The organism is Paraburkholderia sp. CI2 (assembly GCF_014201055.1).
Classification (GTDB): domain Bacteria; phylum Pseudomonadota; class Gammaproteobacteria; order Burkholderiales; family Burkholderiaceae; genus Paraburkholderia; species Paraburkholderia tuberum.
In genome coordinates, this window is record NZ_JACHDL010000011.1 from 113772 (window position 1) to 170136 (window position 56365).

General features: G+C 64.2%; 51 protein-coding genes and 2 pseudogenes (1 of these 53 running past the window's edge). 28 read left to right on the forward strand and 25 right to left on the reverse strand.

Annotation, left to right across the window (positions count from 1 at the left end; translation table 11 throughout):
• A protein-coding gene (locus tag HDG32_RS17275) for a phosphoribosyltransferase (RefSeq protein ID WP_184069270.1) crosses the window boundary here: on the reverse strand, positions 1-639 show its 5' portion. 309 nt of this gene lie to the left of the window's left edge; the window shows 639 of its 948 coding nt (coding positions 1-639); it begins with the start codon at positions 637-639; its stop codon lies beyond the left edge, outside the window.
• Positions 640-909: 270 nt separating this feature from the next.
• Here HDG32_RS17275 and HDG32_RS17280 point away from each other — a divergent pair, with 270 nt between their 5' ends.
• Both HDG32_RS17280 and HDG32_RS17285 read left to right on the forward strand, forming a co-directional pair.
• Positions 910-1479, forward strand: a complete 570-nt coding sequence (locus HDG32_RS17280) for a molybdopterin-dependent oxidoreductase (RefSeq protein ID WP_184069272.1) — start codon at positions 910-912, stop codon at positions 1477-1479.
• Positions 1449-3296, forward strand: a complete 1848-nt coding sequence (locus tag HDG32_RS17285; protein ID WP_184069274.1) for a hybrid sensor histidine kinase/response regulator — start codon at positions 1449-1451, stop codon at positions 3294-3296. Before HDG32_RS17280 ends, HDG32_RS17285 begins: the two co-directional genes overlap by 31 nt.
• Before the next feature lie 51 nt (positions 3297-3347).
• On the opposite strand, the gene HDG32_RS17290 is transcribed toward HDG32_RS17285, so the two are convergent.
• The 3 genes from HDG32_RS17290 to HDG32_RS17300 form a co-directional block, all read right to left on the reverse strand.
• Positions 3348-4202, reverse strand: a complete 855-nt coding sequence (locus HDG32_RS17290) for a helix-turn-helix domain-containing protein (protein WP_090806040.1) — start codon at positions 4200-4202, stop codon at positions 3348-3350.
• A gap of 404 nt (positions 4203-4606) precedes the next feature.
• The gene (locus tag HDG32_RS17295; RefSeq protein WP_184069276.1) at positions 4607-5947 is read right to left on the reverse strand and encodes a type II toxin-antitoxin system HipA family toxin; all 1341 of its coding nucleotides are present in this window, start codon (positions 5945-5947) and stop codon (positions 4607-4609) included.
• 1 nt (position 5948) lies between these two features.
• Entirely contained in the window at positions 5949-6203 is a 255-nt protein-coding gene (locus HDG32_RS17300; protein WP_090806037.1) for a helix-turn-helix domain-containing protein, read from the reverse strand.
• 150 nt (positions 6204-6353) lie between these two features.
• Between HDG32_RS17300 and HDG32_RS17305 the strand changes: the two are divergent.
• The 4 genes and pseudogenes from HDG32_RS17305 to HDG32_RS17320 all read left to right on the forward strand — a co-directional run.
• A pseudogene (locus tag HDG32_RS17305) lies at positions 6354-6614 on the forward strand (hypothetical protein); the annotation flags it as partial.
• Positions 6615-6744: 130 nt separating this feature from the next.
• Positions 6745-7677 (forward strand): bifunctional Delta(1)-pyrroline-2-carboxylate/Delta(1)-piperideine-2-carboxylate reductase, encoded by a 933-nt coding sequence (gene lhpI, locus HDG32_RS17310; protein ID WP_184069278.1) that lies wholly within the window; start codon positions 6745-6747, stop codon positions 7675-7677.
• Positions 7678-7912: 235 nt separating this feature from the next.
• A complete protein-coding gene (gene zwf / locus HDG32_RS17315; protein WP_090806032.1) occupies positions 7913-9394 on the forward strand; it encodes a glucose-6-phosphate dehydrogenase in 1482 nt (493 codons plus the stop codon).
• Positions 9395-9564: 170 nt separating this feature from the next.
• Positions 9565-10710, forward strand: a complete 1146-nt coding sequence (locus tag HDG32_RS17320; RefSeq protein WP_184069280.1) for a nucleoside hydrolase — start codon at positions 9565-9567, stop codon at positions 10708-10710.
• A 33-nt stretch (positions 10711-10743) separates the two neighbouring features.
• On the opposite strand, the gene HDG32_RS17325 is transcribed toward HDG32_RS17320, so the two are convergent.
• Together HDG32_RS17325 and HDG32_RS17330 are read right to left on the reverse strand one after the other, a co-directional pair.
• Complete coding sequence (locus tag HDG32_RS17325) at positions 10744-11700, reverse strand: LysR family transcriptional regulator (protein WP_184069282.1); 957 nt, start codon at positions 11698-11700, stop codon at positions 10744-10746.
• Positions 11701-12439: 739 nt separating this feature from the next.
• Positions 12440-13492, reverse strand: a complete 1053-nt coding sequence (locus HDG32_RS17330; RefSeq protein ID WP_184069284.1) for an NAD(P)-dependent alcohol dehydrogenase — start codon at positions 13490-13492, stop codon at positions 12440-12442.
• Between the two features lie 338 nt (positions 13493-13830).
• Between HDG32_RS17330 and HDG32_RS17335 the strand changes: the two genes are divergently transcribed.
• Entirely contained in the window at positions 13831-14799 is a 969-nt protein-coding gene (locus HDG32_RS17335; RefSeq protein ID WP_184069286.1) for an AraC family transcriptional regulator, read from the forward strand.
• On the opposite strand, the gene HDG32_RS17340 is transcribed toward HDG32_RS17335, so the two are convergent.
• Genes HDG32_RS17340 through HDG32_RS17350 form a run of 3 tightly spaced genes read right to left on the reverse strand, consistent with a single transcriptional unit; the run spans position 14796 to position 16934 of the window.
• Positions 14796-15602 carry a molybdopterin-dependent oxidoreductase gene (locus HDG32_RS17340; RefSeq protein WP_184069288.1) on the reverse strand — a complete coding sequence of 269 codons (807 nt, stop codon included), beginning with the start codon at positions 15600-15602 and terminating at the stop codon, positions 14796-14798. The two genes, HDG32_RS17335 and HDG32_RS17340, sit on opposite strands and share 4 nt — an antisense overlap.
• The gene (locus HDG32_RS17345) at positions 15599-16249 is read right to left on the reverse strand and encodes a cytochrome b/b6 domain-containing protein (RefSeq protein WP_184069290.1); all 651 of its coding nucleotides are present in this window, start codon (positions 16247-16249) and stop codon (positions 15599-15601) included. Before HDG32_RS17345 ends, HDG32_RS17340 begins: the two co-directional genes overlap by 4 nt.
• A gap of 43 nt (positions 16250-16292) precedes the next feature.
• Positions 16293-16934 (reverse strand): hypothetical protein, encoded by a 642-nt coding sequence (locus HDG32_RS17350; RefSeq protein WP_184069292.1) that lies wholly within the window; start codon positions 16932-16934, stop codon positions 16293-16295.
• 232 nt (positions 16935-17166) lie between these two features.
• On the opposite strand from HDG32_RS17350, the gene HDG32_RS17355 reads away from it, so the two are divergent.
• The 3 genes from HDG32_RS17355 to HDG32_RS17365 all read left to right on the forward strand — a co-directional run bounded on the left by HDG32_RS17355 (position 17167) and on the right by HDG32_RS17365 (position 19642).
• Positions 17167-17838 carry a heavy metal response regulator transcription factor gene (locus tag HDG32_RS17355; RefSeq protein WP_184069293.1) on the forward strand — a complete coding sequence of 224 codons (672 nt, stop codon included), beginning with the start codon at positions 17167-17169 and terminating at the stop codon, positions 17836-17838.
• Positions 17835-19235 (forward strand): heavy metal sensor histidine kinase, encoded by a 1401-nt coding sequence (locus HDG32_RS17360; protein ID WP_184069295.1) that lies wholly within the window; start codon positions 17835-17837, stop codon positions 19233-19235. The genes HDG32_RS17355 and HDG32_RS17360 overlap by 4 nt, the downstream gene beginning before the upstream one ends.
• A 104-nt stretch (positions 19236-19339) precedes the next feature.
• Entirely contained in the window at positions 19340-19642 is a 303-nt protein-coding gene (locus HDG32_RS17365; RefSeq protein WP_184067164.1) for a putative quinol monooxygenase, read from the forward strand.
• 53 nt (positions 19643-19695) lie between these two features.
• Here HDG32_RS17365 and HDG32_RS17370 read toward each other — a convergent pair whose 3' ends face one another.
• Both HDG32_RS17370 and HDG32_RS17375 read right to left on the reverse strand, forming a co-directional pair.
• Positions 19696-21174: a sensor domain-containing diguanylate cyclase gene (locus tag HDG32_RS17370; RefSeq protein WP_184069297.1), complete on the reverse strand. Its 1479-nt coding sequence runs from the start codon at positions 21172-21174 to the stop codon at positions 19696-19698.
• A 123-nt stretch (positions 21175-21297) separates the two neighbouring features.
• Positions 21298-22056, reverse strand: a complete 759-nt coding sequence (locus HDG32_RS17375; RefSeq protein ID WP_184008499.1) for a GntR family transcriptional regulator — start codon at positions 22054-22056, stop codon at positions 21298-21300.
• Between the two features lie 269 nt (positions 22057-22325).
• Between HDG32_RS17375 and HDG32_RS17380 the strand changes: the two genes are divergently transcribed.
• The 5 genes and pseudogenes from HDG32_RS17380 (at position 22326) to HDG32_RS17400 (ending at position 27918) form a co-directional block, all read left to right on the forward strand.
• The gene (locus HDG32_RS17380; protein ID WP_187610244.1) at positions 22326-22667 is read left to right on the forward strand and encodes a UxaA family hydrolase; all 342 of its coding nucleotides are present in this window, start codon (positions 22326-22328) and stop codon (positions 22665-22667) included.
• Positions 22663-22981, forward strand: a pseudogene (locus HDG32_RS17385) (Ldh family oxidoreductase); the annotation flags it as partial. The gene HDG32_RS17380 and the pseudogene HDG32_RS17385, both read left to right, overlap by 5 nt.
• A gap of 220 nt (positions 22982-23201) precedes the next feature.
• On the forward strand, positions 23202-26153 hold the full coding sequence (locus HDG32_RS17390; protein ID WP_184069299.1) for a molybdopterin-dependent oxidoreductase: 2952 nt from the start codon (positions 23202-23204) through the stop codon (positions 26151-26153).
• A gap of 21 nt (positions 26154-26174) precedes the next feature.
• Positions 26175-26945 carry a 4Fe-4S dicluster domain-containing protein gene (locus HDG32_RS17395; protein WP_184049921.1) on the forward strand — a complete coding sequence of 257 codons (771 nt, stop codon included), beginning with the start codon at positions 26175-26177 and terminating at the stop codon, positions 26943-26945.
• A 19-nt stretch (positions 26946-26964) separates the two neighbouring features.
• The gene (locus tag HDG32_RS17400; protein WP_184069301.1) at positions 26965-27918 is read left to right on the forward strand and encodes a DmsC/YnfH family molybdoenzyme membrane anchor subunit; all 954 of its coding nucleotides are present in this window, start codon (positions 26965-26967) and stop codon (positions 27916-27918) included.
• Positions 27919-27975: 57 nt separating this feature from the next.
• Here HDG32_RS17400 and HDG32_RS17405 read toward each other — a convergent pair whose 3' ends face one another.
• Both HDG32_RS17405 and HDG32_RS17410 read right to left on the reverse strand, forming a co-directional pair.
• Entirely contained in the window at positions 27976-30561 is a 2586-nt protein-coding gene (locus tag HDG32_RS17405; RefSeq protein WP_184069303.1) for an adenosylcobalamin-dependent ribonucleoside-diphosphate reductase, read from the reverse strand.
• Positions 30562-30846: 285 nt separating this feature from the next.
• The gene (locus HDG32_RS17410) at positions 30847-31134 is read right to left on the reverse strand and encodes a DUF3331 domain-containing protein (protein ID WP_013091570.1); all 288 of its coding nucleotides are present in this window, start codon (positions 31132-31134) and stop codon (positions 30847-30849) included.
• A 343-nt stretch (positions 31135-31477) separates the two neighbouring features.
• Here HDG32_RS17410 and HDG32_RS17415 point away from each other — a divergent pair, with 343 nt between their 5' ends.
• Positions 31478-32572, forward strand: coding sequence for an AI-2E family transporter (locus tag HDG32_RS17415; protein ID WP_184069305.1), 1095 nt, complete (start codon positions 31478-31480; stop codon positions 32570-32572).
• A gap of 57 nt (positions 32573-32629) precedes the next feature.
• On the opposite strand, the gene HDG32_RS17420 is transcribed toward HDG32_RS17415, so the two are convergent.
• Complete coding sequence (locus HDG32_RS17420; protein ID WP_184069307.1) at positions 32630-33502, reverse strand: alpha/beta hydrolase family protein; 873 nt, start codon at positions 33500-33502, stop codon at positions 32630-32632.
• A 212-nt stretch (positions 33503-33714) separates the two neighbouring features.
• Positions 33715-34824, reverse strand: a complete 1110-nt coding sequence (locus tag HDG32_RS17425; protein ID WP_184069309.1) for an OpgC domain-containing protein — start codon at positions 34822-34824, stop codon at positions 33715-33717.
• A 526-nt stretch (positions 34825-35350) separates the two neighbouring features.
• Between HDG32_RS17425 and HDG32_RS17430 the strand changes: the two genes are divergently transcribed.
• Entirely contained in the window at positions 35351-36529 is a 1179-nt protein-coding gene (locus HDG32_RS17430; RefSeq protein ID WP_184069311.1) for a porin, read from the forward strand.
• Positions 36530-36956: 427 nt separating this feature from the next.
• On the forward strand, positions 36957-37904 hold the full coding sequence (locus tag HDG32_RS17435) for a peptidoglycan DD-metalloendopeptidase family protein (protein WP_184069313.1): 948 nt from the start codon (positions 36957-36959) through the stop codon (positions 37902-37904).
• A 250-nt stretch (positions 37905-38154) separates the two neighbouring features.
• Here HDG32_RS17435 and HDG32_RS17440 read toward each other — a convergent pair whose 3' ends face one another.
• On the reverse strand, positions 38155-38553 hold the full coding sequence (locus HDG32_RS17440) for a hypothetical protein (RefSeq protein WP_184034018.1): 399 nt from the start codon (positions 38551-38553) through the stop codon (positions 38155-38157).
• 361 nt (positions 38554-38914) lie between these two features.
• On the opposite strand from HDG32_RS17440, the gene HDG32_RS17445 reads away from it, so the two are divergent.
• The 5 genes from HDG32_RS17445 to HDG32_RS17465 all read left to right on the forward strand — a co-directional run bounded on the left by HDG32_RS17445 (position 38915) and on the right by HDG32_RS17465 (position 44975).
• Positions 38915-39370 carry a (2Fe-2S)-binding protein gene (locus tag HDG32_RS17445; RefSeq protein ID WP_184069315.1) on the forward strand — a complete coding sequence of 152 codons (456 nt, stop codon included), beginning with the start codon at positions 38915-38917 and terminating at the stop codon, positions 39368-39370.
• Between the two features lies 1 nt (position 39371).
• A complete protein-coding gene (locus HDG32_RS17450) occupies positions 39372-41624 on the forward strand; it encodes a xanthine dehydrogenase family protein molybdopterin-binding subunit (RefSeq protein ID WP_184069317.1) in 2253 nt (750 codons plus the stop codon).
• 17 nt (positions 41625-41641) lie between these two features.
• On the forward strand, positions 41642-42946 hold the full coding sequence (locus HDG32_RS17455) for a cytochrome c (protein ID WP_184069319.1): 1305 nt from the start codon (positions 41642-41644) through the stop codon (positions 42944-42946).
• A 273-nt stretch (positions 42947-43219) separates the two neighbouring features.
• On the forward strand, positions 43220-44557 hold the full coding sequence (locus HDG32_RS17460) for an MFS transporter (RefSeq protein WP_184069321.1): 1338 nt from the start codon (positions 43220-43222) through the stop codon (positions 44555-44557).
• 103 nt (positions 44558-44660) lie between these two features.
• Positions 44661-44975, forward strand: a complete 315-nt coding sequence (locus HDG32_RS17465; RefSeq protein ID WP_184069323.1) for a cytochrome C oxidase subunit IV family protein — start codon at positions 44661-44663, stop codon at positions 44973-44975.
• A gap of 1 nt (position 44976) precedes the next feature.
• Here the strand turns inward: HDG32_RS17465 and HDG32_RS17470 are convergent, their stop codons facing one another.
• Positions 44977-45543, reverse strand: a complete 567-nt coding sequence (locus tag HDG32_RS17470) for a hypothetical protein (protein ID WP_184069325.1) — start codon at positions 45541-45543, stop codon at positions 44977-44979.
• Between the two features lie 257 nt (positions 45544-45800).
• Between HDG32_RS17470 and HDG32_RS36440 the strand changes: the two genes are divergently transcribed.
• From HDG32_RS36440 to HDG32_RS17495, 5 genes are all read left to right on the forward strand, one after another.
• The gene (locus HDG32_RS36440; RefSeq protein WP_260336501.1) at positions 45801-46160 is read left to right on the forward strand and encodes a hypothetical protein; all 360 of its coding nucleotides are present in this window, start codon (positions 45801-45803) and stop codon (positions 46158-46160) included.
• The gene (locus HDG32_RS17480) at positions 46160-46663 is read left to right on the forward strand and encodes a DUF4123 domain-containing protein (RefSeq protein ID WP_184069327.1); all 504 of its coding nucleotides are present in this window, start codon (positions 46160-46162) and stop codon (positions 46661-46663) included. Before HDG32_RS36440 ends, HDG32_RS17480 begins: the two co-directional genes overlap by 1 nt.
• Entirely contained in the window at positions 46650-46994 is a 345-nt protein-coding gene (locus HDG32_RS17485; RefSeq protein WP_184069329.1) for a hypothetical protein, read from the forward strand. The genes HDG32_RS17480 and HDG32_RS17485 overlap by 14 nt, the downstream gene beginning before the upstream one ends.
• Before the next feature lie 236 nt (positions 46995-47230).
• On the forward strand, positions 47231-47614 hold the full coding sequence (locus HDG32_RS36445; RefSeq protein WP_260336502.1) for a restriction endonuclease fold toxin 5 domain-containing protein: 384 nt from the start codon (positions 47231-47233) through the stop codon (positions 47612-47614).
• A gap of 7 nt (positions 47615-47621) precedes the next feature.
• Positions 47622-48353: an immunity 52 family protein gene (locus HDG32_RS17495; RefSeq protein WP_184069333.1), complete on the forward strand. Its 732-nt coding sequence runs from the start codon at positions 47622-47624 to the stop codon at positions 48351-48353.
• 70 nt (positions 48354-48423) lie between these two features.
• Here HDG32_RS17495 and HDG32_RS17500 read toward each other — a convergent pair whose 3' ends face one another.
• The 8 genes from HDG32_RS17500 to HDG32_RS17535 form a co-directional block, all read right to left on the reverse strand.
• On the reverse strand, positions 48424-48663 hold the full coding sequence (locus tag HDG32_RS17500; protein ID WP_184069335.1) for a hypothetical protein: 240 nt from the start codon (positions 48661-48663) through the stop codon (positions 48424-48426).
• 902 nt (positions 48664-49565) lie between these two features.
• Positions 49566-50222, reverse strand: coding sequence for an amino acid ABC transporter permease (locus HDG32_RS17505; RefSeq protein ID WP_184034006.1), 657 nt, complete (start codon positions 50220-50222; stop codon positions 49566-49568).
• 2 nt (positions 50223-50224) lie between these two features.
• Positions 50225-50992: an amino acid ABC transporter permease gene (locus HDG32_RS17510; protein ID WP_184034003.1), complete on the reverse strand. Its 768-nt coding sequence runs from the start codon at positions 50990-50992 to the stop codon at positions 50225-50227.
• A gap of 62 nt (positions 50993-51054) precedes the next feature.
• Positions 51055-51876, reverse strand: a complete 822-nt coding sequence (locus tag HDG32_RS17515; RefSeq protein ID WP_184034000.1) for a transporter substrate-binding domain-containing protein — start codon at positions 51874-51876, stop codon at positions 51055-51057.
• Positions 51877-51938: 62 nt separating this feature from the next.
• Positions 51939-53033, reverse strand: a complete 1095-nt coding sequence (locus tag HDG32_RS17520; RefSeq protein ID WP_184069337.1) for an ABC transporter ATP-binding protein — start codon at positions 53031-53033, stop codon at positions 51939-51941.
• Positions 53034-53058: 25 nt separating this feature from the next.
• Positions 53059-53952, reverse strand: a complete 894-nt coding sequence (locus tag HDG32_RS17525; protein WP_184069339.1) for an ABC transporter permease — start codon at positions 53950-53952, stop codon at positions 53059-53061.
• A complete protein-coding gene (locus HDG32_RS17530; protein ID WP_184069436.1) occupies positions 53949-54932 on the reverse strand; it encodes an ABC transporter permease in 984 nt (327 codons plus the stop codon). Before HDG32_RS17530 ends, HDG32_RS17525 begins: the two co-directional genes overlap by 4 nt.
• 5 nt (positions 54933-54937) lie before the next feature.
• A complete protein-coding gene (locus HDG32_RS17535; protein ID WP_184069341.1) occupies positions 54938-56032 on the reverse strand; it encodes a PotD/PotF family extracellular solute-binding protein in 1095 nt (364 codons plus the stop codon).
• Positions 56033-56365 lie beyond the last annotated feature (333 nt).

Consider the following 56365-nt stretch of genomic DNA (forward strand, 5'->3'; position numbering starts at 1 on the left):
CAGGTCGATGCCGGGCAGCACCTCGAACGGCAGCAGCGCGTCGCGCTCGGCGAGCGCGGCGGCGAGGTCCTCGTCGTAGCGCGCGAGCGGTACGTCGGGCAGCAGGATGCCGTCGAGGTCGATCGCGTAGGCCGCGTACTCGTGGTCGTTGGCCATCGCGGGCGCGGCGCCGGCTTCGACGCGCGCCCAGTCGTCGCGGTAGCGCTCGGTGTACGCCTGGCGCTCCCATGGAAAGAGGGCGAAGTAGCCGCGCACATCGATCGCGTAGTCGGGCTGTGCGCGGCTCAGATCATCGACCGCGGCGGTCAGGGTTTTGACTTCGAGCCCGTGCGCCTGCAGAAACGCGATGCAATCGACGAGCGTAAAACCGCGTCCCGCGATGTCCTCGCACAACAGCACTTTCGATCCGGCGGGCGGGATCGGCAGCGTCGAATCCCATGCGACCGCGCGCGTCTGGCGGTCGTAGCGCAGGAACCCGACCGGCGCGCCGACCGCGTGCGACACCATCAGCGCGAGCGGCGCGCCGCCGCGCAGAATCCCCAGCGCCATCGAGAAATGCTCGGCGAGCAACACGGGTTGCAGCGATTCGATCCAGTGATCGAGCTGTTCGTACGTCAGAGGCAGGACCGGCTTGTTCATGACTATCGAGGCGCCGCGTGGCGCGATGGAAGGCAATGGTCCGCGGGGATGCGCGCGCGGCGCGCGCTGACGCACTGGCGCGACATCGCGGGTCCCCGTTTTTGAGTCAGCGCATTTTGGCGATATTATGCATGCGGGTCAAAGGTCGCGTGTCGGGGTGGCACGCGTTTGACGGCACGGTACGGCGCAACACTTCGCGCGGCATGAGATCGGCTGACCGTGGCGCGGCCCGCGGTCCGGCGAATCAACGAAATCGGATAAAAAAAGCAAATGGCCAATCTGATTGCAACGCTGTGCAACGCAGCCAGCGGAACCGGTGTGCCCTGGCGGATGCGCTGGCTGACGGGGCTGGCGGGACTGATCGTCGGGCTTTCCGTCTGTTGCGCGCATGCGCAGCCGGGCGCGCGGCAGTCGCCGGCGCTGGCGCTCGACGTGCAGGGCAAGATCGCCAATACCAACGACGCCGCGCATCGCACCTATCACTTCAACGAGGCTCAACTGCTCGCGCTGCCCGTGCATACGATCACGACCTCGACCACCTGGACGCCGCGCTCGACGTTCACCGGGCCCAGGCTCGCCGACATCCTGAAGGCCGTCGGCGCGCACGGCACCCAGATCGAACTCCACACGTTCGACGACTACACCTACACCGTGCCGGTGTCGGACTGCGAACGCTACGGCGTGATCGTCGCGTACAGCATGAACGGCCAGCGCCTGAAACTCAGCGACTTCGGGCCGCTGTTTCTGATCTATCCGCGCGACGCTTTTCCAGATGAACTGACTGGCGCGGTCGGCGACTCGAAATTCGTATGGCAGATCAAGGCCCTCATCGTCAAATAGCGCGCCGTCCGTGGCGGCGCGTGTTGAACGTGCTGATCTGGCTGATGGCGCTCGCGGCGCCCGCCGGCGCGATCGGCTATCTGCTCTATGCGAACCTGTTGAACCCGCGCGCGACCGAGCAGCTGACCGGTACCTACGACGGTTTCTACTGGGACGCCGCGCAACTGCAGATCGCGTACGCGCGCTTCGAGAACCAGCTGCTGCTGTATCAGTCCGGTGCCGACGACGACTATCAGCAGTTGCAGCTGCGCTTCCAGCTGCTGCAATCGAAGCTGCGCGTGATGGCCGGCTCGACGCATCGGCTCTCCGCGCAGCTCGCTCTGTTGCAACGGCAGCTCGACGAAATCAAGACGCTCCAGACTGTGCTCGCCGACATCGAGCCCGAGATCGAGGTACTGCAGCGCGACCGTGCGCGTGCCGCGCGGATCGACGCGCAGCTGCGCCAGCACTGGAGCGAGGTCAACGATCTCGCGCTGTCGCGCCGTTTCGCCGATGTGGCCGACCGCGAGGCGATGAACCGCGATTTCATCGACAAGCGCCGCATTCTGTTCGCGGGCGGTCTGGTGCTGCTATTGCTGTCGGCGGCGGCGACGCTGCTGCTCGTGCTCAACGGCCGGCGCCGCACGCGGCTGATGCGCCAGCAGCGCGCGGCGCTGGAAGCCGAGCATCAGGCGAGCCGCGCGGCGCGCGAGGCGAGCCTCGCGAAGGATGCGTTTCTCGGCATGATCGGCCATGAGCTGCGCACGCCGTTGCATGCGATCGTCTCGTCGGTGGAACTGCTCGGCTTCAACTATCACTCCGAGGCCGACCGCAAGGTGATCCAGCGGCTCGAGACCGCGGCGCGCCATCTCGAGGCGCAGATGAAGGACCTGACCGACTACGCGCGCCTTGGCGCCGGCAAGCTCGAACTGCGGCACCAGCATTTCGAGCCGCGCGAGCTGCTGGCGTCGATCGTCGATGAACACACGATCTCCGCCAGGACGCACGGGCTCGAGCTCCAAAGCGAGGCGAGCGGCGCGAGCGGGCTCGTCGAGTCGGACCCGCACCGCATCCGGCAGATCGTCAACAACCTCGTCACCAACGCGATCCGCTACACCGAGACCGGCACGGTGCGCGTCGAACTGCGGCAAGAGCCGGCGCTGCTGGTTTTCGTCGTCAGCGATACGGGGCCGGGCGTGCCGTCCGAACAGATCCCGCTGATCTTCGAGGAGTTCACGCAGCTCGACGCGTCGCGCACGCGCCGCTTCGAAGGCGCGGGGATGGGGCTCACGATCGTGCAAGGGCTCGTGAAGCTGTTCGGCGGCACGGTGGATGTCGCGAGCACGGTCGGCGAGGGCACCAGCTTCACGGTGACGATCCCGGTCGTGCCGGTCGCAACCGTCGAGCCGGCCGAGGTCGCGGAGCAAGCCGAGCCGGACGGCGCGCAGCCGTGCGTGCTGATCATCGACGATAACCGGCTGATCCGCGAGTCGCTCTGCGAAATGGTCGCGCACATGGGCTACGACTCGCTCGCACTCGGCAATGCCAACGACGCGCTCGCGTGGCTCGACACCCACCGCTGCGAAGTGGTGCTGCTCGATCTGCACATGCCGGAGCGCGATGGCTACACGTTTCTCGAAGACTTCGCGACGCGCGACGGACCGTCGGCGGGCGTGCCGGTGATCGTGGTCAGCGCGTACGCGCCGGAGGTCGTGCGGGATGGCGAAAGTGGCGCGACTGGTGTGCCGTCGGTGTTCGAGGCGCTGTTAAAGCCGGTCCATTACGAGGATCTGAAGCACGCCCTGCAGCGGGCGCTGGCGGCGCGGCATCAGGCGTGAGCGCGTGAAGGCGGCGCTGCCGCGAACGGGGCGCGCATCGGCGCCCGCGCTTTAGGGGCGGTTCAGCCGCTTCGACAGATCGGCCACGAGGATCGCCATGCGCGCGGGCTTCTCGTAGCACGCGACGTCGTAATCGCGGATCACCTCGCTGATCTCCGATTCGCTGGCCTTGCCGGTCAGCAGTTCGCCGGTGAGCACGAAGATCGGCGCGTCCGGGTTCTCCGACGCGCGCACCGCGCGAATCGCGGCCGCCGAGGTCTGCGAGCCGAACAGCCAGTCGATGATCACGCCGTCGAACACCTGCGTCTGCAACTGCTCGCTGAAGGCCGCGAGCCCATAGATCGCGACCGCCGTGAAGCCGCTGCGCTCCAGATAATCGCGCAGGTTATCGGCGCTTGCACGATCGTCGTCGACCACCGCGATGGCCGGCTTGTCGGTCTCGGCGCGGCGCGGATAGATCTCGATCTTGTGGACTTCGTACGCGCTCTGATACAGCGCGCCATCATGACGCGAGACGCGCCATTGACCGAGCCGCGAATAGGCGACGAATTCCGGGCGGCTACCCGGTTCGAGCGCCGCGCCGACCCACGCGGTGCAGGCGATTTCGGTCGCGCCGATGCAGAACACCGCCTCCTGGGCGATCGCGCCGACGACGCCCGGATCGAGCGACTGCGCGCCGAACAGCTGCGCTGCGGGTTCGTCGAATACCTCGGCGACTTTCTTGATCTGCGACAGCGTCCACGGACTATTGCCGCGCAGTTTGCGGTGCCCCTGAGAAAAACTCAGATCGAGGATGCGGCATAGCTCCGTGGTTTGCTGTCGCTTGCCGATTCCATGCCTGCTCATCAACTCGCGCACGCGCTCGGCAACCGCGATGGAGTCGGGTGAGTGTGTTTCGTTGGCCATGCTGCGTGAAAATCCGCCGGGTTAAAAGGTACATCTGGAGCGCGGTCGGCAGGCGCAAACCGACCCTGCGCATGCTATGCGCATGAATCGGCCACCAGGGACAGCAAATGTACCGTAAAAAAATTCACCATTTATGATTTTGTCAGACCGGCCGCCGAGTCCGCTGATGCAAGCGACGCCATGGCCGTGCCGGTGACTTTTGATGCATTGAGCATCAAAAGGCATTCTACCGGTGAAACGATGACGAAACCGTAGGGAATCCACGAATGAGTAGTGCGCAAGGCGACGGATCCGGCTGCTTGCCGCAAAGCCCGGCAGGTCCGCCCTCGCGGAGAAGCCAGGCGAGAGGCGCAATGAAAGTTTGTCCGGAGGGATCGGGTTGCGCCGGCACGCGCGGTCCGCGTTCAGCTTGCCGGCATCGTGTCGAGCCGGGCCGCCGAATTTTGAAGCCCTTTGAAAATCCGCTCGGCGACCTTGCCCGGAAAGCGCTCGGGCAACTCCGCCGACACCCGCTCGATCACGCCAGGTGTCTGCTCGATCAGACGCTGGAGCAGCGGCTCGGCGTCGGCGCCGTACGAGCACTTCAACGCCATCGCGTTGAAGTGTCGCCGCTGCACGTCGCGAAACGCATCGTGCTTGCTGCGCGACCATAGACCCATCGCAAGCCGCGCCTTGTACCACGACCACTGGTTCGGGCCGTTGCCCTCGACCGGCCAGATCGACATCACGTCGTAAAGCGGCGTCAGACGGTACTGGCCACCGGCGAGCAGGCGGATGCTGAAGTTCTTCGCGTGGCCGTCCGGCGCGGCCAGCATCCAGAACAGGATCTGGCTCGCGAGCAGGGTCTCGATGTCCTGCCGCGCCTCGACCGATTGCTGCAGAATCCGCGCGAGGTCGAGCACGCCGGGGCCGCCCTCGTTTTCGTACTTGCGATGCGACGGCACGCCGTACACCTGGCAGAAATCTTCCTGCGGCAGACGCAGCAGCCAGCGGCCGCTCGAATGCATCTGCCGGTCGAAGCGTTCGACGGCGAGCACGCGCTGCTTGCCGAACCTGAGCACCTCGGCGTTCGCGACCGGCAGGCCGAACGCGCGCAGAATCCGCAGACACAGCCACTCGTTTTCGACCGACGTGCTGAGATCGGCGAGCCGGTTGCCGACCAGCCCGAGCGGCAGCTTGAAGATATGCGTGGTCGGCGTCGCGCCGTGCGGCCGTTGCCATTGGCCGTCGTGCCACAGCAGCGCGGTTTTCTCCTGCGCGCCGGCGAGCGAGATGCGGAAGTCGTCAAATTCGTCGGGCGCGCCGAGCGTCGGTTTGCCGACCGTCTGCGCGAGCAGCGCCTCGATGTCGTCGTCGGAAAGCGGCGTGCCTTCGATACGCTGGACCCCGGCCGGCGCGTCGTCTTCGGCGAGCAGCTGGACCGCGCCGACGCAGTCGCGGCCGATGGCCTGCAGCAGGTCGAACGCGTCGAGCGTTTCGGTCCGGTAGCGCTGCGCGATGCGTTTGCGGATCACGTCGCTGTCGGGCAGCAGGTTGTCGAAGTAGTTGAGCACCCGCGGCCCTTTGTGCGTCATGTTGCCGGGCGTGAACGGCAGCGACAGCGACAGCGGACGACCCGCGGGCGACGCGATCCAGGCGGCGTCGTAGGCGAACTCCATCGGGCCGCGCGCGGGCAGCCGCCAGAGCCCGACGCGCTCGCCGTTGGCCCACACCGACAATGCCTTCGAAGCGGTTTGCCGGGCCATCTCACCACTCGACGTTCGGTGCCGGCTCGGAGCTCGGCTGATTTTTGTCGCGCAACTGCAGTTGCAGGCCGTAGGCGCCGCACAGCGCGAGCAGTTGGGTGAGCGTGAGCCCGCTCGCATCGGTTTCGAGCGCGGAAATGCGGCTTTGGCTCACGCCGACGCGCGCGGCGGCCTCGGTCTGCGTGAGGCCGGCCTGGCGGCGGCTGGCCGCCAGCAACTGCGCGAGCTGGTCCGACGTGGCGATCAAATGGAGCATGGCGGATTATCTGCGAGACGAATAAATGCAATTTATGCGTGAGACGAATATTTGTCAAATATTTGCGTGACGCATAATCGACGAATATTCGTGTGACGGATAATCGGGTATTCCGGCAGGCGCCGGCTGCGACCAGCCGCGGTGCCGACGTCACTCGAGGAGATCGCGGCGCGGCTCGACGACGATACGCTCGCGATCGTGTCGGTGAGTCCCGAGATCCGCTATCCGGAGCGGACGAACCAGCGGCGGGGCGGTCATCTGATCCTGCTGCACGGGCGGGATCGCGACGGCGTGTGGTTTCACAACCCGTCGGGCGTCGCGCCGCATCAGTCCGACGTGTACCTGCCGTTCGCGACGATGTCGCGTTTCCATGCAGGGCGGGGGATGACGCTCAGCCGCGGCACGAGCTAGCCGGCGCGCTGGGCATGAAGCGGAGTTCGCGATTCGGCGGCCAGTAGACGTCCACACGACTGGTCAATTTTTTCGCGCTCGGTTACGGTGACGTCATGCCCACTCCATCCCCCATTGGATCGTTCCGCCCATGACCCGCCCGACCACGCAGATCTTCGACGCCGCCGCCACCGCGCGGCTGATGCCTTACGCAGCGCTTGTCGACGCGTTGAGGCGCGCTAGCATCGACTACGCGCAACGACGCATCGTGAGCCCCGAGCGGCTCGTCGTGCCGCTGAACACCGGCGGCATCATGCTGTCGATGCCCGCCACCGCGCCCGATCTCGCGATCCACAAGGTCGTCAATGTGTGCGCGAGCAACGGCGCGCGCCATCTGCCGACGATCCACGGTCAGGTCATGGCCTTCGATGCCGACACCGGCGAGACGCTGTTCATCCTCGATGGTCCGACAGTGACGGGGCGCCGGACCGCGGCGATGTCGATGCTCGGCATCGCGACGTTCGCTGCGGGCGCGCCGCGTGAATTCCTGCTGATCGGCACCGGCACGCAGGCGCTCAATCATCTGGAAGCGATCGGCGAACTGTTTCCCGACGCGCGCGTGTGGGTCAAGGGCAGCGCGCCCGCGCGCGCCGAAGCGTTCTGCGCGGCGCAGCGCGGCAAGGTGCGTGAGCTGCGGCCGCTCGCGGATGCGGACGCGACGATTCCCGCTTCGGTCGACGTCGTGATCGCGTTGACCACGAGCAAACAGCCGGTCTACGACGAGACGGCGCGCGCCGAGCGGCTCGTGATCGGCGTCGGCGCTTTCACGCCGCAGATGGTCGAGATCGGCGCGACTACGATCGCGGGCAGCGCGCTGTTCGTCGACGATCAGGCTGGCGCAATGCACGAGGCCGGCGATTTCATCCAGGCCGGTGTCGATTGGGCGCGGGTGGGCGGGATCGCCGCGGTGCTCGAGCAGACGCAGCCCTTGCCGGCGGGGCCGGTGGTGTTCAAGAGCGTAGGCTGCGCGGCGTGGGATCTGGCCGCGTGCCGGGTCGCGCGTGACGCGCTGGCGCGCGGCTGACCGTCAGCGGCCCAACCGGCAAATATCGCGCAAAATATCCCGAAAAAACGACTGTCTGGCGCGCAAGGTTGGCAACTTGCGCTAACCTGCGGCAGATGCTGCCGTGCAAACTATCTCAAAACGTTGCACCATAGATGTTTGCCGGAAAAAGCGCCATAGCGGACGTGAGCCGTAGCCCGTCCGCCCGCCGCCGATTCCTGATCGACGCCTTCCCCCTAGACGCTGCGACCGTGCCATGACGACCCAACAAGCTCCTGCCACACCCGACCTCCCGCTCGACATGATCATCTTCGGCGGCACCGGCGACCTGTCGTTCCGCAAGCTGCTGCCCGCGCTTTACATGGCGCATCTGCACTGCAACCTGCCGCCCGACACCCGCATTCTGACGATCGGGCGCAAGCCCTGGTCGCGCGAGGAATACATCAGCGAATTCATGGAGCAGAAGGCCAAGCCCTTCATCGACGAAAAAGCGTTCGACGCGTCGGCGTGGGACAAATTCCTCGCGATTTTCGAGTACGTGCGGATGGACGTCGATGCGGCCGAGGACTACCTGCGCCTGAAGGAAGCGTCGCGTGACGGCGTGAACCGCGTGTTCTATCTGGCGACGTCGCCGGATCTGTTCACCCATATCTGCGACAACCTGTCGTCGGCCGGGCTCGTCGACGGCAATTCGCGGGTGGTGCTCGAAAAGCCGCTCGGCCACGATCTCGCGTCCGCTCAGGAGATCAACAACGCGGTCGGCAAGCATTTCGAAGAAGCGCAGATCTACCGGATCGACCACTACCTCGGCAAGGAAACCGTGCAGAACCTGATGGTGCTGCGCTTCGGCAATCCGATTTTCGGGCCGCTGTGGCAGGCGCCGTACATCAAGAGCGTGCAGATCACAGTGGCCGAAACGGTCGGCGTGGGCAGCCGCGCGGGGTTCTACGACAAGACCGGCGCGCTGCGCGACATGGTGCAGAACCACCTGCTGCAACTGCTGTGCATCGTCGCGATGGAGCCGCCGGTGTCGCTCGATCCCGACGCGGTGCGCGACGAAAAGCTGAAGGTGCTGCGCTCGCTGCGGCCGATGACGCCCGAGGACATCGCGCGCGACACGGTGCGCGGCCAGTACACGGCGGGCGCGGTGGATGGCGAGGCGGTCAAGGGCTACCTCGAGGAAGACAACGTGCCGGCGGGCAGCCGCGCCGAAACCTTTGTCGCGTTGCGCGCGCGGATCAACAACTGGCGCTGGGCCAACGTGCCGTTCTTCCTGCGCACCGGCAAGCGGATGCAGAAGAAGCTGTCGGAGATCGTCATCGAATTCTCCGATCTGCCGTTCTCGATCATCCCGAGCGGTGGACGAACCTACGGCAATCGTCTGGTGATCCAGTTGCAACCCGAAGAGTCGATCCAGTTGCAGGTGCTCGCGAAAGAGCCGGGCAGCGGCATGCACATGCTGCCGGTGAGCCTGAACCTCGACCTGCAGCAGGCGTTCACCGAGCGTCGCGCGGAAGCCTATGAGCGGCTTCTGATCGACGTGATCCGCGGACGTCTGACGCACTTCATGCGCCGCGACGAACTCGAAGCGGCATGGGCGTGGGCCGAGCCGATTCTCGAAGGCTGGGCGAAGTCGGGCGAGCGGCCGCGCTCATATTCGGCGGGCACGTTCGGACCGGCGGCATCGACCGCGTTGATGACGCGGGAGAACGCCGTGTGGGCGGAGGAATCGCAGTAACGGGCTTTTGACAGCGCGCTATTCGAAGCGGCTCGCGACGTTGCAGTGGCGTCGCGAGCCGCTTTTGCGTGTGCTGTCGTTGCCGCGCTGATCATTCGTCATTCATACGGCTTGCGCCTATGATGGTTTCCTTGTCCGCGTCACTCAGCGGCATTCCAAACGGGGCATCGATGGGGCGAATTCTCGTGGCATTGATCTGGGCGGCAAGCGTGGCAATCACACTCGATCTCACGGCTTGCGCCAGCAGCAGTCTCGATGCCCGGAGCGATCCGCCGAAGGTGATCATCGACAGCGACTACAACACGCTCGGCGACGACGGCCAGCTCGGGGTGATGGCCGCGCAATTGCAGGCGCAGGGCTCGCTGAAAGTGCTCGGCATTACCGTGGTGTCGGGCAATCAGTGGCTGAAGCAAGGTGTTGCCGATGCGCTGAAATCGGTCGAACGACTCGGCGTCGAACAACAGATCGGCGTCTATGCGGGCGCCAACTACGCACTGACGCACGACTTCAAAACGATCCAGCGGGAACTGAAGGAATTCCCCGGCGGCGATGGCTATGTTGGCGCATGGGGCAAGCCCGAGCCGAAATCGGCTAGCGACCTCGTCGCGCCGCCGGACGGCTTCGCGACGCACACGAAGGTGCAGAGCCAGAGCGCGATCGACTTCATCGCCGAATCGGTCAAGCGGTACCCGGGCGAGGTGACGATCCTCGCGATCGGCCCGCTGACCAACATCGCGTTGGCCACGCGCGAGCATCCCGAGATCGTGCCGCTGATCAAGCAGATCATTTACATGGGCGGCGCGATCGACGTGCGGGGCAATACCATGCCCACCGCCGAATTCAACTGGTGGTTCGATCCCGCAGCGGCGAAAGCGGTGCTGCGTCTGCCGATCAAACAGACGGTGATTCCGCTCGACGTGACGGATACCGTGAAAATGGATAAGGCACTGTACGATCGCGTCGCGCACGATCCGGCGAAGCAGACCATCATCACGCAACTGTTCAGGACGCTGAACGGCTACGGATACGACGGCAAGAACGGCTTCGAGACCAATCCGAACTACACGACGAACATCTGGGACACCCTGACGCTCGCCTATCTGATGCATCCGTCGTTCGCGACGCAGACCGTCGAGGAGTGGGTGGATGTGGATACAGGCTTCGGCGCCGACGATGGCAAGGCAAGGGGCTACACGAGTTCGCCGCCGCCGGGTTTGCAGAAGATGACGGTCGTCAAACGATTTGATAATCCGGCGTTTTTTAATTTCTATGTCGATCTGCTGACGCGGCCGGTGCCGGTGCGGCCGTTGGACTAGTCAACGCGCGAGCGCCGCGCGCCCGCACCCGCTTCACGCGGGATGCAGGCCGCGCAGCAACTGACGCACGCGCGACAGATCCTGCTCGACGTGCCCGGCTTTCTCGAACAGCTCCGCGAGCCAATCGACGAACGCGCGCACGCGCGGCGACACGCGGCGGTTCTTCACATACGCGACCGAGACCGGCATCGGCACGGGTTTCCATTGCGGCAGCACTTCATGCAGCAAGCCCGAATCGAGGTAAGGCTGCGCGGCGATGCGCGCGGGCTGGATCATGCCGAGGCCTTGCAGTCCGCAGGTCAGGTACGCCTGTTCGTCGCTGACTTGTACGAAGCCGTTGAGCTTGACCTTGCGCGCTTCACCGCTCACTTCGAAATCGAAGTCGCATTCGCGGCCGCTATGCGGCGACACGCAGTTGACCGCGACGTGCGCGCGCAGCTCATCGAGATCGGCGGGCGTGCCGTGGCGGGCCAGGTAGGCCGGACTCGCGCAGGTGACCTGATCGAGCGTGCCGAGTTGCCGCGCGACGAGATTGGAATCGGGCAATTCACCGAGCTGGATGCTGCAGTCGATTGCTTCGGAGACCAGATCGACGGTGCGGTTGCTGACGCCGATCGCGAGGTCGAGGTTCGGGTAACGGGTGTGGAAGTCGTCTAGCGACGGCAGCACGATTGCACTCGCTACCGCGCTGGGCATTTCGATGCGGAGGCGGCCGGTGAGGTTGTCGGTCGAATTGCGGAGGCTGGCTTCCATTTCGTCGATGTCGGCCAGGATTTGCGCGCAGCGTTCGTAGTAGGCGGCGCCCTCCGGCGTGATGCTCAGGCGGCGCGTCGTACGGACTAACAGCGCTGTGCCCAGCAGGGCTTCCAGGTTCTGGACGATCGTCGTCGCCGTTGCACGCGGAATGTTTAATGACTCCGCTGCGCGGGTGAAGCTGTTGGTGTCCACAATTCGGATGAATGTGCGCATTGCAGTTATTCTGTCGATCACTGGGATGCTCCAAATGGTTTTCTGTTTTTTTGCCTGCGGCGGATTTGTCTTTGTTCTTAGGGCGTTGGCCTTTCCTTGATTTCTTGTCGGTCTATTGGCGTTGCCCCTGTGCGGGGCGGCACCTACTTTCTTTGCTGCTGCAAAGAAAGTAGGCAAAGAAGACAGCTCAAACCGCTAATTCTTAAGCGGGCACCGTGCTCCACGAATGGCAGTGGTGCATCTGGAATCCGTCCCCCCGCACATTCCACGGCAGTGACAAAGCCGTCATCCATCCCACTCCGCACTACGTGCGTCGCGGACGGGTATGCAAGGAAAACCAGAGTGTTTTTTTAGGTTGGTGAGGCCATCGGCTGCGCCTCGGCGACGCGCCGAAACGACCAATGGTTTGAGAACCGCGCTTCGGCGCGCGCAGCGCCGCCGGAAGAATGACGGCCTTGTCACTAACGCGGAGTGTGCGAAAACACAGATTCCAGATGCACCACTACCCGCGGTGGACAAAGGGACCCGCTTAAGAGTTAGCGGTTTAAAGCTGTCTTCTTTGCCTACTTTCTTTGCAGCAGCAAAGAAAGTAGGTGCCGCCCCGCACAGGGGCAACGCCAATAGACCGACAAGAAATCAAGGAAAGGCCAACGCCCTAAGAACACAGAAAAAGGGCGAAGGCAAAAAAACACAACAACAAAACAGAACCCCGCGCCGCAGGCGCAAAAAAACCACCCGCTGCGCGGCCAAAAAGTTGCTATTACTTCCGCATCGAATCCATATCAACCACAAACCGATACTTCACATCGCTCTTGAGCATGCGCTCATACGCTTCATTGATCTTCTGCATCGGAATCATTTCAATATCAGAAGTAATGCCATGCTCGCCACAGAAATCGAGCATCTCCTGCGTCTCGGCAATACCGCCAATCAGCGAACCAGCAAGGCGCCGCCGCTTGAAGATCAGATTGAACACCTGCGGCGACGGATGATCGTGCTCCGGAGCGCCCACCAACGTCATCGTCGCGTCACGCTTGAGCAGATTCAAAAACGGATTCAGATCATGCTGCGCAGCCACCGTATTGAGAATGAAATCGAAGCTATTCACATGCGCTTCCATCTCCTGCGGATTCTTCGAAACCACGACTTCATGCGCGCCAAGCCGCTTCGCATCCTCGATCTTCGACGGCGAGGTCGTAAACAGCACGACATGCGCGCCCATCGCCCGAGCCAGCTTCACACCCATATGGCCGAGTCCACCGAGGCCGACAATCCCGACCTTCTTGCCCGGGCCCACGCCCCACGTGCGTAGCGGCGAATACGTCGTGATGCCCGCGCACAGCAGCGGCGCGACACCCGCGGGGTCCAGATTCTGCGGCACGCGCAGCGTGAAAGCCTCATCGACGACCAGTTGCGTCGAATAGCCACCGTAAGTGACCTGTCCGTCGACGCGATCGACACCGTTATACGTGCCCACCCAACCGTTCTCGCAATACTGCTCGAGACCTTCCGCGCAGCTCGAACAGTTGCGGCACGAATCGACCAGACAGCCGACCGCGACCAGTTCACCGACCTTGTACTTCGTCACGTTCGGACCAACCGCGGTCACACGGCCTACGATCTCGTGGCCCGGCACGACCGGGTAGATCGTGTTCTTCCATTCGTTGCGCGCCTGATGCAGGTCGGAATGGCACACGCCGCAGTACAGCACTTCCATCTGCACGTCATGGGCGCGGGGTGCGCGGCGCTGGATTTCAAATGGGGCGAGCGGCGCGGTGGCGTCGGTCGCTGCATAGGCATACGTCGTGCTCATGGATAGCTCCAGCAAAGAGGGTGATGGCGCAACATGCGACGCGCCGACGATGCGCAACACTGGGTTGCGGATGCGGCGGGCCGCAGCATGAACCGGGATCGGGGCGCGAGCGTTTGGGGGCCGCCGTTGGCAAGCTGTCGGCGCATGGCGGTCGATGACCGCGCACGCTGCGCGCGTCGAAAAAGGCGATCCGGCAGGGTTCCCATCTTAGGGACCGGTCGCTGCCCGGGGAATACCTGATCGTCTTGAAGGTTTGCCTAAAACTCTGGAGGGGCAGCGCGACAGGCTGTTTGATGCTAAATTTCAAGCATTATTCTCCTGGCCGTCACCCTATCGTCATGTCCACTCAAGCTGTCGGTTCCATTCCGGAAGACCCCGCGCAACGCCGCTTGCTCGAACTGTTCAACCTGCTCGCGCCGAATGCCGGCATGACGCGCTCGAGCCTCGAAGGCGTCAGCCTGCTGCGCGCGAATCGTCCGATGCCGCGCATGCCGGTCATGTACGAGCCGAGCATCGTGATCGTCTGTCAGGGGCGCAAGCGCGGCTATCTCGGCGATCAGGTGTTCCAGTACGACGCACAGCAGTACCTGGTGCTGTCGGTGCCGTTGCCGTTCGAATGCGAGACCGAGGCAAGCGAACAGGAGCCGTTTCTCGGCATGTCGGTGCGCGTCGATCTGACGATGGTCGCCGAACTGCTGATGGCGCTCAACGAAACCCAGGGCCTCGCGCAATACGAACCGGCCGGCATGTATTCGACGCCGCTCGATGCCGCACTGAGCAGCGCGGTGCAGCGTCTGCTGGAGGCGCTCGCGTCGCCGCTCGACGCGCAAATCCTGGCGCCTGGCATCGTCCGGGAAATCTGTTATCGCGTGTTGACCGGCGAGCAGGGCGGCGCGATTCGCGCGGCGCTCACGCATCAGAATCACTTTGGCCGCATCGCGAAGGCGCTGCGGCGCATTCATGCGGACTACCACGCGTCGCTCGATGTCGATACGCTCGCGGCCGAGGCCGGCATGAGCCTCGCGGTGTTTCATGCGCAATTCAAGGCGGTCACCGCGACCTCGCCGATGCAGTACGTGAAGACCACGCGTCTGCATCACGCGCGTCTGTTGATGGTGCAGGATGGCTTGAATGCGGGCGCGGCCGCCGTGCGGGTCGGTTACGAAAGCGCGTCGCAGTTCAGCCGCGAGTTCAAGCGGCTGTTCGGCCTGAGTCCCGTCGACGAGGTCAAGCGCATGCGCGTCGCTCACGATGCGCCGCCGCCGCGCGCGCAGAAGCCGGTGCCGCGTTATGTGACCGCGGTCTAAAGCCCGCTGAACCAGTTGTAGCCCTGATCTTCCCAGTAGCCGCCCGGGTTCGTGTTGGTCACGAAGATCGCGGCGATGTGCTTCGGGTTCTTGAAGCCGAGCTTGGTCGGCACGCGCAGCTTCAGCGGATAGCCGTATCTGGCCGGCAGCGGCGCGTTGCGGAAATCGAGCGTCAATTGCGTTTGCGGATGCAGCGCGCTCGCCATGTCGAGGCTCGAGTAATAGCGGTCCGCGCATTTGAAACCGACGTAGCGCGCGCTCAGATCGGCACCGATCAGTTCGAGAAACGTGCGAAACGGCACGCCGCTCCATTGTCCGATCGCGCTCCATCCTTCGATGCACACGTGACGCGTGATCTGCGAGACCTGCGGCAACCTGCGCAGCTGCTCGAGACTCCAGCCGCGTTTATCCGCGACGAGCCCCGATACTTCGAGCCGATAGGTCGAGCCGTCGATATCGGGCGCGTCGAACTCGGGATAGAACGCGTTGAACGGAAACGGATCGGTGATATCGCGCGCCGAATAGGTCGGCGCGAGTTTGTTGCGATTGAACAGCCACGCCTGCACGCGGTCGTTCCAGCGCGACATCGACCATAGCACCTTGTCGACGGAATCGTTGTCCTGCAGGTTGCAGCCGGACAGCATCGCGAGCGCGCCGGTCGATAGCGAGGAGCGCAGAAACAAGCGGCGTTGCAACTGCTCGATCCGCGGCCGGTGCTCGGCAAGCACGATGCGTGAGCGGCGCGCGTCTTCTGTATTGGCGTGCGTATCGTTCGCCGTGTCGGTTCGTTGCGGGGCGCTCATGCGCGAGTCCTCTGGGAGGCTTGATCGGTGCGCTGCGCGTTGCGCCGGGCGCGTCCGGTGACCATCGGCGGCAACGTGCGCGGCACCAGCAGCACCAGCAGCAGATGCACGACGACAAAGCCGACCACGCCGGCCATCGCGACGAAATGCACGCGGCGCGCAAAATCGAAGCCGCCGAACAGCGCGGTTAGCCACGACAATTGCACCGGCTTCCAGATCGACAGTCCCGATGCGACCAGCAGCACGCCGAGCAGCAGTACCAGCAGATACAACGCGCGCTGCACGGCGTTGTACTTGCCGGTTTCGTGCGGCAGTCTTAGGCGCAACGCCAGCGCCGCATCGCGCACCAGCTCGCGGGCACGCACCGGCAGCAGCTTGCGACGCAAATGGCCGCTCGCGACGCCATGCGCGAGATACAGCAGGCCGTTCGCGCACAGCAGCCACATCGCCGCGAAGTGCCATGCGATCGAGCCGCCGAGCCATCCGCCGACCGTCGCCCACACGGGGAACCGGAACGGAAAGATCGGCGACGCGTTATAAATCGCCCAGCCGCTCATCACCATGCAGACCATCGCGAACGCGTTGATCCAGTGCGTCACGCGAACGACGAGGGGATGAACGACCAGAAACGCTTGCGAGTCGGGCATTGGCTTCAAAGAGGAGAGGGATGAAGACGAATGACGCGCCGCTTTACATCGGCGGCGTCACGCCATGCTCGCCGGCCGAAATGAAATTCGCCGCCATCGCGCCGTCCGCTTCCTTGTGCGCGAACAGCACGACCTTCGTGCCGGGCGTGAGCAACGCGCGGTTGCCCGGCTCCAGACTGACGATGGGCACGTCCTGCGGAATCACGATCTTCTTCTCGCCATCCTTGTACTTGATGGTAATCGTGCGGCCGTTGCTGACCACGAGCGAGCCGACCGTGCCGTTCGTCATCGTGCTGTTCGCGCCGAGATCCCACGGCCGATGACCTTCGCCCGAACCGCGCATGCTCGGCGGGAATACATGCACTTCGAGCGCCTTCAACGTGCCGTCGGGCTGCGGAATCGCGGCGGTGCCGACGTAGCTGTCCGGCTTGATGTCGCTGACGTTGGCGAGCGTGACGCCGCGAATCGGCGTGTCGGCGGCGAGCTTCACGTCGACGTCCTGACCATCGCGCGTGTGGACTTTGAGCAGATCGCCCGACAGCGACGTCACCGTGCCGCGCACGCCGGTCGGCGCGGCGGTCTGGGCCGAAGCCGCGAACGTCGTCGCGAGCAGCACGGCGGCGAGTGCGGGGACGGCGAGGGCGCGCAGGGTTCGTGCGCGGGCGATCTTCATGCGGGTCTTCATGAGGCAACTCCAGGAAGGGATGCAGCGTGGTGGACGGTGCGTTCAGACTAGCCGTCGCATCGGCTCATCAGAGTGACGGGAGGATGACAAAAACGTCATCAAGGGTCGATGGCGGCCACGTAGAATGGCCGCCGGGAGCGCTGCGGTTGTTCTCGAGCGCTGTCATCAGGCTTTTTTGCGCGTGCGAGCGCGGCCTTTACGGTCGCATCGCGCGAGAGGAGCAGCGAGCATCATGAGCATTCTGGTCATCGAAGACGATCCGAAAACCGGCGACTATCTGAAGAAGGGCCTGCGCGAGAATGGCTACGCGGTCGACCTCGCGCGCACCGGCACGGACGGCCTGCATCTGGCGCTCGAGCATGAATACGACCTGGTCGTTCTCGACGTGATGCTGCCCGGCATCGACGGTTGGGAAATCATGCGGGCGTTGCGTGCGCGGCGCGATCTGCGGGTGATTTTCCTGACCGCGCGCGATCAGGTCAGCGACCGCATTCGCGGTCTCGAACTCGGCGCCGACGACTATCTGGTCAAACCGTTTTCGTTTACCGAGCTGGTGCTGCGCGTTCGCACGCTGTTGCGCCGTGGCGTAATCCGCGAGAGCGACGTGTTCGAAGTCGCCGACCTCAAGCTCGACGTATTGCGCCGCCGGGTCACGCGCGAGGGCGTCGACATTGCGCTGACCAACAAGGAGTTCATGCTGCTGCATCTGCTGGTGCGCCGCGAGGGCGAAGCGCTGTCACGCTCGCAGATCGCGTCGGAAGTGTGGGACATGAACTTCGATAGCGACACCAACGTGGTCGACGTGGCGATCAAGCGCTTGCGCGCAAAGGTCGATCACCCGTTCGAGCGGAAGCTGATTCACACGGTGCGCAGCATCGGCTACACGTTCGGCGACGGCGCATGAAACTCTGGACCGAACGCTCGCTGATCGCGCGCACCACGTTGCTGTTCGCGTTGATCGCCTGCGCGGTGATCGGCTCGCTCGGCGCGTATTTCTATCATTCCGCCGAAGTCTCGCTGCAACGCCGCGCCGACGTCGTGCTGAGCGGCCGTGTCGAGCATTTCAGCCGCATCGTGCACGACCTTTATTCGGTTAGCGAATTAAAAAAGCGCCCGCTGCTGTTCGAGACGATGCTCGGCGCGGAAGAGGACGTGCTGATCTTCCGGCGGCCGGGCGAAGCGCCGTTCGTCGACGTGAATCCGGGCAGGCTCGCGGTGCCTGATCTACCGGTCGGCCCGGCGGGCAATCCGCCGCGTGCCGCCGACATGCGTCAGACGCGCCTGCCCGACGGCGTGCCGGTGCATTGGGCGATTGCGACCGCGACAGCGCGCGAGGATGGCGCCGAAGTCGAGGTGATCGCAGGCCATCCGATGACGCACGAAATGCGCATGCTGGCCGAATACCGCAACCGCATCGTGCTGGCGACGCTGAGCGGCATGCTGGCCGCGACGCTGCTCGCTTACGGCGTGCTGCGCCGCGCGCTGCGACCGGTTCGCGAGATCGCCACGCGGGCCGCGCAAATCAGTCCGACGAACCTGGCGGTCCGGCTCGACGACGAAGCGGCGCCGGTGGAATTGCGTCAACTCACACACGCGTTCAACGCGATGCTCGATCGTCTCGCCGACGGCTATCAACGCCTGCAGCAATTTTCCGCCGATCTCGCGCACGAGATTCGCACGCCGGTCGGCGCGCTGGTCGGCCAAACCCAGGTGGCGCTGGCCCAGCCGCGCGAAGCCGACGAATATCAGCAACTGCTCGAATCGAATCTCGAGGAGTTGAATCGCCTGAGCCATATTGCGGAGAACATCCTGTTTCTCGCGCATGCTGATCATGCGGCGTTGTCGATCGAGCGGCAGCCGGTCGATCTGCATGGCGAGCTCATCAGGATCGCCGACTATTTCGAAGGCCTGGCCGACGAACGCGGGATGCGTTTCGAAGTCGACGCGGCGGGGGTCGCGTCTGCCAATCCGATGCTGTGCCGCCGCGCCATCAACAATCTGGTCGTGAACGCGGTGCGTTACGGCGCGGGCGACACGATCGTGCGCCTGCGCGGCGCGCAGGACGAAGCAGGCGCGCTGGTGACGGTCGAAAACGAGGGCGAGCCGATTCCCGCCGTGCAACTCGACCGGCTGTTCGACCGCTTCTATCGCGGCGACGCGGCGCGCAGCGCGTTCACCGAATCGAACGGACTCGGGCTCGCGATCGTGAAGGCGATCATGCATCTGCATGGCGGCAGTGCGCGCGTGGTGTGTCCGCTGCCAGGCGTCGTGCGCTTCGAGCTGCGCTTTCCGGGTGCGTGACTTGCTAGCGGGGTAGGTCCGGCGCAGCTTCAGCCGACGCCGCCTATACTTTTCAAAGCGCTTTGAAAGGACCGTTCGCTGCCGAACTCACCAGGAGTCGCATCATGGTCAAGCTCGCTTTGTATGTCCGTCTGGAAGCCAAGCCCGGCAAGGAGAAGGAAGTCGAGGCGTTTCTGCTCGGCGGCCTGCCGCTCGTCGAGCAGGAACCGGCCACCGCCGCGTGGTTCGGTCTGAAGCTCGGTCCGTCGACATACGCCATTTTCGATGCGTTCGACGACGAAGCCGGCCGCGACGCGCATCTGAACGGCAAGGTCGCGGCCGCGTTGATGGAGAAGGCGGGCGAGCTGTTCGCGTCGCCACCGAGCATCGTCAAGCTGGATGTGCTCGCGGCCAAGCTGCCGGGCTGAGGTTGAGCGTTGCGTTGGCGTGGTGAACGCCTGACGCCTGACGCCGGCGAGCGTTACTTCGCCGCCGCGTCCGCCCCCGGCTGCGCCTCGTAGTGCGCGCGCTTTTCCTCGTACATCAGCAGGTCGGCGCGCTGCACGCCCGCTTCCAGCCGATCGCCGCGCTGGCAGGTCGCCGCGCCCATCGAGAAGCTCAGCGGCGAGCCCGGATAGAACTGGTTGTTCATCTCGACGAGCTGGCGGATCGCGTCGATCATCGCCGCGCCGCCGCGCTCGTCGGTATCGGGCATCAGGATCGCGAACTCGTCGCCGCCGATGCGGGCCGCGTGGAACGGCGACTCCATCGCCTTCGCGAGCACTTCGCCGGCACGCCGCAGCAGCGCGTCGCCGGCCGCGTGACCGAGCTGATCGTTCACGCGCTTCAGGCCGTTCAGGTCGGCCATGATGATCGTCACGGGCCACGGTCCCTTGCGTTCGAGCCGGTTCAGCTCGTCGACGTAGAACGAGCGGTTGCGCAGCTTGGTCAGCACGTCGTGCTTGCCGAGGAATTCGAGGTAGGCCTCGGCCTTCTTGCGCGCGGTGATGTCGGTCAGCGCGACGAGTACGAGGTCCCAGTCCTGTTCGTGGCCTGGCAGCACCGAGAATTGCAGGTGTACGTGCACCTCGTTGCCGTCGAGTGAATAGTTGAGCACCTCGCGCTGCTGGAACAGCTTGTTGTCCCATAGCTCGATCAACTGCTCGCGGAAATGCGGACGCATGTCGTCGCGGAACACGTCGGCGAGGCGCGCGAGCAGCGTTTTCTTGTCCTTCGCGCCGAACATCCCGAGCGTGTGATGGTTGACGTCGAGCACGTGGATTTCAGCCATGCAGCGTTCGACGAACTCAGGATGGACGTCGGTAAACACGCGGAAATCGTTGATGCCGGCCGCGCGCGCGCCGTCGAGCAGGCATTTGACGGCGCTGAAATCCTCGACCCACAGCGATACCGGCGAATGCTCGAAGAGCCCGCGCGCGTATTCTTCCGCTTGCGCGACGCGGCGCCGCGCGCCTTCGAGCTCGGTGATGTCTTCGGTCGACACCAGCACGCGGTCCCAGCGTTCCTCGTGACCGGGCAGCACCGCGCCTTTCAGCAGTACGTCGAGGCGCCGTCCACCGAGCGTGTAGTTGACCGTGTGGCTCGTGAAGTTCGACTGTCCGGCCCACAGCTGGCACAGCTCTTCGAGGTGCGTTTTCAGCATGTCGTCGCGGAACACCGAGGCGAGATTGCTCGTCAGCGTGTCGAAATCGGCGGCCTCGAATTGCGTGAGCGTCTGGCGATTGACCTTGATCACGCGGATGCGATGAGCGCATTCGGCGACGCGGCGCGGGTCTTCGGCGAAATGGGCGCGCAGATCGGTCACGCCGGCGGCTCGCCAGGCGTCGAACAATGCGCGCACGCCGCTGAAATCTTCGAGCCACAGCGACACGGGCGCGAGTTCGAACATCCCGGAGTCGTCGTTGATGGGCGCGGAGCCGCTCGTGAGGGTATCCAGCATGAGGTTCTTGGGGGCGGAAGTGCGGCTATTCTAGACAGGTTGGCGCCGGCCGAAAATGAAAGACGATTGGCCTGTCGTTTTTGCGCAGATGTGATATGAAGCGCAGGCGGCGACCGAGGTCCGCTATTTCTGATCGTCGCGCGCCGCGCGCGTGCCGATGTACTCGTACTCCTCGGTATTGAGCCGCGAAATGCGCAGTTCGACAGCGCTGCGGTGATACGAGTACGCGATGCGCCGGATCTCGAGCAGCGGCGCGCCGACTTCGACGCCTAGTTGTGTGCTTTCGAGCTCATTGGCGAGCGCAACGCTCACATGCTCATCGGTCTCGACCACGTTGATGCCGAAACCGTCCTGATAGAAGTTGTACAGCGTGTTCGGCCGGTTGCGCAGCTTGCTTTCCGTCAAGCCGGGAAACAGCGCTTCGGGCACGGTGATATGTTCGATCAGCACGGTCTTGCCGTGCAGCGCGAGCCCGTTGACGAACTGCAGAACGCGCGCGCCGGTGTCGATGCCGAGCGCGGCGGCCGCCTCGCGCGAGGCACGCGCCTTCCTGAACCCGATCAGCGTGACGACCGGGTAGGCCTTGTCGCCGTCGCGCCGCACGATGCGAAAGAAGCGGAAGAAGTGCCGGTCGCGCTGATGCATCGCCACGAACGTGCCGAGCCCCTGATGACGGATCAGAATGTTCTCGGCGCACAGTTCGTCGATGGCTTTGCGCAGCGTGCCGATCGACACGCCGAAGCGTTCGGCGAGGCGCTTTTCCGAAGGAATGCATTCGCCGCCTTTCCATTCGCCGGCCGCGAGCGCCGCGAGAATCGCGCTCTTGACCTCCTTGTACCGTGTGCCTCCCACTGCGGGCGCATTGATCGCGAGCGTGCTCATGAAAACCTCTGGGATACGCGAGTCGTGCCGCTCGCCGGGGTTGAACCTGCCCTGATTCTAAACGACCAGATCATCTAATCCATCTGGATGAATCGTATGTTGTCGGTGAATCGCGACAACGGCCCGATTCTCGCTCAGTCGTCTAACACATATATATGACATAGTTGACATTGGATAAGTCGCCGCCTAATATCGATTCACCGCGGCGCACCTGGCTGCGCTGCCCCGGCGGCACCCTCACCGCATTCAAACAACGAATGGAGACGCTCGTGAGCAATCCCACGGCAGACATCAACGACACCGCAGCGGGCGCGTCGGCGCCGCGCAGAACGATCCACATCGTGCTGCACGAGGCGAAAGACACAGTCGGCGTGGCGGTGGTCGAGGGCATCAAGGCGGGCACGCTGCTCAACGCATGGATCATGGACGACGACGAAATCGTCACCGTGCCGGCGAAGCAGGACATTCCGATCGGTCACAAGATCGCCCTGAAGGACATGGCCGTTGGCGACACGGTGTTCAAGTACGGCGTCGACATCGGCAAGGTGGTCGCGCCGATCAAGGCCGGCGAGCACGCCCACGTGCACAACATCAAGACGAAGCGCTGGTAGGCAGAGCAGCGCCGCGCGCGCCGCGCTCGACGGCATGATGCTGCCGTTCGGCGGCGCGAAAGGCGCGATGCTGGCGCTGGTGGTCGAGCTGCTGGCCGCCGCGCTGAGCGGCGCGAACTTCGGCTGCGAAGCGGGCTCGTTCCTGACCGAGGAGGGCGAGCGCTCGCGCATCGGCCACTTGTTCTGGGATGATGCTGATGGATGACGACGTGCGCCTGCCCGGTTATCGCCGGGAGCAGCTTGCGCAGGCGGTAGACGAGGAGGGCGTCGAAATTCCGGATGCGCTGATCGCGCAACTGGAGGGCCGCGCTTAAACGAGCGTCCCAGCGCACCCGACCGATCTCACCCGACTGGACACGCCGTCGAAAAAAGCGGATAGCTGAAAGCGAAACCGAAACTATCGGTGCGCCGGATAGTTTTGCTCGCAAATCGCGATTTCCCTTGTGAGGCAGGTGCGAATACGATGGTCGATATCGTATGAGCAGCGCGTATGACGCGCGCTTCGGCCCACCAGAAGCAACGACGGAGATGGCCATGGAGCACCACGCCCGCACGCAGAACGAACGGCTCGATGTCAAGACCACCACCTGCTACATGTGCGCGTGCCGCTGCGGCATCCGCGTGCATCTGCGCGACGGCGAGGTGCGCTATATCGACGGCAATCCGGAGCATCCGCTCAATCAGGGCGTCATCTGCGCGAAGGGTGCCTCCGGCATCATGAAGCAGTACTCGCCCGCGCGCCTTACGCAGCCTTTGATGCGCAAGGCCGGCGCGCAGCGCGGCAGCGCGCAGTTCGAGCCGGTCTCGTGGGACACCGCGTTCGACGTGCTCGAAAAGCGTCTCGCCGCGATTCGCTCGAGCGATCCGAAGAAGTTCGCGCTGTTCACGGGCCGCGACCAGATGCAGGCGCTGACCGGCCTGTTCGCCAAACAGTTCGGTACGCCGAACTATGCGGCGCACGGCGGCTTTTGCTCGTCGAACATGGCGGCCGGCATGATCTATACGATCGGCGGTTCGTTCTGGGAATTCGGCGGACCGGATCTCGACAGCGCGAAGCTGTTCTTCATGATCGGCACCGCGGAAGATCATCATTCGAATCCGCTGAAGATCGCGATTGCGAAGTTCAAGCGCGCGGGTGGCCGCTTCATCGCGATCAATCCGATCCGCACCGGCTATGCGGCGATCGCGGACGAATGGGTGCCGATCAAGCCCGGCACCGACGGCGCGCTGTTCATGGCGTTCCTGCACGAACTGATCGCCGCCGACGCGTGGGATCACGAGTTCGTGCAGCGCTACACGAACGCGGCGGAGCTGATCGATCTCGACGAAGCGAGCGAAAACTTCGGTTTGTTCGTGCGCGATCCCGAACGGGCCGAAGGCAATCCGCTGTTTCCGCAGAATCATCTGTGGTGGGACCCGGCCACCCAGCGCGCGGTGCCGCATCATGCGAGCGGCGTGAGGCCCGCGCTCGACGGCCGTTACACGCTCGACAACGGCAAGCCGGTAACGCCGTCGTTTGCATTGCTGCGCGAGCGCGTCGCCGAGTGCACGCCCGAATGGGCGGCGGCGATCACCGGCATCGCGGCCGAGACGATCCGGCGGCTCGCCGGCGAGATGATCGAGGCGGGCCGCCGGCACCGCATCACGCTGCCGATCCGCTGGACCGACGCGTGGGGCGAAACGCACGAGACGGTCACGGGCAACCCGGTCGCTTTTCATGCGATGCGCGGGCTCGCCGCGCATTCGAACGGCTTTCAGTCGATCCGCGCGCTCGCCGTGCTGATGTCGCTGCTGGGCACGATCGACCGGCCCGGCGGCTTTCGTCACAAGTCGCCGTTCCCGCGCGCGGTGCCGCCATCGGCGAAACCACCGAACGACCCCGCCGCGGTGAAGCCCGATACACCGCTTGCGACGGGTCCGCTAGGCTGGCCCGCCGCACCCGAGGATCTGTTCATCGACGAACACGGCGGCCCGGTGCGCATCGACCGGGCGTTCTCGTGGGAATATCCGCTCGCGGTGCACGGCGTCATGCACAGCGTGATCACCAACGCGTGGCGCGGCGATCCGTATCCCATCGACACGCTGATGATTTTCATGGCCAACATGGCGTGGAATTCGTCGATGAACACGATGAAGGTGCGCGAGATGCTCGCCGACAAACACGCCAACGGCGACTACAAGATTCCGTTTCTCGTCGTGTGCGACGCGTTCCAGTCGGAGATGACCGCGTTCGCCGATCTGATCCTGCCGGACACGACTTACCTCGAACGTTACGACGCGATGTCGATGCTCGACCGGCCGATCTCCGAGTTCGACGGCCCCGTCGATTCGGTGCGTGTACCGGTCGTGCCGCCGACCGGCGAATGCAAGCCGTTCCAGGAAGTGCTGATCGAACTGGCGTCGCGCCTGAGGTTTCCGGCGTTCACCAATGCGGATGGCGGGCGGCGCTTTCGCGACTATCCGGACTTCATCGTCAATCACACCACGTCGCCCGGTTCCGGGGTCGGCTTTCTGATCGGCTGGCGCGGCAAGGATGGCGACAAGGCGCTCGTCGGCGAGCCGAATCCGAATCAATGGGAGCAGTACGCGAAGAACAACTGCGTATTCCATTACCGCTTGCCCGAGACCTTGCAGTACATGCGCAACTGCAACGGACCGTATCTCGACTGGGCGGTCAAAAACGGTTTCCGCAAATTCAGCGAACCGATTCTGATCCAGCTTTACTCGGACGTGATGCAGAAGTTCAGGCTCGCCGCGCAAGGACGCACGAGCGGCCGGCAGCCGCCCGACCATCTGCGCGCGCGCGTCGACAGGTACTTCGATCCGCTGCCGTTCTGGTACGCACCGCTCGAAAGCGCGGCGACGGATCTCGCGCGATTCCCGCTCGCCGCGGTCACCCAGCGGCCGATGGCGATGTATCACTCGTGGGATTCGCAGAACGCGTGGCTGCGGCAGATTCATGGGGAAAATTACCTTTATGTGAATCCGAAAACGGCGAGCGCGAACGGCATCGCCGACGGCAGCTGGATCTACGTCGAATCGCAATGGGGCCGCGTGCGCTGTATGGCGCGCTACAGCGAGACCGTCGAACCGGGCACCGTATGGACGTGGAACGCGATCGGCAAAGCGGCGGGCGCATGGAATCTCGGTCCGGACGCGAACGAATCGCAGCGCGGCTTCCTGCTCAATCACCTGATCACCGACGAGCTGCCGGGCTGCGACGAGGCACCCGCGCGCATGTCGAACTCCGATCCGGTGACGGGCCAGGCCGCCTGGTACGACGTGCGCGTGCGCATCTATCCGGCCGAAGCCGACGCGCGGCACACGCTGCCGCAGTTCGAGGCGATGCCCGAATTACCCGGCGCGGTTGCACAGAAGAGTGTGGTGTCGCGCATCGTCCAGACCTATTTCGCGGGACGCGGAGAATTCGCGGCTCGCCTGCGCGGGACGTTGCGCCGCGCCGAAACTAACGGCGACGACCGCTAAAGCCACGGCAAGGAGCTTGCAATGACCCAGATGGCGCTGGTAATCGATCTGAACGTATGCGTGGGATGCCAGGCGTGCGTGACGAGCTGCAAGGAATGGAACACGTCAGGCGAATCGGGCAGCCTCGCCGATTTCAATCCTTACGACGCGGACCCGTCCGGCACGTTCTTCAACCGCGTGCAGAGTTTCGAAGCGGGCAGCTTCCCCGACACGGAGATGATCCATTTCCCGAAGTCGTGCCTGCATTGCGAGGACCCGCCGTGTGTGCCGGTGTGTCCCACGGGCGCGAGCTACAAGCGCAAGGAAGACGGTCTCGTGCTGGTCGATTTCGATCGCTGCATCGGCTGCAAGTATTGCGCCTGGGCGTGCCCGTACGGCGCGCGCGAACTCGACGAAGCGCGCAAGGAGATGACCAAGTGCACGCTGTGCGTCGATCGCATTCATGACGAGCATCTGTCCGAGCGCGATCGCAAGCCGGCCTGCGTGCTCGCCTGTCCGACATCCGCGCGGCTGTTCGGCGATATCCACGATCCGGAGTCGGTAGTGTCGCAAGCGATCCGCGAGCGCGGCGGCTATCAGTTGATGCCGGAGTGGGGCACGCGCCCCGCGAATCACTATTTGCCGCGCGTGCCGATCGCGTCGGCGAGTTGCGGCGGCGACGGGTGCTCGTGCAAATCGTCAGGAACGACCACCGGCGATGCCACGCACACGTCGGGCTCGCCCGACTCGCAGCTCGAGGGGCAGCTCGCGCATGGCGAAGTGCATCTCGCGTCGATCGCGAAGCGCATTTGAACGACAACGAGGCCACACGATGAATCCGGCTTTTTCCGTAGTCTTCCTGACCACGCTGAGCGGCGCGGCGCAGGGGCTGTTGATCGCGCTCGTCGGCGTCGAGAGTGCGGCGTGCCTGGGCGTCGTTGCGCAACCCGCCGCCACCGCGTTCTACGTGAGCGGCGCGGCGCTCGCGGTGCTGCTGGGCGGTCTTGGTCTGATCGCGTCGTTCTTCCATCTGGGCCATCCGGAACGTGCGTGGCGCGCGATCGCGATGTGGCGCACCTCGTGGCTGTCGCGCGAATGCCTGTGCCTGCCGGCGTTTCTGGCGTGCGCGTGCCTGTACGGCGTCGCGCACTGGCTCGGCTCGCCGTGGTCGCTCGCGCTCGGCTGGCTCGGTGTGCTCGCGAGCGCCGCGCTGTTCGTCTGCACCGCGATGATCTATGCGTGCCTGCGCTTTCTGCAGGAGTGGGCGACGCCGCTGACGCTGGTGAACTTCGTGCTGCTCGGCTGCGCATCGGGCTTGACGCTCGCGACCGCACTGAGCGCATGGTTCGCGCCCGCGCTGACGGCGGGACTGGCGGTCTGCGCGTGCCTGCTGACGCTCGCCGGTTGCGCGAGCCGCTACGCGTCGCTCATGCGCAATGCGCGCTTGCGGCCGAAATCGACGGTGCAGAGCGCGACGGGCATCCGCAATCCGAAGCTCGTGCAGGTGTCACGAGGCTTCACCGCCGGTGCGTTCAATTTGCGCGAGTTCTTTCACGGCAAATCGGCGCGGACGTTGCGTGGCGTCAAATGGGGCTTTCTCGTGGGTGCGTTCGTCGTGCCGGTCGTGTTGATCGTGCTGGGCTCGGGGCTGCGTTCGCCTGGCGGGTCGTTCGGCTTGCTGGCCGCGGCTTGTCTCGTGCAGTATGCGGGGCTCGTGGCGGAGCGCTGGTTTTTCTTCGCGGAGGCGAAGCATCCGCAGAATCTTTACTACGCGAGGGTGGGGTGAGGCATAGCCTTCAATGAGCGCGTTCGGCCTGGGTGCCAGCGCGCTCCTCGCCTCACACTACCCGCACGCCCCCACCTCCCCACACGCGGTACAAAAATCGCAGCCGTCCTTGCGAATCACCGCATTCGCGCCACACGAAGCGCATTTGCGTCCGAGCATCGTGTGCAGTCCTTGCGTGCCGTTCGGCTGCAGCAAGGTGTCGGCGCTATCCGCTGGATTCGGACGGATGCCGAAATCGGCGGACAGCGCCATGTCGGTTTTCATGTGCCCGCGCGGCAAACGCGCGAGCATCCGCGACGCGACCTGATTGCCCTCGGCGTCGAGAAAGCCGCGTCGATACAGGATTTGCTGGATCGCGAACGCGAGCGCCGCCACTTCGGAATCGTGCCAGCGCGGCGCGCGATGACCGTCGAGACGCTGCACGTCGCCGAGCCGCACCTGTCCGCGATCCCATGACACCTTGCGCATATCCTGCAGATTGCGCGCAACGAAGCCGCCGCGCGCGGCCAGCGACAGTGAACGCATCGTCGCGGTGATCCACTGCTGCGACTCGTCGCGCTGACCGGTCGGAATGAAGAACTCGATCGGCCGCTCGATCGTCACGTCCTCGCCGCCGAGTCGCCCCGTCACCTCGATGAAGGACGCCGCGACATACAGCGACTTCTTGCCCGCCTGGGTCAGATACTCGACCTTCTCGATGATCGCCGGCAACTCGCCTCTGGGCCGATGATCGATCGCGATACGCAGCGGGTCCTGGTCCATCTCGGCGAGCGTGTCGTCGGCCTGCGCGGGCGTCACGCTCAGCACCGCGCCGAGCGTGTCGTTGGGGCGATAGGTGGCAAGGCCCTTCAGCCCGCTTTTCCATGCATCGAAGTAGAGGCTTTCGAACGCGTCGAACGGATAGTCGGCTGGCACGTTGACGGTCTTCGAGATCGACGTGTCGACGTATGGCTGGACGGCCGCCATCATGTCGAGATGGTCGCGCGCCGACATCTGCAGCGCGCTGACGAAATAGTCGGGTAGCCGGCTCACGTCGCCGCCGAGCTCGCGATAGAGCCGGTACGCGTAGTCCTCGACGTCGAACGATTCGCGACCGCCGTCGGCCATCACTTTCATGCGCGTATAAGTCCACGAGAACGCCGGCTCGATGCCGTTCGACGCGTTGTCGGCGAACGCGAGGCTCACGGTGCCGGTCGGCGCGATCGACAGCAGGTGGCTGTTGCGAATGCCGTCGCGGCGGATCGCCTGCTGAATGTCATCGGGCAGGCGCGACGCGAACGTGCCGGCTTCCAGATAGCGCGCGGCGTCGAACAGCTCGAACGCGCCGCGCTCCTTAGCGAGTTCGACCGATGCGCGATACGCCTCGTCACGCATCAGCCGCGCGATGCGCACCGCGAAATCGCGGCCTTCCTGCGAGTTGTAGCGCAGGCCCATCATCACGAGCGTATCGCCGAGGCCGGTGAAGCCGACGCCGATGCGCCGCTTCGCGCGCGATTCGTCGTATTGCTGCGGCAGCGGCCACAGCGTGACGTCGAGCACGTCGTCGAGAAAACGCACCTGCGTGCGGGTGCGCCGCGCGAGGCCCTCCCAGTCGAACGACGGCTGGCGCTCCTGCAACTGCGCAAACGGATCGACGACGAAGCGCGTCAGATTGAGCGGTCCCAGGTTGCAGCAGCCGTACGCGGGCAGCGGCTGCTCGCCGCACGGATTGGTCGCGCGGATCGTTTCGATGGCGCGCAGATTGTTGTCCTCGTTCATCCGCGAGATGAACACGATGCCGGGCTCGGCGACGTCGTACGTCGAGCGCATGATGCGGTCCCAGATCGCGCGCGCCGGGTGTTCGCTGTAGACCCACAGGCCGTCTTCGCGCTGCCGCACGTCGCCGGCCGCGCGCAGCGCCGGCGACGGCTCGGCGCGATGGACCAGTTGCCACGGCTCGTCGTTTTCGACCGCGCGCATGAACTCGTCGGTGACGCTGACCGACACGTTGAAGTTGTTCCAGCGTCCCGTCGAATGCTTGGCCTCGATGAATTCGAGCAGGTCAGGGTGGTTGCAGTCGAGCACCGCCATCTGCGCGCCGCGCCGCGAGCCCGCGCTTTCGACGGTACGGCACGACGCGTCGAACACGTCCATGTAGCTGCACGGACCCGAGGCGGCCGAACTCGTGGTGTGAACGCGTGCGCCCTTCGGCCGGATCGCGGAGAAGTTATAGCCGACGCCGCCGCCGCGCCGCATCGTTTCGGCCGCCTGCAGCAGGGCCACGTAGATGCCGGGCAAGCCCTGTTCATCGACGCCCTGGATCGAATCGCCAACCGGCTGCACGAAGCAGTTGATCAGCGTCGCGGCGATGCCGCTGCCCGCCGCGCTCATGATGCGGCCCGCGCCGAGCGCGCCGTGGCGCATGTTGTCGACGAACTGTTCCTCGACCGACGCGCGCAACTCGGGCGGCTCGGCCTCGGCGACGCCGCGCGCGACGCGGCGATATACATCGTCGGCCGATTGCTCGTCGCCTTTCGCATACTTTTCGAGCAGCACGTCGAGAGAGAACTGCTGCGGCGGGATCAGCAAAGCGGGAGGAGCGGAGGAGGCGGGAGGCGTGGAAGCGGCGTTGGCCGCGCGGGTTTGCGGCGTGTCTTCTGCCATGATCGGCCCTCAAACGGCGTCGCGGCGGGCGCGGCGCGGTGGTGGAAGGCGCGCGGCCGCCACCGGATAGCGAGCCGGCGGTCGGGCGGGCGCAACGAGTCCACCTTAACGCACGAGGCGCGGGGCGGCAACCGGCAGCGGGGCCGGCGCGGCGCCGCATCTTGCGATGCCGCGGCCGCCGGGCACGCGCTCGCTAAGGGCACGTGGGCAGTAGGGAGATCGCCCCCGGAACACAACGAATTGAAACCCGCGCTTGGTGCGCGGGACTCGGGAACGTTTCGTGCGTCAGGCCGCTTCAAGCAGCGGTTCGAGGATTTCCGCGCAGATCATCGCGGACGCATTCGACGGCGCCGGGCGCTCGGCCGGCTTGAACACAGGGTCACCGCGACGGATCTTGCGGCGCGACACCGCGCAGGTGCCGGAAGAATGCGCCGAGCGGCGGCGCCAGCGCTGCTCACCGTAGTGGCAGCGGCCCGGCTCGACCCAGCGGATCACCAGCGTCGTGTCGGAGCTCTCGAGAATTTCGATGCGTACGCCATTGCTACCGTCGAGGGGGATGGACTCCAGGGTCATCATCGGCTCCGTATTGTGGAGTGCCGAATTTAGTCCCACGCGCGCCGGATAGCTATTGTGTCACCGTTGAAACACCGTTCCGGAATTAGCAATAATCAGACTTGACATTAGCGATTCGCCGAAATGACAGGCGTTGCAAGCATTTTTTATGTGATTTTTTAATAATGCATATTTTTGCAACGCTGTGTTGCCTGTGGCGCGACGAGGAGGGCGGCCGGGAGAGAGGCGGCAACGCTTCCTTTAAGATGTCGAATGTCGGGCGGCGAACTGAGCCGTCAGTGTAGCGGGTTTGAATTTTTGAGGTCGGCTCGCGCGCACACCGTTCAAAAACACAAGAGTTCACATGATTCCACGCCCTCCCGCAGTCCCCCCCAACTCTCCCGAAGCGTCGTCCGTCGCCGCCGAGCGCCTGAAAAAGCAGAAGGCGGCATCGCTCGCGCTCTATATCGGTCTCGCGCTGCTCGCATTGTGGGTGGTGCGCGATTTCATCGTAGTGGTGGCGTGGGCCGGGGTCGTCGCGATCGCGCTGTGGCCGCTGCTGCACAAGGTAGCGGGCAGCCACTGGTTCAAGGGGCGCGCGACCTTGCTCGCGACGGTCTTCACGCTGGTGATCGCCGTGCTCGTGCTGCTGCCGGTCGGGCTCGGCATCGCCCAGGCGCTGCGCGAGGCGCACGAGCTGAACGACTGGTTCCGCAGCGTGCAGGAGAACGGCATCGCGCTGCCGGACTTCATCAACCGTCTGCCGTTCGGCGTGCAGCAGATCACTTCCTGGTGGCAGGCCAATCTTGCTCAGCCGCTGCGCGACTCGGCCGCGATGAAAGGCTTGCACAGCAATACGGTGATGACGCTCGGCCGGCATTTCGGCGCGCGCGCCGCGCATGCGGCAATGGTGTTCGCGTTCATGCTGGTCACGCTGTTCGTGATTTTTCAGGCGGGGCCGCGGCTGTCCGGCTCGCTGCTGAAGGCCGCGCGACGCGGTTTCGGCGATAGCGGCGCGGACCTCGTCGCGCATATGGGTACCGCGGTGCGCGGCACCGTGTCGGGGTTGATCGTGGTCGGTGTCGGCGAAGGCCTGTTGCTTGGCGTCGCCTACTTCGTGACCGGAGTGCCGCATGCGGCGCTGCTCGGCTTCGTCACGGCGATCGCCGCGATGCTGCCGTTCTGCGCGCCGATCGTGTTCGGTCTTGCGGCGCTGTGGCTGCTCGTGCAGGGCTCGATGGTCGCGGCGGCCGGGCTGCTGGTGTTCGGCGCGGTCGTCGTGTTCGTCGCCGAGCACTTCGTGCGGCCGGTGCTGATCGGCAACTCGACGCGCCTGCCGTTTCTGCTCGTGCTGTTCGGCATTCTCGGCGGCGCGGAGACGTTCGGGCTGCTGGGGATTTTCATCGGCCCAGCGTTGATGACGGTGCTGATGGTGCTGTGGACCGATCTCGTGGAGTAGCGCGGGCGTCGAGGGACGCGGGGCTGGGCGGCCGTGCGCCTCGCGTGCCGCGCCGGCTCAAGGGCGCTGATTCGACGGATGCTCCTGCGCCGGCGGCTTCACGCAGCCGAGCGTGTATTTGAGCGCGGCGGGCAACAGCGCGCTCCACACGTCCCACGTGTGGCCGCCGTCGATGATGCGCAGCGCCGCCGGATTGCCCGCGAGCCGCAGATGCGTGTATAGCAGCGACGCGTCGGCCTGGATGTCGAGGTCGTCGTCGCCGGATGCGATGAACATCGGCAGGCGATACGCCTGGCTCATGTAGCGGTCCCACTGCGCCGGATAGTTGAGCTCGTGCCACACGCGCGAATCGAACTGGCGCTCGCCGAACACGCCGACCCGCCGCGCCGCCGACGCGCGCGGCGGCTCGTTCGTGTAGATCGCCGGACTGAGCAGCAGCGCGCCGCAAAACATCTCGGGCCGCGTCAGCGCGTAGCGCAGCGCGCCGAAGCCGCCCATCGACACGCCGCCGATCATCCGGCCTCCGCGCTGCGTCGCGACCGCGTAGTGCGTTTCGATCTCGGGCAGCAGATCGTCGAAGAACGCGCTCTCCATCTTTTCCTTGCGGTCGACGTACCAGTCCGTGCCGCCTTGCGGCATCACGATGACGACCGGGGCAATCTCCTTGCGCTCGATCAGCGTGTCCGCGGCGTTCTGCAAATGACCTCGCGTGAGCCAGTCGTTGGCGTCGCCGTTATTGCCGTGCAGCAGGTAGAGCACCGGCAGGCGCGGACCGTCCGCGCGATAGCCGCCCGGCAGGTAGATCGTGTAGTTCCAGTCGCGGCTGAGCGTATCGGAATGGAAGCTGCGGCTCGCAACCGTGCTCGCGAACGCGGGCGCGCCGACGGCGAAGGCAAGCAGTGCGAGGGCGAAACTGAGGAATCGACGCATGTCAGTAGGGAAGGACGGCGGGCGCGGGACTCGCGCGCGGCCGTCATGCTATCAGCATTGGCGCCAGATTTGAGATGGAAAGTGGCGCAGAGAAGGATGGCGCTTTATGCGCGCAAAGTTCTTCGGGCGCCAAGGGTACGTCAAGTGCCCCGAAAATCGCGACGCGTCAGGGACGCGCTCGAAGGGCGCTCGAAACGTAGCCGAAAAGTTCTTCAGCCCGACGTCCGCAGCCGCCCGTCCACGAGCCGCCCGACGAACCGCTTCAGCGGCTCCACGGCCAACGCGACGGCAAACAGCGCGCCGACCGCGGCCGCATCGGCGAGCAGTCCGAGCGGATAGTTCAGGTAACCATCGGTCGCCGCGTAGAGCACCGAGTCGATCACCAGCGAAATCACCGCGCCGGCAATGAAGCACAGCAAACCCTGACGCCCGATCACGCCGACCCACGGCAGCCGCCGCGCGACCTTCTTCGCCCAGCCGAGTTCGACCAGATTGGCGACGAGCCACGCGATCGCGAGGAAGTTCCCAGCGCGCAGGTAGGACAGGTTCTGCTTGAGGCTCCCGGCAAGTGGCGCATCCAGCACAACGAGCTTGTAGTACGCGGCGCCCACGACCACCGCGAACGCCAGCACACTGACGAGCCATCCGGATCGATGCGCGCTGGTGCGCTGATACACCGGCTGGCAGCGCGCGAGCACGCCGAGCACGAACATCAGTTGCCACGCGAACGGGTTGAAGTTCCAGTGCATGTCGGGCGCGGCGGGAAGGTACTGGCTGATCGCCGGTGCGCCGGCCCACAGCGCGACGCTGCCGGCGACCAGCAGCCAAGGCCTGCTGCGCGCGAGCGGCAGGATCGCGGGCACCAGCAGCGCGAAGAACGCGTACATCGGCAGCACGGACGCGAGGTACGGCTGGCGGCGTAGCAGCACGATGTCGCGCAGCGCGGCAAGCGGCGTGTCGATCAGGTCGTCGAGATCGGTCGTGGCGAGATTCGGCCCGTCGATGCTGAATGCGGTCAGCACCGCGCTCACCAGCAGCATCAGCCCGGCGGTGACGAGAAACGCGCGATAGATCTCGAACGAGCGGCGCAGGAAGCGGCCGCGCGCGATCGTCTCATTGCGCCGCTCGGCGAGCGTCGCATAGGCGGTGGCGGTCGCGAAGCCGCCGAGGAACACGAATGCTTCGGCGGCATCGCACAGCGCGTACGCATGCAGCGTCACGCGCGACAGAATGCTGCCGCCGATGTGATCGACGACGATGATCAGCAGAACCAGTCCGCGGAAAAAGTCGAGCTCGATCAGGCGGGAAGATGACTTGGCCATTGTTTGCGTCAAAAGCAGCCCCGTGCGACGGCGCGCTGATCCAGCGCGGCGGGCGTCTCACAAGGCTTTTTAATATGGGATTGGGTGCTGCGGCGGTGAGGTGATCCGTGCTGGCGTCGCCAGTGGCCCATCTCGCCACGCTCGACCGGTATCGCACGGCGGCCGTGTCAGCGGGCTGTGAAGTTGACCTTCGCGGTGACGCCGAGTTCCGTTGCATCGCAGCAAAGGCGCAGATTATATTTCTTTTCATGACGATGACGCAGCGAGACCGCAGCAGCGGCTGCTGTTTACCTGAAGCGACGTTACGAAAAAAGAGGCAGCAACGCGCAGTGGAGAATTAGCAACATTCTCGATGCTTGGCGCATCCACGCATGGACGGCCAGACTATGTCGTGTGAGGATTTCCGGAAAAGCGCAGCTATTGGAGCAGTCTTCAGAACTGCTGGAAAAGTGACGAGAACAAAGAGCAAAGAGAACAAAGCGGCCGGATCGAGTTGTCCTATCACTCGCGGTGCAGGGAGATCATCATGAACAAGCAAGTGCTCGCGCTGGCTGTCTCCATTGCTGCGTCTGCCGTTCTTGCCGCGCCTGCCGCCGCGCAGACTAGCGTCACGCTGTACGGCGTGATCGACGAAGGCATCAACTACACGAACAATGTCGGCCACGGCCATGTTTATGAACTCGCCAGCGGTCTTGCGCAGGGAAGCCGCTGGGGCCTGAAGGGTTCCGAAGATCTCGGCGGCGGCCTGAAGGCGATCTTCCAGCTCGAGAATGGTTTCGATCTGAATTCCGGGCGGCTCGGGCAGGGCGGCCGCCTGTTCGGCCGGCAGGCTTTCGTCGGACTCAGTTCAGAGGCGTACGGCACGCTGACGTTCGGCCGGCAATACGACTCGGTCGTCGATTATCTCGCGCAGACCACGGCCAACGGCAATTGGGGCGGCGAGCTGTTCTCGCATCCGTACGACAACGACAACACCGACAACACGTTCCGCCTCGACAACACCGTCAAGTACACGAGCCCGTCGACCTCGGGCTTCCAGTTCGGCGGCACCTACAGCTTCAGCAACGACACGAACTTCGCCAACAATCGCGCCTACAGCTTCGGCGGCCAGTACACGTACGGCGGGCTGCTGGTCGCGGCCGCCTATCTGCAGGCCGACAATCCGGGCAACGGCTCGAACGGGGCGATCACCGCGAACGACGCCGGCTTCGTCGCGACGCGCCTGCGCGTGTTCGGCGGCGGCATCACCTATACGTTCGGACCGGCGACGGCGGGCTTCGTCTATAGCAATTCGAACTACCTGGAGCCGACCGCAAACGGCTATCTCGGCATCGAGCCGCTGGTGCCGCTCGTGCCCGTCACACCGCCGGGCGTGCTGCTGAATTCGCTCAAGTATCAGAACTTCGAGATCAACGGCAAATATCAGATTTCGCCGGTGCTGTTCGTCGGCGCGCAGTACGTGTACACGATGGAAACCTACGACGCATCGAACGGCGGCGTGAAGCCGCGCATCCATACGTTCGGCCTGATGGCCGACTACAACCTGTCCAAGCGCACCGACCTCTATCTGCAGGGCGCCTATCAACAGGTCACCGGCGATTCCACGCTATCGATCCTCGATTTCGCATTCATCCCCGGCACGCAGTCGCCGTCGTCGACGTCGAAGCAGGTCGTCGTGCGCGCGGCGATCCGGCATAAGTTCTAGTTCGCTGCTCTTCAAACGCAGATCGGCCAGCCTTCGGACTTCGAAGGCTGGCCTTTTTTGCGCCCTCCGACGCGACGCATGGCTATTCAAGTTCCCCTCCCGCCTGCCGATAAGTCGAATGTCGACAAGTCTGAACGCGCCGCGGCGAAGCGGTGATGTATGCGTCGTTGGCGTCCCAATACACGTGCCGTCGTAACGCGGAAATACGGCTCGTAACGTCTGTATCAGAGTGTGTGGGGCAGGCGTTTTTATTGAACGACACTTTAGAATTCCGCGAGAAATTTGATCGGCAAGCAGGCAGGAAATGAGCGCCATACGAGGCGGCTTCGCCGTGCCGTCGGGAAGGCCGCGCGGCCGAAGATCGCGCACCTCGTCCGCGGCATCGGGCTATCCGGCTTGCGCATTCATACAGCAGGAGTCGAACAGGATGAGAAAGCGTTTCGACAGAACGTTATTGGCCAGTCTCGCTGGCGCGTGGGTCGCGCTGGCCGTCAGCGGTTGTGCGAACGTTGGGCAGCCGAATGCGCAGAACGGTGCGGCAACCAGCGCCAACGCGGCGTCCGGCGTGCCGGCGGCGAATGCGACGGGAGCGGCGTCTGGCGACCCGGCGGCAGCCGCGCCGCTGTCGATCGACGCCAGCGATAACGCGCCACTGAAGAAATCGCCGCCGCTCGTGTATCGGGTCAGGCGCGGCGACACGCTCGCGCGGGTTGCGCAGCATCATCACATCAGCGTCAAGCAGTTGCAGGCATGGAACGGATTGAAGGCGTCGGCGCGGCTGAAGCCGGGGCAGGTGCTGCACGTTGCGTCGCCGGAGACGGTGCGCGCGGCGAAGGCGGCCAATGCGGCGGCCGCCGCGAAGGCGGCGGCGCAATCCGCGGCGCAGCGTGCGTCACAAGCGACAGCGCAAACGTCGGCGCAAGCTTCGACACAGTCCGCCGCGCCGGCTCCGGATGCCACCGCAGTCCGCGAAGTCACGCAGGAAACCCGCCGGCACGCGAGCAGCGTGACGCTCGCGTGGCCTGCCGCGGGCAGCGTCGTCGAAGCGTACCAGCCCGGCGAAACACGCGGCATCGAGATCGGCGGCAACGCGGGCGATCCGGTGCGAGCCGCCGCCGACGGCAAGGTGATGTACGCGGGCACCGGACTGAACAGCTATGGCAGTCTGATCATCGTCCAGCACAACAAGGATTTTCTGACCGCGTATTCGCACAACCGCAAGCTGATGGTCAAGATGGGCGACATCGTCCGCAAGGGACAGCAGATCGCGGAGATGGGCGACGAGAACAACTCGCGTGTGTCGGTGGGGTTCGAAGTGCGGCGCGACGGCAAGCCGGTCGATCCGCTGTCATATCTGCCGCAGGGGCGCGGCTGAGCTTCCACGTTCCCGCAAAAGCTCACCTTGAATTTATTCAGCTAAACCAGGTAATTTGATCGACCGCGCATTCCGGCGGTCGACGAATCGTTGCAAAAGTACCTTCACGTCAGAGCATTCCGCTCGATCTGCGCAAGAATACCGACGATCAACCATGCGGCCTCGACCCGCAGCCGTTTATGAACGGTGAGGCAATGCAGGAGCCGGCAGGCAGCGCACGCGCCGCCGCCGTGCCTGGTGCGAATCGCCGTTACGTCGTTTGCCCTCCGCGCAGCAGCCGCGATACCTCACCGTGGTAATGCAGGATCGCGGGATCGGCCTGCAAGAGCGGCAGATAACGCGGCAGGAAGTGATTGTGCGGTTGGTCGGGCGAGAACAGGCCGACCACGGCCTCGGCGGTCGCGAGACGGTCGCCGGCCTCGGCTTCCGCGTCGTCGAGAACTTCGTCGACGCTCGCGATCACCGTCGACAGCGGCGTCAGCCAACGAAACCCCGAGCCGTTGATCAGCACCTGCAGGAATGCCGCCGGCGTTACCGGGCCGAACTCCTTTTCGTACGCGGCGCGTTCGTGATCGAGAATCGCCTTGTGCAGCGCAAGCAATGGTCGGCGAATGTCCGTGAGGAATTGAGTGCATTGCGGGTCGTTCATCGGCGGCTCCAGCGGCTGAGGTGATTCGACGGAATCGTGCGTCGCAACACCACGCAGTGCGATGCAGCGGGTCGCGCGATCACGCTAACGGATCGATCCGTCGATGGTAACGCATCGCTCCAGCCGACACATGCGATCCACCGCGCACAGCATGCGATGTGCCGCCTGGCACCGTCAAAGCGAACTTCTTTCGACACCGCTACAATCGGCCGGTTTTCTTGCGACACCCGCTCGCTCACAGGCCGCATTTCATGGCTTATTAGCGCGACACGCCGAACAAAACCGGTGCGTGTCGGCGGTCTGGTGCGGTGTCGCGATCTAAACCGCGTGACCACAACAACATCCCCACCCGGAGCCGCTCATGACAACGCTCAATATCAACGGCCAAACCCATACCGTCGATGCCCCGCCCGACATGCCCCTGCTGTGGGTGCTGCGTGATCTCGTCGGGCTGACCGGCACCAAGTTCGGCTGCGGCATCGCGCAATGCGGCGCATGCACCGTGCATCTCGATGGCGTCGCGGTGCGCTCGTGCGTGTTCCCCGCGGCGGCGGTCGGCGACCGCAAGATCGTCACGATCGAAGCGCTCGGCGCCACGCCGACGGGCCAGAAAGTGCAGCAGGCCTGGCGTGAGCTCGACGTCGTGCAATGCGGCTACTGTCAGTCGGGGCAGGTGATGTCGGCGGCGTCGCTGCTCGCGCGCAATCCCAATCCGAGCGACGCCGACATCGACGCCGCGATGGCGGGCAACATCTGCCGCTGCGGAACCTATCACCGCGTGCGCGCGGCGATCAAGCACGCCGCGAAGGGGGCCTGACATGTCCCAGGGATTGCTCGATGCACAGAACGGCGCGCAGCCGGCTGACACCGACACGCGGCACGCACGCGGCATCTCGCGGCGCGGCTTCCTCAAATTCGGCGTGACGGTCGGCGCCGCGGCCGGCGGCGGCCTGCTGCTCGGCTTCAGCATGCCGGCCGCGAGCCAGGATCAGAAGGCGGGCAAGAGCGTGATCGGCGGCGATGCGAACGAGGCGCCGCAAAACGGCGTGTTCGCGCCGAACGCGTTCATCCAGATCGACAACGCCGGCAAGGTCACGCTCGTGATTCCGAAGGTCGAGATGGGTCAGGGCGTCTATACGTCGATTCCGATGCTGATCGCCGAGGAACTCGAAGTGCCGCTCGGCACGGTCACGCTCGATCACGCGCCGCCCAACGAAAAGCTCTTCATGGACCCGCTGCTCGGCGGCCAGTTGACCGGCGGATCGACGTCGATCCGCTTCGCGTGGGAGCCGATGCGCCGCGCGGGCGCGACTGCGCGCGTGATGCTGATCAACGCGGCCGCGCAGCAGTGGCAGGTCGATCCGGCGAGTTGTCATGCTCAGGCCGCTCAGGTGATCCACCCGGCCAGTAATCGCAGCGCGAGCTATGGTCAGCTCGCGCAGGCCGCCTCCGCGCTGCCCGCGCCGCAGAACGTGCCGTTAAAAGACCCGAAGGACTTCAAGCTGATCGGCACGCCGGCGAAGCGTCTCGATTCGCCGGAGAAAGTCGACGGTACCGCGCAGTTCGGCCTCGACGTGCGCTTGCCCGAGATGGTTTACGCGGCGATCGCGAACTGTCCGGTGTTCGGCGGCACGCTCGCGAGCGTCGACGATACGCATGCGAAGACGATCCCCGGCGTGCGCGAGGTCATCAAGCTCGACAACGCGGTCGCGGTGATCGGCGCTCACACGTGGGCCGCGAAGCGCGGCCTGCAGGCGCTCGACATCAAGTGGAACGAAGGCGCGGGCGCGCAGGTATCGATGAAGCGCATCGTCGACGATCTGGCGGCGGCCTCGCAACATGGCGGCGCGGTGGCGCGCAAGGCCGGCGACGTCGGCCGCGCGTTCGGCGATGCGAAGTCGCGCGTCGACGCGGTCTACCAGCAGCCGTTCCTCGCGCACGCGACGATGGAGCCGGTCAACGCCACGGTCCACGTGCGCGGCGACGCCTGCGAAATCTGGCTCGGCTCGCAGGTGCCGACGCGTGTCGTCGATGCGGCGGTCGCGGTCACGGGCTTGCCCGCCGACAAGATCATCGTGCACAACCATCTGATCGGCGGCGGCTTCGGACGGCGGCTCGAAACCGACATGGTCACGCAGGCCGTGAAGGTCGGCAAACAGGTGTCGACGCCGGTCAAGGTGCTGTGGACGCGCGAGGAGGACATCCAGCACGACATGTACCGACCGTACTACTACGACACGATCTCGGCCGGGCTCGACGCGAACGGCAAACCGATCGCGTGGCAGCATCGCATCGCCGGGTCGTCGATCATGGCGCGCTTCGCGCCGCCCGCGTTCAAGAACGGGCTCGACCCCGACGCGGTGGAGGTCGCCGCCGATCTGCCGTACGACCTGCCGAACCAGCTGGTCGACTACGTGCGCGTGGAACCGCACGCGGTGCCCACCGCGTTCTGGCGCGGCGTTGGGCCGACGCGCGGCACGTTCGTCGTCGAGAGTTTCATCGACGAACTCGCCGCGCACGCGAAGATCGATCCGGTGCAGTACCGGCGCGATCTGCTCGGCAAATCGCCGCGCGCGTTGAACGTACTCAACCTGGCCGCGCAAGCGGGCAACTGGGGCAGCGCGCTGCCCAAGGGGCAAGGGCGCGGCATCTCGGTGATGCACGCGTTCGGCAGCTTCTTCGCGATCGTCGTCGAGGTCGCGCTCGAGCAGGGCGAAGTGACGGTCAAGCGCGTCAACTGCGCGGTCGATTGCGGGATGTTCGTCAACCCGAACACGATCGAAGCGCAGGTGCAGGGCGGCATCATCTTCGGCATCACGGCGGCGCTTTATAGCGAGATCACGATCAAGGACGGTCGCGTCGAGCAGAACAACTTCACCGACTACCGGATGCTGCGCATCAACCAGACGCCGCCGATCGACGTGCATATCGTGAAGAGCGGCGAGGCGCCCGGCGGCATCGGCGAACCCGGCACCGCGGCGCTCGCGCCCGCGCTGACCAACGCGATCTATGCGGCCACCGGCACGCGGCTGCGGCAATTGCCGGTTGGCCGCCAACTGCACAGCGCCTGACGCGAAAGGAGCCCGACATGAAAAAAATGCTGAAGGGTCTTGGCGCAGCGCTATGCGTCGCATTGCCGTTTATCGCCCAGGCGCCTGCTGATGCCGCAACGCCGGCAGCCACCGGTTCAGCCGATCAAACGCTCGTGCAACGCGGCGCTTACCTCGCTCAACTCGGCGATTGCGCCGCCTGCCACACCGCGCCGAAAGGCAAGCCGTTCGCCGGCGGCCTGCCGATGAACACGCCGATGGGCCGCATCTACGTGACCAATATCACGCCCGACGCACGGACCGGCATCGGCGGCTACACCGAAGCCGATTTCGCGCGGGCGCTGCGTGAGGGCGTTGCGAAAGACGGCCACAACCTGTATCCGGCGATGCCGTATCCGTCCTACGCGAAGGTCGACGACGACGACGTGAAGGCGCTGTACGCGTTCTTCATGCACGGCGTCGCGCCGGTGCAGCAGGCGAATCGCGAGTCCGACATCAAGTGGCCGTTGAACATGCGCTGGCCGCTGATGTTCTGGAACATGGCGTTTCTCGAGAAGGGTGCGTATCGCGACAAGCCGGGCAAGGACGTCGCGTGGAATCGCGGCGCGTATCTGGTGCAAGGGCTCGGACATTGCGGGTCGTGTCACACGCCGCGCGGTGTTGCGTTCCAGGAAAGTGCGCTCGACGAAAGCGGCAGCGCATTCCTGAGCGGCGCGCTGCTCGACGGCTGGTTCGCGTCGAACCTCACGGGCGAGCACAACGCCGGGCTCGGCCGCTGGAGCGACGAGGATCTGCGCACGTTCCTGAAGACCGGCGCGAATCGCCATGCATCGGCGTTCGGCGCGATGACGAGCGTGATCAACAACAGCACGCAAGCGATGAGCGATCAGGACGTCGCGGCAGTCTCGACGTATCTGAAGTCGCTGCCGCCGGTCGGCGGCACCGGCGCGGCCGCCTATACGTACGATCCGCAGGCGACGAAGGTGTCGCTCGATCGCCCCGCGAACGATGCCGGCGCACGCGTCTATACGGCGTATTGCATGCATTGCCACGGCGTCGACGGGCACGGCTTCGCGCCGATGCTCGCGCCGCTCGCCGGCAATCCGAACGTGCTCGCGAAGGACGCGTCGTCGCTGATCAACGTCACGCTGAACGGCACCGGCGATCTCGTGATCGACGGCGTGCCGTCGCCGTTTCCGATGCCCGGCTTCGCCGCGGTGCTCGACGATCAGCAGATCGCCGAAGTGCTGAGCTTCGTGCGGGCTGGCTGGAACAACGGCGCGCCGGCGGTCGGTGCGGCGGAGGTGGCGAAGTTGCGGCAGTCGACGCAGGCGGGGCGTTGATCGGTCGCTAAGTGCGGCGGAGAAGCGCGCTTGCCGACCTCGCGCCGTTTCAGGTTGTGGGCCAACCGACGGCAGCTATCATAGTGGGACGGTACACCGCGCCTTCGTCGATGGACTCGCCGTCGGCCAATGCCGACATTTGCACCACGACCGATACAGGCGCATTGGTCCTATGGGAGTCCCCGTCGTGTTCGAACGGCTCTCGGAATTGGCCACGACCTTCGTCCGCCGTGCGGCGTCGAAGTCTCTGCGCGAAGCTCATGGACTTCCGACATGACCCTATCCAGTCAAGCCCGAAACGTGTCGGTCACACCGTCGGCTTCTCGCCTGTCGACGCTCAGTCACATACAGATCGCGTCGCTGTGGTTTGCGCTCTTTACCCAATGGATGACGGTCGTTCCGGTGCTCGTGCCGGCACAGGTCGCCGATATGCTCGGACGCGATGCCGCGTTGAAGGAAGGCGTGGCCGGCTCCGTCATTGCGTCCGGCGCATTCATCGCGATGATCGTGGCGCCACTGGCCGGCGCGCTTTCAGATCGCTGCTCTGCAAAACATGGACGCCGGCGACCGTTTCTCGTCACCGGCGTGTTCGGCATTGCGGTTGCACTGGTATGGCTTGGTTCATTCAACGGCGGGGGGAGTCTATGGATGTATACACTCGCGTTCCTGCATCTCCAGTTCTGGTGGAACTGGGCGGCGGGGCCGTACGCCGGGCTGGTGCCCGATGTCGTGCCAAAACAGGAAACCAACCGCGCGAGCGCGTGGCTCAACGTGATGACCGTGCTCGGCACGATCACCGGCAACGTGGTGCTCGTTGTCCTCTATTCGCCGGGCCACCTGTATCCTACGGTTGCCGCGTTCGTTGCGATCATGTTGCTCTGCCTTTGGCTGACGATTCGCGGCTCGCGCGAGCCGACACCGGTCAGATCCCGACAACGGTTCGAGCTCGTCACGTTCATGCGCTCGTTCTATCTCGATCCACGTCTGCACCGAAACTTTTACTGGGTCCTGGTAACCCGTCTGTTCGGTAACATGGGAATCTGGTCGATCTTCACCTTCATGTTGTACTACCTGCAGGATGTGATCGGCATTCGTCATCCGACCGGTCTCCTGAATGGGCTGCTTGGCGTCGGCGTGGTGCTCGCGATCCCGGCCAGCCTGCTGGGCGCAGGGCTCGCCGACCGGCACGGCGTCGTTCCCGTCGTCCGCCTGACCAGCTGGATCATGGCCGGAGCTGCGATTGGCTTTGTCCTGCTGGCGTTGCATCCAAACCTGTTGCTGGTGATCACAGTCGGGCTGGTTTTCTGCGCCGCTTACGGAACCTATCAAGCCGTCGACTGGGCACTCGCGCTGCAAGTGTTGCCAGACGATGCGTCCAGCGGCAAGGACATGGGCATCTGGCAAGTGTCGATGGTGCTACCGCAGATCCTCGGCCCTGCCGCCACCGGGTGGATGCTGTCATGGGTCAAGGCGTTTGCCGGTGCCGGACCCGCCTATGTCGTCGCTTTCGTCGTCGCAGCGGGGTGGTTCGTGCTCGCGGCGTGGCTCGTCTCGCGCATCAGGATCGCTTCCCGGCAGGACGTATCCACCGGGGTCAGCGGGCGATCATGAGATGGCGCTCGCTCGCGCATGGCGGTCTGATCCCGGAGATGCTCCGACTTGAACTCCAGAAAACCAAATGTCGGCAGCGAATCGGCAGTTTCGCGTCGAGCCGTTGCATGCATTGCGTCTGGGCGCGTGGAATAGCGCGATCAACCTGTTTATCGCAGTGGCAAAGGGGTTGCTGGTGGCGATCTACTTCATGGATTTGCGCCGTGCCTCGCCGATGCTGCGCATCGCGGAGGTCACCGCATTGCTGGCATTGGGCCTGCTTTTCGGCTTGAACGGTACCGATTATTCGACGCGAACCATTCACGTCTCGCCTTGGCAGGCGCCGGCCGGGCCGCAAGATGCTGGGGCGGCCGGGGCATCGGGTCGTCAGCTTTCTGGTGCTGCGGTCGGCGCTCCGTGCGACGCGGGCCGATGCTGAATCAGCCGGCCGATCGGTAATGGCGCGCTCGTTCGGCTAGGCGCGCCTTCAATGCCGACGTTTGTCGGGAAATTTCCATTGCGGCCGAGTGTGCGCGGTCGAGGCACGGCGTCGTGTGATCGACTCTTTTTTCATGAGCCGTTAGGTACAGGACATTCTTGAAGTTTCCCCAGAACAAGTTCATTTCGCCGTGGAGCATTTCAACGTCGTCGTACAGAGACGGCTCGTAAAGCCCACAGATCATTCGCAGTTCATCGGTTTCCTTGCGGATAGACAGGTAGCGCTGATCATATTCATATTCGCCCATTTCAGCGCGCCAGTTGATATCTATGCTGTCTTGTGAGAACTCTCGACCTATGGCGGTCAACTGCCGATGCACTGTAGCCAGTCGCTCAAGGGCAAGAGCTTTCTCTTTCTCGCGCAACTCGCCATTCCGTTTCAATGTCTCCTGCTCGATCTGAAAGCGATGATTGCTCCGCTGCGTCTGCATCTGGATAACGGCGGTGAGAGCGCCGCCGAGCAAGGCGGCCGAACCAGCAACGATTGACGAAAGGATTGCGGTATCCATATTGAGTGAAAGAAATATTGAAAAGTGAACTGGCGGATATGGACGCATCATGGACAAAGTACTAATCGGCGTCAATCAATAACGGCACAGGCGGCTGGATGCAATCATTTTAGTCCTGCGCCAGCAAGAATGTGCCTGAAACCTTCAGAATTGTGAAAGTCTATCAAAACTGCGTTATCTCAATTTAAAGTCGTTGACCGTGTCGCTTTTTAGATGGTTAATTCGTCGGGTGTTTTCTGGAAAACAGCAGAGGTCAGATGGAGCAGCAGAAACAGGATGAAACCGGGGGTAAGGAAGAGTGCCAGCTTTGCCGTATCACCTATTCAATCTACTCAAACTTCCCGCCAATGCCGTCCGCAATTGCGCTGAACGCCGAAACCGGCGAATGGTTTCCGTTCGATAGGCTTCGGTCGTATTCAAACGGCTACGACATGGCCGAGGCCCTCGGTTACGCGTGGGCATGCGATTGTCGCGGACGCTCCCCTGATTCCGCGCAGAAAAAAGGCCCGTTATCGATCCACCGCGCAACGCCCCGGTCGGCGCTTCCGCAGTCGTCTATCTGTCTCGAATGCATGATCCACGCTGCCGGGCAAGGCGCGATGACCCTGGAACGCTGATGATTCCCACCTCTGTCAATGAACAGCTTCGCCAGTACGGGGAACGGCACTTCAGTGGCCGCGTGCTGGCGCTAGTGGATGGCATCCAGTACCAGCAGCATACCGGCCAGCAACTCACGCCCGAAAACGATAGGACGGTTTCGCTGTTCGCGGGCACGAACGACATGGCACTTGCACACGCGGGGCCGTGGCTGTTTGATCCGAAGACGACACCCGACCATCTTGCGAACCTGCGCGAACTCGAACAGGCCCGCCCTGGCGTGATCTGGCTGATCACCTCAGAGAGCCTGGAGAGGCAGGCCGCAAAGCTGCGCCCGCACCTGAATACCCGAATACCGGACGGACGATCCGCTCTGCTGCGCTTCTGGGACCCCAGGGTGTTGCATGCGCTCAATGCGGTATGCCACGGCAAGAGCGAGCGCGATCTTTTCAGGGCTGCCGAAGCTTGGCACTACCTCAACGAAGGACGACGGTTCACCATCAACGACAATGGAATTTACTGAAGGACAATGGGCGCTTCTGAAAGACTACGAAGACCGTAACTATGTGGACTTTATCCGTGGTCATATCGTGCGCGACTATCCCGCGCTGGCCAATGATCCGACCTTGCGCGACCGGCTTAATGCGGCCTTCGCGCGAACAAAGGTACTCCGCTTCACGCATGACGTGCCGATAGTCGATTTCCTGTATGTGGAAGCAACGACGCCGGAGTTTTACAGCATTCCGGTGGTCATAGCATGGCTGTACAAATCAGGAGTTCCGGGTGAACAGCGATTCGAAATGTTGATGCAGGCAACAGGTAAAAGACAACAGGAAATGAAGGAGAAACGCTGATGGGTATTCCATTCCCGGCGACGCTCGCACGCGCAGCAAACGCAATGGCGCAGGCAATGCCAATACCTGTTCCGGTCCCCACCACTGCACTGTCTGCTGGTCCTGCGGGCAGCAGCGGCACTGGCGCGGGTGCAGACGGCGGATGGGGCGAACTACCGCGTGACCGGAGCCGCGAGCGCGAAAGGCCATGCAAGTGCCCACCAGAGAAGGGCGATAAAGTCACGCGCAGGTACGGTATGAGTCCGAAGTCCCGGCGTTATCAAGCCCGTATCACCGGAAAAGCATATGGGATCGACACTGACGCCAAAGGCCGCGAGACTCGCGGTGGTTGGAATCAGGAGTGGGCGTGGCTTGGAACTGATTTCGATGGCTTCGTGACGGCACAGTGCCTATTGCAAGAGGCAAAGGATGACTACGATCAGTTCCTAGATGAAGACGATGAACCGGTCTTTTGGTTTGCGGGATTCAAAAGTATGGCCGATACCATCGCAGAGCAGGCGAAGAAAGTGAATGCCAACCCTCCATCGAGATTGATGTGGTATTTTGGGACACCTAAAGCAAGGGAATACATAATGCCAACGCTGCTGAAAAACGGCGTCCCTTCTGTCTACCAACCTTGAGATCGCAATGAATCTATTTGCTCAGTATAGGGATACGCCCAATTTACCCAATGCCGACTTCGAATTTCATCTGCGTCGCTTAAGGCCTGTAGTTGATGCACTTGCAAGTCAAGATGCAATGCTTAAGGAGTGGTATATCCAGGGGGGCAGCGCCGAGGAAGCGCTTCGGTATCGCGTTTACGGAGAGAATCGTCAACCTTTGCCTACGGCCATTGATGAGATGACAAAAGAATACAAGGGAAAATCGAGGGATGATCCAAAATCAATTGGGATTTGGAATGGGGCGGCACAGAAAGATGGTGCTTCATTCACGATATCTATCGATGGTGGAGATGGTTTCTCCCAACAATTCGACTTTAATGTCAAAGAAAGATCAAATGAATCATCTCGACTTGGGGGGTATCAAGCCGTCGCGCAGATTGTCACGAAAGTCGTAGAAGTGTATGCGCCGTCCTATGCCATCTTCGGTCCACGCAAGTACTTTGCCAACTCGGTTTTCGATAATCGTCCCGGCGTAAGCTGGATGCTCTACCTACCGCACGCTCTCACAGCCGCCCAAGTGCCCGAAGCGCGCGCCCTTATCCCTGTCATGTGCGATGGCAAGCAGCAAGGCACGATCATCGTCAGCGTGACGGATGAAGTCTTTGACGTGAACAACCGGGAGCACGTCAATTCGGCTAATGATATCGAAATCCGCCTCGCCGACCAAGACCTGTTGCCGCGTTTCGTTGATCTCTGAGTTCGGCTCGCTACCACCGCTTCGGCGGGGCTTTGCCTGCGAAAAGGCCCGGCGAGCGGGCCTTTCGCGGTTACGCGTGATTCCAGAGAGTGGGCCTCAGGGGCGATCCGCCACGATGCCACTTGCGCTGTTCCGCTGCGATCTTCTCCAGCAGTTGCAACAGCTGTTCGCGCCTGCCGGCTTCATCCGCCTGTTCCATAGCAGCCCGGTATTCATCAGGCGTCGGCTTGACGCCATCACAGCACCGGTTCACCACCACCGTAAGCGCATCCATCGGCGGCCCGGCATACCGGGCACGCAACGATGCCATTGCATCACACGTGAGTTGGGTCAGGTCTTGACAATTAGTAGAAAGTCGCAAAAACAAAAAAAGGGTTACGCGCCGATGCGTTGTAACCCTTCAATGATTTCGGTTGGTTGCGGGGGAGGAATTTGGCACAAGGAGACAGATTGTGGGGCATTGCCAGAAAATTGACGAGGAAATCCAATGGAGAAATGCAGCGTATAAACGCTATCGCGGCCTGTCCAACGGCGTCTACTATAAGAAAATCACGTGGTGCGCGGACGGCCTGAGCGCCGATCCCGATTCAATGCAACCCCTTCCGGATATGGCGAAATGAGAATAGCCGCCTTTATCGCGATCCTGTGTATTGGCTACGTCGCCGATTCGCAATCAGCTATCGGTATGGAAGTGGTCACGCGTTGCGGACTCGGAAGCGATCAGAGTCATACGCTCGCATTGCTGCGCGATCATCCCATAGATAGCACGTCGGTTTTCTATCTCAGCAAGAACAGCACCGCGCCGGTACGACTTTATGCGGGGACGAGGATCAATCGCGGGGCGATGAAATACAGGTGGCATGTATCGGTTCAAAGGAGCGCGTATTCGTGATATCCGGCGAATTCACATCGAACTATCTCCAAGGCGTTGCGATCCGCTACAACACGAAGGCGGGGCGATGGGAGCGCGTCGATTTCGCCGAGCGCGAACGCCCAGCCGCTATTTATCTCGATCCGAAAGGGTTAGTCGTACTGATACCCAATAGCGGGCGGAACGAGTCTCCCGAGCGATAGATTATTTACCGATACGACGCTGGTGCCGGACTAGTGAAGCAAGCCTATTCGGATCATCTTCCGCATTCCAGTGTTGTGCCAATTCCGGTCCCCAAAAATCGACCGGAGTGACAACAACAAACACGTTTGTTGATAGGGTCACCGATGCTGTCCCACCTTCTGCCGCTTTTCGAGCACGCGAGCATACCAGGTCAGCGGAAAACACATCGCGAAGTAGATCATCGCGACCATGCCGTAGATCGGAAACGGCCGGAACGCGGCATTCGTGATCATCGTGCCGGTCTTCGTCAGTTCGGCGAAGCCGATGATCGACGCGAGCGCGGTGCTCTTGACCACCTGCACGAGAAAACCGACGCTCGGCGCGACCGCGATCTTCAGCGCCTGCGGCCACACGATGTAACGCAACTGCTGGCCGAACGTCATGCCGAGGCTCGCACCCGCGGCCCACTGACCGCGCGGCACCGCTTCGACGCAGCCGCGCCAGATGTCGACCAGATACGCGCTCGTATAGAGCGTCAGCGTGACGGTCGCGGCGGCCCACGGCGACACGTCGATGCCGATGAGCGGCAAGCCGAAGAAGGCGAGAAAAAGCTGCATCAAGAGCGGCGTGCCCTGAAACACCTCGACGTACAGCACGACGATGCGGCGCAGCCACGCGATCGGCGACACGCGCATCGCGAGCAGCACGAGCCCGACGATCCCGCCGCCGACGAACGCGATCAGCGACAGCAGCACGGTCCAGCGCGCGGCGAGCAGCAGGTTGCGGGCGATGTCCCACAGCGTGAATTCGACCATGATCAGCGCTCCGTCGGCAGGGTGCGCGCGCCGCGCCACATCAGGCGGCTGCGCCAGTTGCGCGGCAAGCCGTCGTTGCCGCTCCTACTGCTGTTGTTACCTCGTGCCGCACGGCCCGCGAACAGCCCGCGGCCGAAGCGGTTCAACAGCTGCCGCAACACGATCGACATCAGCAGATAGGCAGCCGTGATGATCACGTAGCTCTCGAACGAGCGGAAGTTGCGCGACTGGATGAAGTTCGCCGCATAGGTCAGGTCGGGCACCGAGATCTGCGACACGACGGCCGAGCCGAGCATCACGATCAGCACCTGGCCGAGCAGCGCGGGAAACACGTTGGCGAGCGCCTGCGGCAGCACGACGTAGCGGAACACCTGGCGTCCATGCAGGCCGAGCGCCTGCGCGGCCTGCACCTGACCGCGCGAAATCGAATCGATGCCGGCGCGCACGATCTCGATCGCGTACGCGCCGAGATTGACGGTCATCGCGAGAATCGCGGCCTCTATCTCGTCGATATGAATGCCGAGGCTCGGCAGGCCGAAAAACACGAAGAACAACTGCACCAGAAACGGCGTGTTGCGGATCAGCTCGACGTAGCTCGCGACCAGCCAGCGCGCCCACTTCGGCCCGGCCGCCGCGATGCTCGCGCCGGCGATCCCCACCAGCCCGCCCGCCAGGGTCGACACGGCCGTGAGGCCGAGCGTCACGGCGGCGCCGCGCGCGAGCATCCCCGCATACAGGCCGAAGCCGCTGAAATCGAACGCGTAAGTCATGGCCTCGTGCCCATCGTAGGATCAGATCGCGGCGCGGCCTTCACGGCGCCACGCCACGGGTTTCAAAGATCGGCCGGCAGCGGCGCGCGCAGCCACTTCTGCGAAATCGCGTTCATCGTGCCGTCCTTGCGGGCCTTGGCAATCGTTTCGTCGACCTTCGCCTTCAGGCGCGGCTCGTTCTTGTTCAGACCGACGTGATCGGGCGAGCTGAACAGCGCGAACTTCTGCTCCGGATCGTTCGCCGGATGCCGCGCGAGAATCGTCGCGCCGACGTCGTTGCCGACCACCATCAACTGTACCTGACCAGAAAGAAACGCCGAAATAGCGCCGTTCGGATCGTCGAAACGTTTGATGTTCGCCGACGGCGGCGCGATCTTCGTCACGCTCAGGTCTTCGAGCGTGCCGCGCGCGACCGAGATCGACTTGCCGCCGAGGTCGGCGGCGGTCTTCACCGGCAGCGACTTCGGGCCGAACACCGCGAGGTAGTACGGCGCGTAGGGTTGCGAGAAGTCGATCACTTTTTCGCGCTCGGGCGTCTGGCCGACCGACAGCAACATGTCGGCCTTGTGGTCGGCGAGAAAGGCCATGCGGTTGTCGCCGGTGACCGGCACCAGTTCGACCTTCGCGTTGAGCGCCTTGCCGATCAGATTGGCGACGTCGATGTCGTAGCCGACCGGTTTCATGTCCGGACCGATCGAGCCGAACGGCGGATAGTCCTCGAATACGCCGATGCGCACGGTGCCCGACTTCGCGATGTCGTCGAGCGCGTCGGCATGCGCGGCCGACGGCAGTGCGCACAGCGCGCCGAGCGCGGTCATCGCGAGCGTCGCGGCGAGCGTCGCGAACACGCGGCGGGTCGATTGGAGAGCGGGGCGCTGGTTCATGATGTGTTCCTCTGTCGTAATACGGTAGTTATTCAAGCAAAGCCGTGTGATGGGTTCGGGTATCAGGCGGCGCGCGCGGCGATCAGCTTGCACGCGTGCGGCGGCAGCTCGGCGAGCACCGGCATGCCGAGCGCGAGCCCGGGCGTTTCGCGCGGCGTGGTCGCGGCGGTCAGCGTGAAGCCCACGCAATCGATCGTCGCTTCGAGCGAGGCGCCGACGTCGCGAATGAACGTGACGGTACCAGGCAGCCGGTTCGGGTTCGGTGCTTCCGTGGCCGCCTTCACGCAGATGTCCTCGGGGCGAATCAGCAGGCAGATCGCGTCGCCGGCCGCACCCGGCTGCCGCGCATCGGCGAGCGGCGCGCTCGGGTGCGGCGTCACCGCGATGCGCCGTCCGCCCGGCAGGCTCACGACGCCCGCGCCGTCGTACCGCACCGGCAGAATGTTGCCGAGCCCGATGAAGTCGGCGACGAACTCGCTGACCGGATCGCGGTAGATGTCGAGCGGCCTGCCGACCTGCGCGATGCGGCCTTTCTCCATCACGACGATCTCGTCGGCCATCGTCATCGCTTCGCGCTGGTCGTGCGTAACCATGATCGTCGTGATGCCGAGGCGTTGCTGCAGCAGGCGGATTTCGACCTGCATCGCTTCGCGCAGCTTCGCGTCGAGCGCGGACAGCGGTTCGTCGAGCAGCAGCAGTTGCGGCTCCGAGGCAATCGCGCGCGCGATCGCGACGCGTTGGCGCTGCCCGCCCGACAGTTGCGTGACCGGCCGGTTCGCCATGTGCGGCAGCTGGATCAGCTCGAGCAGCTCGGCGACGCGGCGCGTTTGCCGTTCTTTCGCGACCTTGCGCAGCTTCAGCGGATACGCGACGTTCTGCGCGACCGTCATATGCGGAAACAGCGCGAGCGACTGGAACACCATCCCAAAGTCGCGCCGGTTGGCCGGCAGTCGCGTGATGTCGCGGCCGGCGAAATGGATGCTGCCCTCGGTCGGCGTTTCGAGGCCTGCGATCATCCGCAGCAGCGTGGTCTTGCCGCAGCCGGACGGGCCGAGAAAGCACACGAGCTTGCCGTCGGGCACGCTCAGGTCGACGTCGTCGACGGCATGCACGGCGCCGAAGCGCCGCGTGACGGCCTGCAAGGTCAGATGGGTCATCGGAAGCTCCAGCAAGGTGACGGGTTCACAGCGCGACGCCTTCGTCGCCGATCAGCTTTTCGAGCAGCCAGATCAGCGCGAAGTCGATCGCGACGATGACCACCGCGAAACAGAACACGGTCGGATCGAGCGACGACACCGTGCGGCTATAGAGCCACACCGGCAGCGTCATCGTGTCGATGCTGTACAGGAAGAACGTCACCGTGAACTCGTTGAACGACACGATGAAGGCGAACAGCATGCCGGCGAGAATGCCGGGGCGCATCAGCGGCAGCACCACGTCGATGAGCGCGCGGCCGGGGCTCGCGCCCATCACGAGCGCGGCTTCCTCGAACTCGGGGCCGATCGACGCGACCGACGCCGCGCAGTTCTTCACCGTGAACGGCAGCGCCAGGATCACATGCGCGATGATCAGACGGCCGACGCCCAGCTCGACCGGCAGCACGTTGAACACCAGCAGCAGCGACAGGCCGAGCATCACGAGCGGATAGACGAGCGGCAGCGCGACCAGTTGCTCGACCACCGGCTTGCCGTGAAAACGGTAGCGCGACAGCGCGTACGCGGCGGGCACGGAGACCAGCGTCGCGATCAGCATCGTCGCTAGCGCGACGACGAAACTCGTGCTCAGCGCGGCGCCCATCGACAGCGTATCGGTCGCGTCCGGTGACACGAAGCTGTGCCACGCCGCGCGGTACCAGTGCAGGCTGTACGCGTGCGGCGGGAATTCGAGCGTGTCGGCCGCGCTGAACGACATCGCGATCATCGTCAGGATCGGCAGCGCGGCGAGAAACAGCACCACGCCGGCGACGAGCGCGGTCGCGCGGCCGAGCTGGCCGGGCATCGTCTGAGGCAGGCGCGGGAAGCGTGGCCAATGAGGTTCGGTGCGCGGCAGGCGCGGGGTCGGCAGCGGCGTGCTCATGCGTGAGGCCCCCCGGTCAGGCGTTGGGTGCGGCGCACGAGCCGCTGCGACAGCGCCATCACAGCGAGCGTGGCGATCATCAGCACCACGCCGGAAGCGGAGGCGGCCGGCCAGTTCAAGAGCGGCGCGACCTGATCGTGCACCAGCACCGCGAGCATCGGCACACGCCGGCCCCCGAGCAGCAGCGGCACCGCGAACGCGCTCGCGTTGTACGCGAACACCAGCAGCGCGCCCGACACGAGGCCCGGCATCGCGAGCGGCAGCAGCACGTGACGCAGCGTTTGCCAGCGCGTCGCGCCGAGCGTCGCGGCGGCTTCCTCGTACGAGATCGACACCGCGCGCATCGCGCTGGACAGCGGCAGCACGGCGAGCGGAAACGCGGTCTGGATCAGCCCCAGCAGCACGCCATGCTCGCGATACAGCAACATCACCGGACGCTCGACGAGTCCGCTCGCGAGCAGCGCGTGATTGAGCAGACCCGCCGGGCCGAGGATCACGAGCCAGCCATAGCCTTGCAGCAGCAGATTGACGAGCAGCGGCAGCAGCACACCCGCGAGCAGCAGCCGGCGCGCGAGCCGCGAAGTCGTGCGCGCCATCGCGAGCGCGACCGGAATCGCGAGCACGACCGCGCACAGCATGCTCTGGAACGCGAGCCGCAGCGTTAGCCACAACGATTTCAGGAAGTAGCCGTCGAGCAGGTCCGCGTAGTTCTGCAGCGTGAAGCTGCGCCATTCGTTGCCGGACGTGCCGAAGCTCATGCGCAGCACGACCAGCGCGGCCGCGCCGAGTATCGCCAGAAACAGCAGGATCGGCGCAAGTAGCAGCCACGGGCGCGCTTTCGCGAGCGTCGTTGCGCCGGCAGCGGGGTCGGTCACGGCCGTCGCAACAACTGCGGAAGCGGAGGCGCCGCCGCCGGGCGCTGGGCCCGGCGCGGCTTCGTCCGGCATCATCGCGGCACGCCGCGGGAAGCGCGCGAGCATCGTGGTTACGCCGAGAAGATTTCGGTGTAGCGCTTGATCCATGCCGGCTGCACGGCGGCGAGCGCCTTGTCGTCATGCAGCACGGCTTTCTCGGCGATCTGCTGCGGGCTCGGCACGAACGCGCGGCTCTCGGCCGGAATCATCGCTTTCGAATTGACTGGGCCGTTCAGCACATCGGCGGCCATGCGGCCTTGCACACCGGCGTCGAGCGAGTGATTGATGAACGCGTGGATCAGGTCGGTGTCGCCCGGATGCGCTTTCGGAATCACCGTGAACATCAGTTGCGTCGCGAAGCCTTCCTTCATGCCGTAGGTCACGCCCATCTTGTATTCGGGCTTGCGGATCTGATCCGGGAAAAACGCGGGCGAGTAGATGCCGCCGATATCGAGCGAGCCCGTGCGGAACAGGTCGGCCACCTGGTTCGGGTTCTCGCCGAGCGTCATCACGTGGTCTTTGAGCTGCGCGAGCTTCTTGAAGCCGGGCTCGATGTTCTGCTGCGAGCCGCCGTTCATCTTCGCGGCGATGATCGCGAGATCGACCGCTTCGGCCCACTCGGGCGGCGGCAGGAATATGCGGCCGGCGTACTTCGGGTCCCACAGCGCCTCGTACGACGAAGGCGGCGTCTTGACCGTCGCGGTGTTGTAGATGAGGCCGTCGGACCACAGCAGATAGCCGACGCCGAAACCGTTCGCGCCGGTGCGGTATGGCGGCGCGACTTCTTTCAGGTTCGGCAGGCGGTCGAGGTCGGGCTTCATCAGCAGGCCCGCGTCGGCGAGGCCGGAGGCGCCGACGCCGGCGAGCGTGATCACGTCATAGGTGGGGCGCTCGCCCGCTGCCTTGACTTTGGCGACCATGCCGGAGGTGCCGTCGGCGCGATCGGCGATGACCTTCGCGCCGGTCTTCGCCGTGAAGGTCGCGGCGATGTTGCGCAGCGCGGCCGTGCCGGTATCGTCCGACCACGTCAGGATGCGCAGCGTCTTGCCGCTGAAGTTGTGCTCCTGCGCGCGCAGGTTGAGGAACGGCATCGGCAGCGCGGATGCCGCGAGCGCCGTACCGATCGTCTTGATGGCCTGCCTTCTACCCCGTTTGATCTGCTGCATGGCGGTCTCCTGTGTTGAACGCCCGTTGCCCATGATTCGCCGTGACCGCTGCCGATCTACCGTGCGTGGATGCACTGTAGGTTTGCCAAAATCACGCAACAATCGAAATATGCGCATGGATCGCATGACGTACGCTCATGGCTCGCCGCCGGCGAACGCGGTGGCGAGCGGTTTGGCGACACGCCGGGAAGCTACGGGCGATGGCTTATGCGGGTTAACGTCCAGATCTGGCTGAGGAATCCCAGCGTGCGTCGAGGTATGAGGAAAGCTCGGTTCTGGTGCGATTGCTGAAGGCTTCTTTGCACCGCGCCGGTGCGACATTCCTCGTTACGG

What these genes read in the sequence shown, in the direction of transcription:
- HDG32_RS17280 (WP_184069272.1), top strand. Translation starts at nt 910, where the DNA reads ATGGCCAATCTGATTGCAACGCTGTGCAACGCAGCCAGCGGAACCGGT.
- HDG32_RS17285 (WP_184069274.1), top strand. Translation starts at nt 1,449, where the DNA reads ATGGCAGATCAAGGCCCTCATCGTCAAATAGCGCGCCGTCCGTGGCGG.
- HDG32_RS17290 (WP_090806040.1), bottom strand. Translation starts at nt 4,202, where the DNA reads ATGGCCAACGAAACACACTCACCCGACTCCATCGCGGTTGCCGAGCGC.
- HDG32_RS17295 (WP_184069276.1), bottom strand. Translation starts at nt 5,947, where the DNA reads ATGGCCCGGCAAACCGCTTCGAAGGCATTGTCGGTGTGGGCCAACGGC.
- HDG32_RS17300 (WP_090806037.1), bottom strand. Translation starts at nt 6,203, where the DNA reads ATGCTCCATTTGATCGCCACGTCGGACCAGCTCGCGCAGTTGCTGGCG.
- lhpI (WP_184069278.1), top strand. Translation starts at nt 6,745, where the DNA reads ATGACCCGCCCGACCACGCAGATCTTCGACGCCGCCGCCACCGCGCGG.
- zwf (WP_090806032.1), top strand. Translation starts at nt 7,913, where the DNA reads ATGACGACCCAACAAGCTCCTGCCACACCCGACCTCCCGCTCGACATG.
- HDG32_RS17320 (WP_184069280.1), top strand. Translation starts at nt 9,565, where the DNA reads ATGGGGCGAATTCTCGTGGCATTGATCTGGGCGGCAAGCGTGGCAATC.
- HDG32_RS17330 (WP_184069284.1), bottom strand. Translation starts at nt 13,492, where the DNA reads ATGAGCACGACGTATGCCTATGCAGCGACCGACGCCACCGCGCCGCTC.
- HDG32_RS17335 (WP_184069286.1), top strand. Translation starts at nt 13,831, where the DNA reads ATGTCCACTCAAGCTGTCGGTTCCATTCCGGAAGACCCCGCGCAACGC.
- HDG32_RS17340 (WP_184069288.1), bottom strand. Translation starts at nt 15,602, where the DNA reads ATGAGCGCCCCGCAACGAACCGACACGGCGAACGATACGCACGCCAAT.
- HDG32_RS17345 (WP_184069290.1), bottom strand. Translation starts at nt 16,249, where the DNA reads ATGCCCGACTCGCAAGCGTTTCTGGTCGTTCATCCCCTCGTCGTTCGC.
- HDG32_RS17350 (WP_184069292.1), bottom strand. Translation starts at nt 16,934, where the DNA reads ATGAAGACCCGCATGAAGATCGCCCGCGCACGAACCCTGCGCGCCCTC.
- HDG32_RS17355 (WP_184069293.1), top strand. Translation starts at nt 17,167, where the DNA reads ATGAGCATTCTGGTCATCGAAGACGATCCGAAAACCGGCGACTATCTG.
- HDG32_RS17360 (WP_184069295.1), top strand. Translation starts at nt 17,835, where the DNA reads ATGAAACTCTGGACCGAACGCTCGCTGATCGCGCGCACCACGTTGCTG.
- HDG32_RS17365 (WP_184067164.1), top strand. Translation starts at nt 19,340, where the DNA reads ATGGTCAAGCTCGCTTTGTATGTCCGTCTGGAAGCCAAGCCCGGCAAG.
- HDG32_RS17370 (WP_184069297.1), bottom strand. Translation starts at nt 21,174, where the DNA reads ATGCTGGATACCCTCACGAGCGGCTCCGCGCCCATCAACGACGACTCC.
- HDG32_RS17375 (WP_184008499.1), bottom strand. Translation starts at nt 22,056, where the DNA reads ATGAGCACGCTCGCGATCAATGCGCCCGCAGTGGGAGGCACACGGTAC.
- HDG32_RS17390 (WP_184069299.1), top strand. Translation starts at nt 23,202, where the DNA reads ATGGAGCACCACGCCCGCACGCAGAACGAACGGCTCGATGTCAAGACC.
- HDG32_RS17395 (WP_184049921.1), top strand. Translation starts at nt 26,175, where the DNA reads ATGACCCAGATGGCGCTGGTAATCGATCTGAACGTATGCGTGGGATGC.
- HDG32_RS17400 (WP_184069301.1), top strand. Translation starts at nt 26,965, where the DNA reads ATGAATCCGGCTTTTTCCGTAGTCTTCCTGACCACGCTGAGCGGCGCG.
- HDG32_RS17405 (WP_184069303.1), bottom strand. Translation starts at nt 30,561, where the DNA reads ATGGCAGAAGACACGCCGCAAACCCGCGCGGCCAACGCCGCTTCCACG.
- HDG32_RS17410 (WP_013091570.1), bottom strand. Translation starts at nt 31,134, where the DNA reads ATGACCCTGGAGTCCATCCCCCTCGACGGTAGCAATGGCGTACGCATC.
- HDG32_RS17415 (WP_184069305.1), top strand. Translation starts at nt 31,478, where the DNA reads ATGATTCCACGCCCTCCCGCAGTCCCCCCCAACTCTCCCGAAGCGTCG.
- HDG32_RS17420 (WP_184069307.1), bottom strand. Translation starts at nt 33,502, where the DNA reads ATGCGTCGATTCCTCAGTTTCGCCCTCGCACTGCTTGCCTTCGCCGTC.
- HDG32_RS17425 (WP_184069309.1), bottom strand. Translation starts at nt 34,824, where the DNA reads ATGGCCAAGTCATCTTCCCGCCTGATCGAGCTCGACTTTTTCCGCGGA.
- HDG32_RS17430 (WP_184069311.1), top strand. Translation starts at nt 35,351, where the DNA reads ATGAACAAGCAAGTGCTCGCGCTGGCTGTCTCCATTGCTGCGTCTGCC.
- HDG32_RS17435 (WP_184069313.1), top strand. Translation starts at nt 36,957, where the DNA reads ATGAGAAAGCGTTTCGACAGAACGTTATTGGCCAGTCTCGCTGGCGCG.
- HDG32_RS17440 (WP_184034018.1), bottom strand. Translation starts at nt 38,553, where the DNA reads ATGAACGACCCGCAATGCACTCAATTCCTCACGGACATTCGCCGACCA.
- HDG32_RS17445 (WP_184069315.1), top strand. Translation starts at nt 38,915, where the DNA reads ATGACAACGCTCAATATCAACGGCCAAACCCATACCGTCGATGCCCCG.
- HDG32_RS17450 (WP_184069317.1), top strand. Translation starts at nt 39,372, where the DNA reads ATGTCCCAGGGATTGCTCGATGCACAGAACGGCGCGCAGCCGGCTGAC.
- HDG32_RS17455 (WP_184069319.1), top strand. Translation starts at nt 41,642, where the DNA reads ATGAAAAAAATGCTGAAGGGTCTTGGCGCAGCGCTATGCGTCGCATTG.
- HDG32_RS17460 (WP_184069321.1), top strand. Translation starts at nt 43,220, where the DNA reads ATGACCCTATCCAGTCAAGCCCGAAACGTGTCGGTCACACCGTCGGCT.
- HDG32_RS17470 (WP_184069325.1), bottom strand. Translation starts at nt 45,543, where the DNA reads ATGGATACCGCAATCCTTTCGTCAATCGTTGCTGGTTCGGCCGCCTTG.
- HDG32_RS36440 (WP_260336501.1), top strand. Translation starts at nt 45,801, where the DNA reads ATGGAGCAGCAGAAACAGGATGAAACCGGGGGTAAGGAAGAGTGCCAG.
- HDG32_RS17480 (WP_184069327.1), top strand. Translation starts at nt 46,160, where the DNA reads ATGATTCCCACCTCTGTCAATGAACAGCTTCGCCAGTACGGGGAACGG.
- HDG32_RS17485 (WP_184069329.1), top strand. Translation starts at nt 46,650, where the DNA reads ATGGAATTTACTGAAGGACAATGGGCGCTTCTGAAAGACTACGAAGAC.
- HDG32_RS36445 (WP_260336502.1), top strand. Translation starts at nt 47,231, where the DNA reads ATGAGTCCGAAGTCCCGGCGTTATCAAGCCCGTATCACCGGAAAAGCA.
- HDG32_RS17495 (WP_184069333.1), top strand. Translation starts at nt 47,622, where the DNA reads ATGAATCTATTTGCTCAGTATAGGGATACGCCCAATTTACCCAATGCC.
- HDG32_RS17500 (WP_184069335.1), bottom strand. Translation starts at nt 48,663, where the DNA reads ATGGCATCGTTGCGTGCCCGGTATGCCGGGCCGCCGATGGATGCGCTT.
- HDG32_RS17505 (WP_184034006.1), bottom strand. Translation starts at nt 50,222, where the DNA reads ATGGTCGAATTCACGCTGTGGGACATCGCCCGCAACCTGCTGCTCGCC.
- HDG32_RS17510 (WP_184034003.1), bottom strand. Translation starts at nt 50,992, where the DNA reads ATGACTTACGCGTTCGATTTCAGCGGCTTCGGCCTGTATGCGGGGATG.
- HDG32_RS17515 (WP_184034000.1), bottom strand. Translation starts at nt 51,876, where the DNA reads ATGAACCAGCGCCCCGCTCTCCAATCGACCCGCCGCGTGTTCGCGACG.
- HDG32_RS17520 (WP_184069337.1), bottom strand. Translation starts at nt 53,033, where the DNA reads ATGACCCATCTGACCTTGCAGGCCGTCACGCGGCGCTTCGGCGCCGTG.
- HDG32_RS17525 (WP_184069339.1), bottom strand. Translation starts at nt 53,952, where the DNA reads ATGAGCACGCCGCTGCCGACCCCGCGCCTGCCGCGCACCGAACCTCAT.
- HDG32_RS17530 (WP_184069436.1), bottom strand. Translation starts at nt 54,932, where the DNA reads ATGCTCGCGCGCTTCCCGCGGCGTGCCGCGATGATGCCGGACGAAGCC.
- HDG32_RS17535 (WP_184069341.1), bottom strand. Translation starts at nt 56,032, where the DNA reads ATGCAGCAGATCAAACGGGGTAGAAGGCAGGCCATCAAGACGATCGGT.